At 72.5% G+C, this 56717-nt stretch carries 53 protein-coding genes and 1 pseudogene (1 of these 54 only partly in view); 28 read left to right on the forward strand and 26 right to left on the reverse strand.

Annotated elements, in window-relative coordinates:
* Positions 1-121: 121 nt before the first annotated feature.
* The 5 genes from M8C13_RS23315 to M8C13_RS23335 all read left to right on the forward strand — a co-directional run bounded on the left by M8C13_RS23315 (position 122) and on the right by M8C13_RS23335 (position 5327).
* Positions 122-1747 (forward strand): FAD-binding oxidoreductase, encoded by a 1626-nt coding sequence (locus M8C13_RS23315; RefSeq protein ID WP_252482794.1) that lies wholly within the window; start codon positions 122-124, stop codon positions 1745-1747.
* 37 nt (positions 1748-1784) lie between these two features.
* Positions 1785-2837: a serpin family protein gene (locus M8C13_RS23320; RefSeq protein ID WP_308202847.1), complete on the forward strand. Its 1053-nt coding sequence runs from the start codon at positions 1785-1787 to the stop codon at positions 2835-2837.
* On the forward strand, positions 2834-3145 hold the full coding sequence (locus M8C13_RS23325; RefSeq protein ID WP_252482796.1) for a hypothetical protein: 312 nt from the start codon (positions 2834-2836) through the stop codon (positions 3143-3145). The genes M8C13_RS23320 and M8C13_RS23325 overlap by 4 nt, the downstream gene beginning before the upstream one ends.
* A gap of 120 nt (positions 3146-3265) precedes the next feature.
* On the forward strand, positions 3266-4144 hold the full coding sequence (locus tag M8C13_RS23330) for a PfkB family carbohydrate kinase (protein WP_252482797.1): 879 nt from the start codon (positions 3266-3268) through the stop codon (positions 4142-4144).
* A 781-nt stretch (positions 4145-4925) separates the two neighbouring features.
* Positions 4926-5327, forward strand: coding sequence for a pyridoxamine 5'-phosphate oxidase family protein (locus M8C13_RS23335; RefSeq protein ID WP_252482798.1), 402 nt, complete (start codon positions 4926-4928; stop codon positions 5325-5327).
* Positions 5328-5729: 402 nt separating this feature from the next.
* Here M8C13_RS23335 and M8C13_RS23340 read toward each other — a convergent pair whose 3' ends face one another.
* The 7 genes from M8C13_RS23340 to M8C13_RS23370 form a co-directional block, all read right to left on the reverse strand.
* Positions 5730-6215 carry a GNAT family N-acetyltransferase gene (locus M8C13_RS23340; protein ID WP_252482799.1) on the reverse strand — a complete coding sequence of 162 codons (486 nt, stop codon included), beginning with the start codon at positions 6213-6215 and terminating at the stop codon, positions 5730-5732.
* Positions 6212-6730, reverse strand: a complete 519-nt coding sequence (locus M8C13_RS23345; RefSeq protein WP_252482800.1) for a DUF4262 domain-containing protein — start codon at positions 6728-6730, stop codon at positions 6212-6214. Before M8C13_RS23345 ends, M8C13_RS23340 begins: the two co-directional genes overlap by 4 nt.
* A 64-nt stretch (positions 6731-6794) precedes the next feature.
* A complete protein-coding gene (locus tag M8C13_RS23350; RefSeq protein ID WP_252482801.1) occupies positions 6795-7301 on the reverse strand; it encodes a DUF4262 domain-containing protein in 507 nt (168 codons plus the stop codon).
* Between the two features lie 438 nt (positions 7302-7739).
* Positions 7740-8492: a YebC/PmpR family DNA-binding transcriptional regulator gene (locus tag M8C13_RS23355; RefSeq protein ID WP_252482802.1), complete on the reverse strand. Its 753-nt coding sequence runs from the start codon at positions 8490-8492 to the stop codon at positions 7740-7742.
* A gap of 47 nt (positions 8493-8539) precedes the next feature.
* Positions 8540-9160, reverse strand: coding sequence for a pyridoxal 5'-phosphate synthase glutaminase subunit PdxT (gene pdxT / locus M8C13_RS23360; RefSeq protein ID WP_252482803.1), 621 nt, complete (start codon positions 9158-9160; stop codon positions 8540-8542).
* A gap of 45 nt (positions 9161-9205) precedes the next feature.
* Complete coding sequence (locus M8C13_RS23365; protein WP_252482884.1) at positions 9206-10570, reverse strand: amino acid permease; 1365 nt, start codon at positions 10568-10570, stop codon at positions 9206-9208.
* Between the two features lie 219 nt (positions 10571-10789).
* Positions 10790-11983: a PLP-dependent aspartate aminotransferase family protein gene (locus tag M8C13_RS23370; RefSeq protein WP_252482804.1), complete on the reverse strand. Its 1194-nt coding sequence runs from the start codon at positions 11981-11983 to the stop codon at positions 10790-10792.
* Positions 11984-12058: 75 nt separating this feature from the next.
* Here M8C13_RS23370 and M8C13_RS23375 point away from each other — a divergent pair, with 75 nt between their 5' ends.
* The 3 genes from M8C13_RS23375 to M8C13_RS23385 all read left to right on the forward strand — a co-directional run bounded on the left by M8C13_RS23375 (position 12059) and on the right by M8C13_RS23385 (position 13866).
* Complete coding sequence (locus M8C13_RS23375; protein WP_374213124.1) at positions 12059-12532, forward strand: Lrp/AsnC family transcriptional regulator; 474 nt, start codon at positions 12059-12061, stop codon at positions 12530-12532.
* Between the two features lie 70 nt (positions 12533-12602).
* Positions 12603-13052 (forward strand): DUF4190 domain-containing protein, encoded by a 450-nt coding sequence (locus M8C13_RS45515; RefSeq protein ID WP_308202849.1) that lies wholly within the window; start codon positions 12603-12605, stop codon positions 13050-13052.
* A 49-nt stretch (positions 13053-13101) separates the two neighbouring features.
* Positions 13102-13866 carry a DUF4190 domain-containing protein gene (locus M8C13_RS23385; protein ID WP_252482806.1) on the forward strand — a complete coding sequence of 255 codons (765 nt, stop codon included), beginning with the start codon at positions 13102-13104 and terminating at the stop codon, positions 13864-13866.
* Here M8C13_RS23385 and M8C13_RS23390 read toward each other — a convergent pair.
* Positions 13863-14171, reverse strand: a complete 309-nt coding sequence (locus tag M8C13_RS23390) for an AzlD domain-containing protein (RefSeq protein WP_252482807.1) — start codon at positions 14169-14171, stop codon at positions 13863-13865. The two genes, M8C13_RS23385 and M8C13_RS23390, sit on opposite strands and share 4 nt — an antisense overlap.
* A complete protein-coding gene (locus M8C13_RS23395; protein ID WP_308202850.1) occupies positions 14168-14812 on the reverse strand; it encodes an AzlC family ABC transporter permease in 645 nt (214 codons plus the stop codon). The genes M8C13_RS23390 and M8C13_RS23395 overlap by 4 nt, the downstream gene beginning before the upstream one ends.
* 114 nt (positions 14813-14926) lie before the next feature.
* Here M8C13_RS23395 and M8C13_RS23400 point away from each other — a divergent pair, with 114 nt between their 5' ends.
* Entirely contained in the window at positions 14927-15493 is a 567-nt protein-coding gene (locus M8C13_RS23400; protein WP_252482809.1) for a helix-turn-helix domain-containing protein, read from the forward strand.
* Between the two features lie 43 nt (positions 15494-15536).
* Here M8C13_RS23400 and pdxS read toward each other — a convergent pair whose 3' ends face one another.
* Both pdxS and M8C13_RS23410 read right to left on the reverse strand, forming a co-directional pair.
* Positions 15537-16436 (reverse strand): pyridoxal 5'-phosphate synthase lyase subunit PdxS, encoded by a 900-nt coding sequence (pdxS, locus tag M8C13_RS23405; RefSeq protein WP_308202851.1) that lies wholly within the window; start codon positions 16434-16436, stop codon positions 15537-15539.
* 140 nt (positions 16437-16576) lie between these two features.
* Positions 16577-17101 carry a pyridoxamine 5'-phosphate oxidase family protein gene (locus M8C13_RS23410; RefSeq protein WP_252482810.1) on the reverse strand — a complete coding sequence of 175 codons (525 nt, stop codon included), beginning with the start codon at positions 17099-17101 and terminating at the stop codon, positions 16577-16579.
* Between the two features lie 130 nt (positions 17102-17231).
* Between M8C13_RS23410 and M8C13_RS23415 the strand changes: the two genes are divergently transcribed.
* The 3 genes from M8C13_RS23415 to M8C13_RS23425 are packed head-to-tail and all read left to right on the forward strand — an operon-like array spanning position 17232 to position 20473.
* Positions 17232-19316, forward strand: a complete 2085-nt coding sequence (locus M8C13_RS23415) for an elongation factor G-like protein EF-G2 (protein ID WP_252482811.1) — start codon at positions 17232-17234, stop codon at positions 19314-19316.
* 57 nt (positions 19317-19373) lie between these two features.
* The gene (locus M8C13_RS23420; RefSeq protein WP_252482812.1) at positions 19374-19883 is read left to right on the forward strand and encodes a hypothetical protein; all 510 of its coding nucleotides are present in this window, start codon (positions 19374-19376) and stop codon (positions 19881-19883) included.
* A 47-nt stretch (positions 19884-19930) separates the two neighbouring features.
* A complete protein-coding gene (locus M8C13_RS23425; protein WP_252482813.1) occupies positions 19931-20473 on the forward strand; it encodes a hypothetical protein in 543 nt (180 codons plus the stop codon).
* Here the strand turns inward: M8C13_RS23425 and M8C13_RS23430 are convergent.
* From M8C13_RS23430 to thrS, 6 genes are all read right to left on the reverse strand, one after another.
* The gene (locus tag M8C13_RS23430) at positions 20421-21524 is read right to left on the reverse strand and encodes a glycosyltransferase family 4 protein (RefSeq protein ID WP_252482814.1); all 1104 of its coding nucleotides are present in this window, start codon (positions 21522-21524) and stop codon (positions 20421-20423) included. The two genes, M8C13_RS23425 and M8C13_RS23430, sit on opposite strands and share 53 nt — an antisense overlap.
* Complete coding sequence (locus M8C13_RS23435) at positions 21521-22372, reverse strand: phosphatidylinositol mannoside acyltransferase (RefSeq protein ID WP_252482815.1); 852 nt, start codon at positions 22370-22372, stop codon at positions 21521-21523. The genes M8C13_RS23430 and M8C13_RS23435 overlap by 4 nt, the downstream gene beginning before the upstream one ends.
* Positions 22369-22977, reverse strand: a complete 609-nt coding sequence (pgsA, locus tag M8C13_RS23440; RefSeq protein WP_252482816.1) for a phosphatidylinositol phosphate synthase — start codon at positions 22975-22977, stop codon at positions 22369-22371. Before pgsA ends, M8C13_RS23435 begins: the two co-directional genes overlap by 4 nt.
* 93 nt (positions 22978-23070) lie before the next feature.
* Positions 23071-23622: an HIT domain-containing protein gene (locus M8C13_RS23445; protein ID WP_252482817.1), complete on the reverse strand. Its 552-nt coding sequence runs from the start codon at positions 23620-23622 to the stop codon at positions 23071-23073.
* A gap of 9 nt (positions 23623-23631) precedes the next feature.
* Positions 23632-26127, reverse strand: a complete 2496-nt coding sequence (locus M8C13_RS23450; protein ID WP_252482818.1) for a PEP/pyruvate-binding domain-containing protein — start codon at positions 26125-26127, stop codon at positions 23632-23634.
* A 44-nt stretch (positions 26128-26171) separates the two neighbouring features.
* Positions 26172-28193, reverse strand: a complete 2022-nt coding sequence (thrS, locus tag M8C13_RS23455; RefSeq protein WP_252482887.1) for a threonine--tRNA ligase — start codon at positions 28191-28193, stop codon at positions 26172-26174.
* A 148-nt stretch (positions 28194-28341) separates the two neighbouring features.
* On the opposite strand from thrS, the gene M8C13_RS23460 reads away from it, so the two are divergent.
* Positions 28342-28974, forward strand: coding sequence for a TetR/AcrR family transcriptional regulator (locus tag M8C13_RS23460; RefSeq protein ID WP_252482819.1), 633 nt, complete (start codon positions 28342-28344; stop codon positions 28972-28974).
* A 94-nt stretch (positions 28975-29068) separates the two neighbouring features.
* Here the strand turns inward: M8C13_RS23460 and M8C13_RS23465 are convergent.
* A pseudogene (locus tag M8C13_RS23465) lies at positions 29069-29569 on the reverse strand (dihydrofolate reductase family protein); the annotation flags it as partial.
* A 255-nt stretch (positions 29570-29824) separates the two neighbouring features.
* Here M8C13_RS23465 and M8C13_RS23470 point away from each other — a divergent pair.
* The 6 genes from M8C13_RS23470 (at position 29825) to M8C13_RS23495 (ending at position 35865) form a co-directional block, all read left to right on the forward strand.
* Entirely contained in the window at positions 29825-30493 is a 669-nt protein-coding gene (locus M8C13_RS23470) for a heme oxygenase (biliverdin-producing) (protein WP_252482821.1), read from the forward strand.
* Between the two features lie 88 nt (positions 30494-30581).
* On the forward strand, positions 30582-31487 hold the full coding sequence (locus tag M8C13_RS23475) for a hypothetical protein (protein ID WP_252482822.1): 906 nt from the start codon (positions 30582-30584) through the stop codon (positions 31485-31487).
* 24 nt (positions 31488-31511) lie between these two features.
* Positions 31512-32420 carry a LysR family transcriptional regulator gene (locus M8C13_RS23480; protein ID WP_252482823.1) on the forward strand — a complete coding sequence of 303 codons (909 nt, stop codon included), beginning with the start codon at positions 31512-31514 and terminating at the stop codon, positions 32418-32420.
* 61 nt (positions 32421-32481) lie between these two features.
* Positions 32482-32868, forward strand: coding sequence for a septal ring lytic transglycosylase RlpA family protein (locus tag M8C13_RS23485; RefSeq protein ID WP_252482824.1), 387 nt, complete (start codon positions 32482-32484; stop codon positions 32866-32868).
* Between the two features lie 43 nt (positions 32869-32911).
* Entirely contained in the window at positions 32912-34090 is a 1179-nt protein-coding gene (locus tag M8C13_RS45120; protein WP_308202852.1) for an alpha/beta hydrolase, read from the forward strand.
* A 98-nt stretch (positions 34091-34188) separates the two neighbouring features.
* On the forward strand, positions 34189-35865 hold the full coding sequence (locus tag M8C13_RS23495) for an MFS transporter (protein WP_252482825.1): 1677 nt from the start codon (positions 34189-34191) through the stop codon (positions 35863-35865).
* Between the two features lie 584 nt (positions 35866-36449).
* Here the strand turns inward: M8C13_RS23495 and M8C13_RS23500 are convergent.
* Positions 36450-38138: a hypothetical protein gene (locus tag M8C13_RS23500; protein ID WP_252482826.1), complete on the reverse strand. Its 1689-nt coding sequence runs from the start codon at positions 38136-38138 to the stop codon at positions 36450-36452.
* Between the two features lie 132 nt (positions 38139-38270).
* Here M8C13_RS23500 and M8C13_RS23505 point away from each other — a divergent pair, with 132 nt between their 5' ends.
* Positions 38271-39554 carry a nitric oxide synthase oxygenase gene (locus M8C13_RS23505; RefSeq protein WP_252482827.1) on the forward strand — a complete coding sequence of 428 codons (1284 nt, stop codon included), beginning with the start codon at positions 38271-38273 and terminating at the stop codon, positions 39552-39554.
* Between the two features lie 201 nt (positions 39555-39755).
* On the opposite strand, the gene M8C13_RS23510 is transcribed toward M8C13_RS23505, so the two are convergent.
* Together M8C13_RS23510 and M8C13_RS23515 are read right to left on the reverse strand one after the other, a co-directional pair.
* Positions 39756-40157, reverse strand: a complete 402-nt coding sequence (locus tag M8C13_RS23510) for a VOC family protein (protein ID WP_252482828.1) — start codon at positions 40155-40157, stop codon at positions 39756-39758.
* 62 nt (positions 40158-40219) lie between these two features.
* On the reverse strand, positions 40220-40621 hold the full coding sequence (locus tag M8C13_RS23515) for a DoxX family protein (protein WP_252482829.1): 402 nt from the start codon (positions 40619-40621) through the stop codon (positions 40220-40222).
* A 178-nt stretch (positions 40622-40799) separates the two neighbouring features.
* On the opposite strand from M8C13_RS23515, the gene M8C13_RS23520 reads away from it, so the two are divergent.
* The 6 genes from M8C13_RS23520 (at position 40800) to M8C13_RS23545 (ending at position 49475) form a co-directional block, all read left to right on the forward strand.
* Positions 40800-41783 carry a sigma-70 family RNA polymerase sigma factor gene (locus M8C13_RS23520; protein ID WP_252482830.1) on the forward strand — a complete coding sequence of 328 codons (984 nt, stop codon included), beginning with the start codon at positions 40800-40802 and terminating at the stop codon, positions 41781-41783.
* An 80-nt stretch (positions 41784-41863) separates the two neighbouring features.
* Positions 41864-42604 carry an SDR family NAD(P)-dependent oxidoreductase gene (locus tag M8C13_RS23525; protein ID WP_252482831.1) on the forward strand — a complete coding sequence of 247 codons (741 nt, stop codon included), beginning with the start codon at positions 41864-41866 and terminating at the stop codon, positions 42602-42604.
* 131 nt (positions 42605-42735) lie between these two features.
* The gene (locus M8C13_RS23530; protein WP_252482832.1) at positions 42736-43374 is read left to right on the forward strand and encodes an RNA polymerase sigma factor; all 639 of its coding nucleotides are present in this window, start codon (positions 42736-42738) and stop codon (positions 43372-43374) included.
* A complete protein-coding gene (locus M8C13_RS23535; protein WP_252482833.1) occupies positions 43371-45278 on the forward strand; it encodes a M48 family metallopeptidase in 1908 nt (635 codons plus the stop codon). The genes M8C13_RS23530 and M8C13_RS23535 overlap by 4 nt, the downstream gene beginning before the upstream one ends.
* Before the next feature lie 180 nt (positions 45279-45458).
* The gene (locus M8C13_RS23540) at positions 45459-47699 is read left to right on the forward strand and encodes an AAA family ATPase (protein WP_252482888.1); all 2241 of its coding nucleotides are present in this window, start codon (positions 45459-45461) and stop codon (positions 47697-47699) included.
* 66 nt (positions 47700-47765) lie between these two features.
* Entirely contained in the window at positions 47766-49475 is a 1710-nt protein-coding gene (locus M8C13_RS23545; protein WP_252482889.1) for an acyl-CoA dehydrogenase, read from the forward strand.
* Here M8C13_RS23545 and M8C13_RS23550 read toward each other — a convergent pair.
* Positions 49457-49864 carry a MerR family transcriptional regulator gene (locus M8C13_RS23550; protein WP_252482834.1) on the reverse strand — a complete coding sequence of 136 codons (408 nt, stop codon included), beginning with the start codon at positions 49862-49864 and terminating at the stop codon, positions 49457-49459. The two genes, M8C13_RS23545 and M8C13_RS23550, sit on opposite strands and share 19 nt — an antisense overlap.
* A gap of 45 nt (positions 49865-49909) precedes the next feature.
* Here M8C13_RS23550 and M8C13_RS23555 point away from each other — a divergent pair, with 45 nt between their 5' ends.
* Positions 49910-50902 carry an SDR family NAD(P)-dependent oxidoreductase gene (locus M8C13_RS23555; protein WP_252482835.1) on the forward strand — a complete coding sequence of 331 codons (993 nt, stop codon included), beginning with the start codon at positions 49910-49912 and terminating at the stop codon, positions 50900-50902.
* On the opposite strand, the gene M8C13_RS23560 is transcribed toward M8C13_RS23555, so the two are convergent.
* A complete protein-coding gene (locus tag M8C13_RS23560; RefSeq protein WP_252482836.1) occupies positions 50903-51736 on the reverse strand; it encodes an NmrA family NAD(P)-binding protein in 834 nt (277 codons plus the stop codon).
* A gap of 86 nt (positions 51737-51822) precedes the next feature.
* On the opposite strand from M8C13_RS23560, the gene M8C13_RS23565 reads away from it, so the two are divergent.
* Positions 51823-53460 (forward strand): ABC-F family ATP-binding cassette domain-containing protein, encoded by a 1638-nt coding sequence (locus tag M8C13_RS23565; protein ID WP_252482837.1) that lies wholly within the window; start codon positions 51823-51825, stop codon positions 53458-53460.
* A gap of 36 nt (positions 53461-53496) precedes the next feature.
* Here M8C13_RS23565 and M8C13_RS23570 read toward each other — a convergent pair whose 3' ends face one another.
* The 3 genes in view from M8C13_RS23570 to M8C13_RS23580 are tightly spaced (at most 14 nt apart) and all read right to left on the reverse strand, a layout consistent with a single transcriptional unit that may run on beyond the window.
* On the reverse strand, positions 53497-54939 hold the full coding sequence (locus M8C13_RS23570; protein ID WP_252482838.1) for an aminopeptidase P family protein: 1443 nt from the start codon (positions 54937-54939) through the stop codon (positions 53497-53499).
* Positions 54940-54953: 14 nt separating this feature from the next.
* Complete coding sequence (locus tag M8C13_RS23575) at positions 54954-56315, reverse strand: aldehyde dehydrogenase family protein (RefSeq protein WP_252482839.1); 1362 nt, start codon at positions 56313-56315, stop codon at positions 54954-54956.
* Positions 56312-56717, reverse strand: the 3' end of a protein-coding gene (locus M8C13_RS23580; protein ID WP_252482840.1) for a proline racemase family protein. Its footprint extends 596 nt past the window's final position; the window shows 406 of its 1002 coding nt (coding positions 597-1002); its start codon lies beyond the right edge, outside the window; the stop codon is at positions 56312-56314. Before M8C13_RS23580 ends, M8C13_RS23575 begins: the two co-directional genes overlap by 4 nt.

Genomic DNA, 56717 nt, shown 5'->3' on the forward strand with positions numbered 1-56717 from the left:
ACCCTAGAGGTCGAGCGACTTACCCGGGTGGGTGACACGCGAAAACGTGGACAGTCACCCGCCGGAGTGGGTACCGTCGGTTTCGCAATGCGATCGCATTGAATCTCTTGGGGGTTCTGGAATGAATGATGTCAGCAGGCGCGGCTTCCTGGCCGGGACCGCGGCCCTGGGCGGGCTGGCGGTCACCTCCGGTGTGGCCTCGGCGGCGCCCGAGGCGGCGGCCGGGGCCGGTCATCCGCCGCTGGGCCCGGTGACCGTGCGTCCCGGCGACCCGCGCTACCGGGACTTGCAGATCAAGGGCGTGAACACCCGGTTCCGCCCCGCGCCGGAGGCCTTCCAGCTGGTCGGCTCGACCGAGCAGGTGGTGCGCGCGGTGCAGGAGGCGGTGCGCGCGGGCAAGCGGATCACCGTGCGCGGCGGCGGCCACTCCTGCGAGAACTCCGTGGGCGAGGGCGCGCAGGTCATCATCGACCTGTCCCAGTTCAACGACGTGTACTTCGACCAGCGCCGCGGCGCCTTCGCCATCGAGGCGGGCGCGACCCTGCGCGAGGTGTACAAGACGCTGTACCTGGGCTGGGGCGTGACGCTGCCCGGCGGGGAGTGCGGCGAGGTCGGCGTGGGCGGGCACATCCAGGGCGGCGGCTACGGCCCGCAGTCCCGGCGGCTGGGCGTGACCGTGGACTACCTGTACGCGGTGGAGGTCGTGGTGGTGGACAAGGACGGCACCGCCCGCGCGGTGGTGGCCACCCGCGAGCCCGGCGACCCCAACCGCGAGCTGTGGTGGGCGCACACCGGTGGCGGCGGCGGCAACTTCGGCGTGGTCACCCGCTACTGGATGCGCGACCCCAAGGCCAAGGGCGACGATCCGACCAAGCTGCTGCCGCGCCCGCCGGCGGAGGTGGTGACCAGCGTGGCGATCTGCGGCTGGAAGGACATCGACGAGGACCGCTTCGTCCGGCTGATGCGCAACTACGGCGAGTTCCTGGAGCGCCACAGCGCCCCGGACTCCCCCTACGCCGGCCTGTGGTCGGCGTTCCTGGTGCCCGGCCCGGTCGAGGGCGCGAACCCGGGCGGCTTCATCATCACCGGCCAGATCGACACCGGGGTGCCGAACGCGGAGAAGCTCCTGGCCGACTACTTCGCCGCGGTCACCGCCGGGGTGGACAAGGGCGTGTTCGTCACCCCGCCGGAACGCCAGACCTGGCTGACCAGCGCGCTGTCCTCGGGCACCAACCAGGAGTCGGGGCGGTACAAGCAGAAGTCGGCCTACCTGCGCAAGCGCTACACCGACGAGCAGGCCCGGATCTCCTACCGGCACATCACCGCGACGAAGGCCCCCGAGGGCACCACGCCCCCGCCGCTGCTGTGGCTGTTGTCCTTCGGCGGCAAGGTCAACACCGTTGCCCCCTCGGCCACCGCGATGGCGCAGCGGGACTCCATCCTCAAGGCCACCTTCATCACCTACTGGCCCGACCCCAAGGACGAGGAGACCGAGATCCGCCGCCTCCGCGAGTACTTCCGCGAGCTCTACGCCGACACCGGCGGCGTGCCCGTGCCGAACGCGGCCAACGACGGCTGCTACATCAACTACCCGGACATCGACATGGCCGACCCGGCGTGGAACACCTCCGGCGTGCCGTGGCACGAGCTGTTCTACAAGGGCAACTACCCCCGGTTGCAGCAGGTCAAGGCGAAGTGGGACCCGAGGAACGTCTTCCACCACACCCTGTCCATCCGCCTGCCGTGACCCGCGGGCACCCTCTGTCCCGGCTAGCGTGGGCAAGGTGCACGAGTTCACGCTGGCCCTGCATCGGGCGCTGACCGGATCCGACAACGCCTGCTCCTCCCCCTACTCCGTGGCCACCGCGCTCGGCCTGCTCGCCGAGGCCGCGCGGGGGCCCGGACGGGCGGAAATCGTTGCGCTGGTAGGAGATCCCGCCGAGCTGGCCGCCCGGTTCGGTGAGGCCGGGCAGCTGTGGGCCGGGGAGCTCGCGGTGGCCAACACGCTGTGGGTGGACCGCGAGGTCACGGTGCGGCCGGAGCTCACCGAGTCCCTGGGCGGCTGGCCGGGGGCCGCGGTGCGCGAGCTGGCGCTGCGGGCCGACCCGGACTCCGCCCGCGGGGTGATCAACGCCGATGTCGCCGAGACGACCAGGGGGTTGATCGCGGAGGCGGTGCCGCAGGGGGCGATCACCCCGGAGACCGTGGTGGCGCTGGTGAACGCGCTCTACCTCAAGGTCGGCTGGAACCTGCCGTTCCGGGACGGGGCGACCGAGGACCTGCCCTTCCACGCGCCGGAGGGCACGGTCGCGGTGCCGACGATGAGCCGGGCCGGGAAGTCCAAGCACGTGGCCGCGGGCGGCTGGCAGTCGGTGGCGCTGCCCGCCGACGGCGGCGTCGAAGCCGTGGTGCTGCTGCCCGACGGCGACCTGGACCAGACGCCCCTGGACGCGGCGCTGCTGGCGGAGCTGACCGGGCCTGGGGAGTTCCGGCAGATCGAGCTGTACCTGCCGCGGTTCCGGGTCGAGTCGCGGGTGGAGCTGGCCGCGCCCCTGGAAAAGCTGGGCGTGCGCACGGTGTTCAGCGAGGACGCCGACCTGGGCGGGCTCACCGCGGAACGGGTCGCGGTCACCGCGGCGCTGCACCAGGCGGTCCTGGAGGTCGACGAGAACGGCCTGGAAGGCGCGGCGGTGACCGCGATGATGGTGGGGACGGTGTCCCTGGAGCTGGAACCCCCGCCGCCACTGGAGATCCGGGTGGACCGGCCGTTCCTGTTCCTGGTGCGGCACCAGGGCACCGGCGCGCCGTACTTCCTGGCCAGGGTGGTCCGGCCGTGACCGAGATCGACCCGGAGGTCAAACGCCGGGCCTGCGTCGCGCTGGCCCGGCACGCCAGCCGGGCCGCGCCGCTGGGCTGGTCCACCGACACCGCGGACAGCTTCGCCGGCTGGCACTTCTCGCCGTATGAGGAGTGGCTGCTGGTGCACACCTCCGGCGGCTGGGGCGGGCCGGTGCAGTACCTGGTGCGCGAGGACACCGTGTTCGTCTTCAGCCTGGCCGAGCACTCCTACGAGTCCGCGCTGGCCGCCGCGCGGGCGCACTACGACCGCCCGGCCCGGCGCTGGTGGCGGTTCGGGCGGAGCTGACCGCGCGCACGGGCAAGGCGGCATCAGGAAAAGCGAAGTCCGGGGGAATCGGTGAACCCCGGAAACGGCGGCACGCTACGTTGAAACGTCCACCGTCACGAAGCCCCGCCGGGAGTACACGTGCCGCGAGTAGCGGTGATCGGCTACGCCAGTGTCGACCACGCCATGGAGACCGACCCGTTCCTGGCCGCGACCGGCACCACCCTGGTCCGCCGCCGCCTGTCCCACCCCTGGCCCCACCTGGGCGGCATCACCTACGCCGCCGAGGGCCTGACCAACGCGGGCCACGACGTCCGCGCGGTCACCTGGGTAGGCCAGGACACCTTCGGCGCGGCCTACACCGAACGGCTCGCCGCCTGGGGCGTGGACGTCTCCGGCGTGGACCAGAGCGGCGACCGCACCCCGTCGAACTTCCTGTTCTACGCCCCCGACGAACAGGTCGTCACCGTCTACGACCCCGGCGAACCGGTCCCCGACTCCCTGACCGAAACCCAGCGCGCGGTCATCGCCGACAGCGACTGGGTCTGCCTCCTCGTCGGCCCCCGCCCGGTGACGGCCGAGGTCCTGGACCTGCTCCGCCCAGAACAACACCTGGCCTGGACCGTCAAGGACGACCCGGACGCCTACCCCGGCGGCCTGGTCCACCGCCTGTTGTCCCGAGCCTCGGTGCTGACCTTCTCCACCAGGGAAAGACTGTTCCTGGAACGCGCGGTCGCCCCCCGCCCGTTACGCGACCGCACCAGACCCCAGTCCCTGCGCGCGGAAACCCAGGGACCCGCGGGCGCGCAGTTCTGGCACAACGGCACCTCGGGCGCGGTGGGGGCGACGGCGATCGAGGCGGTGGACACGACGGGTGCGGGGGATGTGTTCTTCGCGGCGGCGGTGGCGAGCATGATCGAGTCACCGGCGGAGCCCCGGCTGGCGACGGAGGCGGGGGTGGCGGCGGCGACTGCGTTGTTGCGGTGCCGGAAGGATTCGACGGAGGGGAAGGTCTGCTGAGCGGGGGCTCGCCGGGGGGCGGGTGTGCGGGCAGAGGGTGTGGGGGCGGGTGCGCGGCGGGCGGGCTCGTGAGCGGGCGGCAGGTTCGCTGGGCGTGCGGCTGGCTGGGCGGCTGCCTTGGGGCGCATGCGGTGGGGTGGGTTTGCAGGCGAGGGGGGCGGCGGCGGGTGTGGACCAGTCGGGCGGCGGGCTCGCGGGTGGTGGCGGGCTCGCGGGCGGTTCGCGCTGGGGCTGGCAGCGGGTAGGCGAGGCTTGCGGATCGCGGCGGGTTAGTCTCGGTTTGCGGCGATCGGTCAGGCCCGGTCACGCTCCAGGAGCCGAAGATCAAGACGGAAAGCAACCTTTTCGGCTTGAAAAGCGTTCCGCAGAGGAAGCGGAGGCGCGGGCGGGGGAAACAGCGGGCCAGCGCGGGCGAGCCTGAGCGAGTACGGATCGGGCCGGCCGGGGTTCGCCCTGGTCAGAGAGGCCGGACGGCAGGACTCGGAGCGTCGCGGGTCGGCTCGGAGCGGCGCAGCTGGGTTCAGGGCGTCGCGGCTGGGCTCGGAGTGGCGTGGGTCGGCAGCGCGCGGGTGGCTGGGCTCGGGTGGCTGGGCTCGGGTGGCTGGGCTCGGGTGGCTGGGCTCGGAGCGACGGGCACGGCACGGCACGGCACGGCACGGCACGGCACGGCACGGGCAGCCTGGCATGGTCGGGCAGGGGATGTTTCGGGGCGGCTGGGCGTGGCGCGCGGGCGGTCCGGGGTGCGGCGGGGCGGGGCGGGCGGCGCGCATAGGCTCGGTGGGTGAGTGTTGATCTGGTGGGCCGGGGCCAGGAGTTCGTGGAGTTCTGGACGGAGCGGCGGCTTGCCTCGCTCACGTCGGTGCGGCCGGATGGGCGGCCGCACGTGGTGCCGGTCGGGGTGACCGTGGACTTCGAGCGTGGACTTGCCCGGGTGATCACCCGCCGGCACTCGGTGAAGGCGCGGCTGGTGGCCGGCGCTGGGGTGACGGGGCTGGCGGTGGCGGTGTGCCAGTTCGAGGGGGCGCACTGGTCGACGCTGGAGGGGCGGGCCGTGCTGCGGGATGACGCCGAGTCCGTGGCGGTGGCGGTGGCGCGGTATGCGCGGCGGTATCGGCAGCCCAAGGAGAGTCCGGAGCGGGTGGTGTTGGAGATCGTGGTGGAGCGGGTGCTCGGGAATCGCTAGGCCAGGGGCTTGGCGGGGGGTTTTGCTGGGGAGCGCGGGTTTCGCTGGGGTTCGCGAGGGGCTTCGCGGGGGCGCGGGCTTCGTCGGAGGCGCCTGAGAGCGCGTGGCTGGGGCCGCCAGGGGTTTTGGTGGCGGGCGGGGTTTTGCCGGGATGCGGCGGGTGCGTTGCCGGGGTGGCCGGAGGTGCCGCCAGGGCGCGTGAGGTCGTCCGGGGCGCGGAGGTTGCCAGGACGCGGAGGTTGCCAGGGCGCGGAGGTTGCCAGGACGCGGAGGTTGCCGAGGCGCGAGGCTTCGCCGGGGCGCGGGGGTTGCCGGGGTGCGAGGCTTCGCCCGGGGGCGCGGCTTTGCCAGAGCGCGCTGGGGGCGGGCTGGGTGGCGTGGGGGTTTGGCTGGGCGGTGGGGTTACGTGCGGGTTTGGTTGTGGGGTTTTTCCAGGATTGTGAGCGGGATGCCTGCGCGGTCTGGGCGTTCGGCTACTCGGGTGTAGCCGTGGCGTTCGTACAGGGAGATGGTCGCGGTGCTGGCGGTGCCGGTGGCTAGCCAGAGGGTGCGGACTGTGGGTGGGGTGGTTTGTTCCAGGGTGGTGAGGAGGCTGGTGCCTATGCCTTCGCCTTGGCGGTCGGGGGCTACGGCCAGGCGGGCGATCTCCATTCGGTCGCCGGTGATCAGGCCGCGGATGGCGCCGATGAGGCGGGGGCCGGACCAGGCGCCCAGGGTGGGGGTGTGGGGGTCGGTGATGAGGGACTGGAGTTGGGGCAGCGTGTCGGTCAGTGGGGGGATGAAGGGTTCTCGGTAGCGCTGGGCCTCGGGGACGAACGCCGCGTACTGCAGGGTGAGGAGTTCGCCTGCGTGGTTGGGGTGCAGGGGGGCGATGTGGAACTTGGTCATGGGCCGTTCACGCCGGGGAGCCAGCTTTCGGGGGCGCCGCTGGCGGTGAGGACGGGCTGGGCTCGGCGGAAGCGGTAGCAGCCGGTCTGCCAGGGCCAGGCGTGGTCGTGTTTGGGCCACAGCAGTTGCAGGGCAGGGAAGTCGGCGTCGGGGTAGAGGGCGCCGGCGGAGGTCAGCCAGTCCGGGTAGTGCTGGTGGGCGACCTGTTCGAACGTCACCTGGTAGCCGTCGATGAAGCCGTCGTAGCGGTAGCCGGGGGCGAAGCGCTCCCCCGCCGCGGTGCGTTCGGCGTACTGGCGGACCAGGTCCCGGCCGTGGTGGTCCGGGGCGCCGATGACGATGACCTCTGGGGTGCGGCGCAGGGCCCACAGGCCGAGGGTGTAGTGGCAGCCGGGGACGCGCAGGCCGGTCAGCTGGTCGTGGTCAGCGGCTACCGCGATCGTGGCATAGTCGTGTTCGGCGACGTGTTTCAGCAGGTCGCGGCGGATGTCTTCCGCAGTGGCGCCGTTGCACATGTCGCACATGGTCCTGCCCTCCCGGTGGCTCGTTCGAACATATGTTCGCACGAGGGGGCGACAGTCAGGGACCGTCCGCGCCGGAGGTCCAACTTTCGGGGTATCCCGAGTCGGTGAGCACCGGCTGCCACTCGAAGAAGCCGGCCGGGGCGTCCTCCTGCCACGGCCAGTGGCCCTCGGGGGTGGTGACGATGATCTGCATCGCCGGGAAGTTGCCCTGGGGGTGGAAGAGGAAGACGAAGCCGAAGAACTCCGGGTAGTAGCCCAGGTGCACCTTCTCGAAGGTGACCAGGCAGCCGGGGAGGAAGTCGTTGTAGACCTTGCCCAGCGGGAAGCGCTCGCCGCGGGAGATACGGTCGACGTAGACGCCGATGACGTGGGTGGCCGCCTCCTCCGGCAGGCCGATGACGACGGCCTCGGGGGCGCCGAAGCGGCGCCAGGCGCCGACGGAGAGGGCGAAGTTGGCCGCGCCCTCTTCCTCGGGGATGTGGACCACGGCGGCGCCGTGTTGTTCGGCGCTGGCGAGGAGTTCGCGGCGGAGCTGGTCGTCGGCGGTTTCCAGGGGCGGCATGGCGGTAATTGTGCCTGCGGGGTGGGGGTGCGGGTGGGGTGGGTTGTTGGGCCGTTTGGCCTAATTTGGGCCGCTGGGTCGTTGGTTGCTGGGTCGCTGGGGAGACGCTGGTTGGCGGTGGATTGTGTGATTTGGTTTGGGGCCCCTAGGCCATCCCGGATTGGGCTGAAGGGGCAGGCGGTGTGGCCTGCCCAATCGCTGGGCTAGCTTATGGGATGGCCTCCCCCCAAACAAAATCACACAATCCACCGTCGCTTTGGTGGGGAGCTGCTGGTCGCGGCCACCGTTGGGGGTGGGTTGACGGGGGCGGATTGGGTTGAGCGGGGGGTTCTGCGTTTGATTGGGGCGTATTAGCAATTCGCCGCTCCCGCCTCGCTTGCGCGAGACGGGAGCGGCGAATTGTTTGCGTTGTTCTTGTTGCGGTTTTTGCGGTATTGGCTAGGCGTCTACCTCGGCCATTACGTCGTCGCTGACGTCGAAGTTGGCGTAGACGTTTTGGACGTCGTCGCAGTCTTCCAGGGCGTCGATGAGGCGGAAGACCTTGCGGGCGCCTTCGGCGTCGAGGGGGACGGTGGTGGCGGGGAGGAAGTTGGCGTCGGCTGAGTCGTAGTCGATGCCCGCGGCCTGGAGGGCGGTGCGGACCGCGACCATGTCGCTTGCCTCGGAGACGATCTCGAAGCTCTCGCCCAGGTCGTTGACCTCTTCGGCTCCTGCGTCCAGGACGGCCAGCAGGACGTCGTCCTCGGTCATGTCGTTCTTCGGGACGATGATGACGCCCTTGCGGGTGAACAGGTAGGACACCGAGCCGGGGTCGGCCATGTTGCCGCCGTTGCGGGTCATGGCGACGCGGACCTCGCTGGCGGCGCGGTTGCGGTTGTCGGTGAGGCACTCGACCAGGACCGCCACGCCGCTGGGGCCGTAGCCCTCGTACATGATGGTCTGCCAGTCGGCGCCGCCGGCCTCTTCGCCGCCGCCGCGCTTGCGGGCGCGCTCGATGTTGTCCGAGGGGACCGAGCTCTTCTTCGCCTTCTGGATGGCGTCGAACAGGGTCGGGTTGCCCTCGGGGTCACCCCCTCCGGTCCGCGCGGCGACCTCGATGTTCTTGATCAGCTTCGCGAACAGCTTGCCGCGCTTGGCGTCGAGGGCGGCCTTCTTGTGCTTCGTGGTGGCCCACTTGGAGTGGCCGCTCATCTCTCCTCCGTCGCTCTCTGCACCGGGACGCGTTCCCCCACAGCTTCTCAGGCCGCGCGCACGGTGTCCGCGAACAGGCGGTGCACCCGCCCGTCGCCGGTCAGTTCCGGGTGGAACGCGGTTGCCAGCACGCGTCCCTGTCGAACGGCGACGATCCTACCGGCGGCCGCCCCCGACTCCGGGACCTCCGGCACGGTGGCGAGCACCTCCACCTCGTCGCCGACGGACTCCACCCACGGGGCCCGGATGAACACCGCGCGCACCGGGTCGCCCTCGACGCCCTTGACCGCGAGGTCGGCCTCGAAGGAGTCGACCTGGCGGCCGAAGGCGTTGCGCCGGACCACCATGTCCACGGCGCCGAGCTGGTGCTGGTCCTCGCGACCGTCGAGCACCGTGCTGGCGAGCATGATCATGCCAGCACAGGAGCCGAAGGCGGGCAGGCCCTCCTTCAACCGCAGGCGCAGCGGTTCCAGCAGCTCGAAGGTGGCGAGCAGGCGGCTCATCGTGGTGGACTCGCCACCGGGGATGACCAGCCCGTGCACCTGCGCCAGCTCTTCCGCCCGGCGGACCGGGCGGGCGAGCACATCGCATTCGGCCAGGGCCACCAGGTGCTCTCGCACGTCACCCTGCAGGGCGAGCACTCCGACCACGGGCTGGGCTGCCGACACTGCGCACTCCGAACTGCTGGAACCGTCGTTGCTGGGTCTACCAGCTTATTCGCCCGCGATCGGCTCCCGAACCGGGGTGCTCTGCTTGGCCGGGCCGCCCAGCTCGCGGTTGCGCCTGCTGACCAGCTTCCAGCCCACGAACAGCACCACCGCGATGACCGGCATCGAGTAGAACGCGATGCGTTCCGGGCCCTCGGTGAAGGCCATCAGCACCAGCACCATGGCCAGGAAGGCGATGCTCAGCCAGCCGGTGTAGGGCGCGCCGGGCATCCGGAACGTGCTGCGCGGCAGCTCGCCCTTGTCGGCCTTGCGGCGCAGCTTGATCTGGCAGTACAGCAGGGTGATCCAGGTGGTGATCACGCCGAGGCTGGCCACCGCGATGGCGATGTCGAAGGCCTCCTTGGGCACCAGGTAGTTCAGCACCACGCCGAAGAGGTAGACCACGCCGGTGAACAGGATGCCGCCGTAGGGCACGTGCCGGGCGGACATCTTGCCGGTGAACGCCGGGGCCTCGCCCTTCTGCGCCAGCGAGCGCAGGATGCGGCCGGTGGAGTAGAGGCCGGAGTTGCAGGAGGACAGCGCGGCGGTGAGCACGACCGCGTTCATCACGTCGCCGGCGGCCGGGATGCCCAGGCGGGAGAAGACGGTGACGAAGGGGCTCTCCGCGCCGGAGTACAGCGTCCAGGGCAGCACCATGGCCAGCAGCAGCACCGAGCCGACGTAGAAGATGCCGATCCGCCAGACCACGCCGTTGATGGCCTTGGGCAGGACCTTCTTCGGGTCCTTGGTCTCACCGGCGGCGATGCCGACCATCTCGATCGCGGAGTAGGCGAAGATCACCGCCTGCAGGCTCATCAGCACCACGCCGACGCCGTTGGGCAGGAAGCCCTGGTTCGCGGTCAGGTTGGACACGCTGGCGGTCACCCCGCCGACGTCGGCGGAGGTCAGCACCAGCGCCAGGCCGGTGAACAGGAAGACGATGATCGCCAGCACCTTGATGACGGAGAACCAGAACTCCAGCTCGCCGAACAGCTTCACCGACAGCAGGTTGACCGCCAGCAGCACCACCAGCGCGACCAGCGCGGTGATCCACTGCGGCACGTCCGGCAGCCAGCGGTGCACGTAGATCGCCGCGGCGGTGATCTCGGCGATACCGGTCATGGCCCAGTTGACCCAGTACATCCAGCCGCTGGTGAACCCGGCCCACGGGCCGACGAACTCGCGGGCGTACTCCACGAAGCTGCCCGCGGCGGGCCGGTGCATGACCAGCTCCCCCAGCGCGCGCATCACGAAGAACGCGGCGATGCCGCAGGCAGCGTAGGCCAGCACCAGGCCGGGCCCGGAGGAGGCCAGCCTGCCGCCCGCGCCCAGGAACAGGCCGACGCCGATGGCGCCGCCGATGGCGATCATCTGGACCTGGCGGTTGGACAGCGACTTGACGTACCCGTCGTCGTCTGGCTGGCCAAGCTTGGTGTCGAGCTCCGGCGCGGAAGCCACGCGGCGCCCCTCTCTGTCCTCGATTACATAGATATCCGGCGCCCACGTGGTGGAATCACGTAACGGGGGCCCCGGTGCCCTCTGAACCGGGGACGATATCCCTACTCACCGTGCTCATTGGAAGAGGGATCGCTACGACGTAATGGGGATCACGTTCATTCTTATGGGAACCTCAAGTGACTCTACGAGATCGCCCCAGAGATCCTCCACGTCTTCCAGGCCGATCGAGAGGCGGAGCAGGCGGGGGCTGATGCCGCAGGCCAGGCGGTCGGCGTCGGCTACCAGGCGGTGGGTGAGCGCGGCCGGTCGCTCGATCAGGGAATCGACCGAACCGAGGCTCACCGCATGGGTGAAGAGGCGGAGCCGGGAGAGCAGGGCATCCGATTCTTCGAATGTCTCGATTGCCAGAATCGCGCCGGGTCCGCGCAGCTGCCTGCCGAGCACCCCGTGCGGATCGGAACCGGCCAGTCCCGGATAGTGGACCTTGGCCACCGCGGGATGCTCGGTCAACCGCGCGGCCAGCTCCGCGGCGGTGCGCTGGGCGGCCTCCACCCGCAGCGGCAGGGTGGCCAGGCCGCGGTGCAGCAGGTAGGCCGACATCGGGTGCAGCAGCGCGCCGGTGGCCACCCGCAGGCCGCGGATCGCGGCGGCCTGTTCGGCGGGGGCGGCCACGATGCCGCCCATGGCGTCGCCGTGGCCGCCGAGGTACTTGGTGGCCGAGTGCAGCACGTAGGTGGCGCCGTGCGCGGCCGGGTTCTGCAGCACCGGGGTGGCGAAGGTGTTGTCCACCAGCACCGGCACCCCGCAGGCCGCGGCGACCAGCGCGTCGAGGTCGACCAGGTCCAGGGTGGGGTTGGCCGGGGTCTCGGCGATGACCAGTCCGGTGTCCGGCCGGATGGCCGCGGCGACCCCGGCGGCGTCGGTGTAGGTGACCTCGACGCCGAGGATGCCGCTGCTGAGCAGGTGGTCGGAGCCGCCGTAGAGGGGGCGCAGCGCGACCACGTGGCGGCGGCCGGTGACCAGGCAGGCGGCCTGCACGGTGGCCACCAGCGCGGCCATGCCGCTGCCGAAGGCGACCGCGTCGGGCAGGCCTTCCAGCTCGGCCAGGGCTCGCTCGAAGCGGGAGACGGTCGGGTTGACCAGGCGGCCGTAGACCGGGGAGGCGGCGGCCGGCGCGCCGGCGGCCAGTTCCAGCAGGGCCTGTTCGCCGAGGCCGGCATCGGGCAGGGGGTAGGTGGTGGACAGGTCGATCGGCAGCGCGTGCACGCCGAGGGAGGACAGCTCCTGGCGGCCGGCGTGCACGGCGCGGGTGCGGATACCGCTCATGGCCGGAATCGTGGCGCGCACGTCGGTGTCTCCGGTTAGATTGCGAATCCTGTTCGGCGAAGTGGGGTGAGGTCCGTGCTGGATGCGGTGGACGCGGCCATCGTGCGGGAGTTGCAGAACGACGCTCGGCTGCCGAACAAGGACCTGGCCGCCAGGGTCAACCTGGCGCCCTCGACCTGTCTGGTCCGGCACCGGGCGCTGCGTGAGCGCGGGGTGCTCACCGGGTACCGGGCCGAGGTGGACCTGGCCGCGCTGGGCAGGCCGGTGCAGGCGATGATCGCGGTGCGGGTGCGCCCGCACACCAGGGCGATCGTGCAGCCGTTCATCGACTTCGCGCTGGCCCTGCCGGAGACGGTGTCGCTGGCGCACGTGGCCGGTCCCGACGACTTCCTGGTGCACGTGGCGGTGGCCGACACCACGCACCTGCAGCGGCTGGTGCTGGACTCCTTCACCACCCGCAAGGAGGTCGCGCAGTTGCAGACGCACCTGGTCTTCGAGCACGTGCGCAAGGGCGCGGTGCCCCCGGCCGGGGGTGTGCTGGACGGCTGAGCGGGGCTGATCCGGTGAGTTCCCGGGGTTTTGCGGGTGTGGGCGCGGCGCGCAGGATACCGTCCACGCCGTGTCCGCACCACAAGATCCGGCCACGCCGGACCCCGCGCAGTACTACCCGGCCGCCCCGCAGTCCTACGACTCGGGCAAGTTCCAGGCCCAGCCCGCCTATCCGGTCCAGCCTGGCTACCCGGCCGAGTACGGCTACCCGGCACAGCAGCAGGGCTACCAGGGTTACCAGGGCTATCCCGGCTACCAGCAGCCGTACCCGGTGCAGCGCAAGACCAACGGCCTGTCCGTCGCCGCGCTGGTCTGCGGGATCATCCCGTTCTTCGTGCTGCCGCTGCTCGGGATCATCTTCGGCGCGATCGCGCTGAACCAGATCAAGCGCACCGGCGACGAGGGCCGCGGCATGGCGCTGGCCGGGCTGATCGTCGGCTGCGTGTGGGTGGGGCTGTTCCTGCTGGTGTTCCTGATCCCGCTGCTGTTCGTCGGTTCGGTGCCGTTCCTCGTGCGGTGAGCCGGATCCGGTTTGCCTCAACGGCCGGAACTGGTGGACAGTTCCGGCCGTGACAGATCAGCCGCAGCCGGAGCAGCAGGGCCAGCCGGGTCAGCAGCCCTCTCCGGCGCAGTTCTACCCGTCGGCGCCGCCGCCTCCGCCAGAGGCGCCGCCCGGCTACCCGGGTTACCCGAACCCCGGTTATCCGCAGCCGCCCAAGCCCGCCAACACCAACGGCTTCGCCATCGCCACGCTGGTGCTGGGCATCCTGCCGATCATCCTGACCAACATCCTGGCGGTGATCTTCGGGATCATCTCGCTGCGCCAGATCAAGCAGCGCGGGGACAACGGCAAGGGGCTGGCCATCGCCGGTCTGGTGGTGGGCAGCGCGTGGCTGCTGCTGCTGACCTTCGCGGTGGTGGTCGCGATCAACACCAGGGCGCTGCGGAACGAGGCCGGGCAGGTCACCGAGTCTGGGCGGATGACCGTGCTCAACCTGAAGGTGGGCGACTGCTTCGACGGGATCAAGGAGAGCAAGTCGATCTCCTCGGTCACCGCCCAGCCCTGCGGCTCCCCGCACGAGGCCGAGGTGATGGACCGCTGGGACATGGCGGGCGGTTCGACCTACCCGGGCGAGGCGACCATCACCGATGACATCGCGGCCGAGTGCGATGAGCGGATGACCGCGATGCTGCCGGAGGCCGAGCTGGCCAAGGTGGAGATCTTCTACTTCTACCCGACCGCCTCCTCCTGGCGCACTGGCGACCGGACCGCGGTGTGCGTGGTGGCGGGGGCCAACAAGACCAAGCTGACGCAGAAGATGCCGCGGCGCTAAGGAATTCCGGCCAGGCGGAGTCCGGCGGCGGTGCCCGCCGCGAGCAGCACGACCACTACGAAGGGCAGCTTCCGCCACGCGGCCACGGCCCCGACCAGCACGCCGGCTGGTCGGGCCCAGCCGGCGAAGCCCTGTCCGTCCAGCACGGCCTGGGTGAGCACCAGCGCGGACAGCAGCGCGATCGCGGCCAGGGCCAGTCCGCGTTGCAGGCGCTCGGAGATCTCCAGGCGGTCGCGCAGGAACGGGCCCGCCGCGCGCAGGGCGTAGGTGCCGCCGGCCAGCAGCAGCACGGTGGTCAGGGTCATGCGGTCCTCCGCTTCCACTTCGGCACGGGCAGGGCGGCGGCCAGGCCGAGCAGGCCCAGCAGCACCGGCAGGCCGGGGGGCAGCAATGGCGCGGTGCCCACCGCGATCAGGCCGCCCAGCAGCGCCACCCGGCGCGGGATCTTCTCCGAGAGCTGCGGCAGGATCAGCGCGAGCATGCCCGCCGGGAACACCGCGTCCAGGCCGAAGTCCTTCGGGTCGCCCACCGCGGCGCCGAGCAGCGCGCCGAGCAGGGTGCCGGTGTTCCAGGTGAGGAAGGCGGCCAGGCTGGAGGCCCAGTACACCGCGCGGGCCCGTTCGGGGTCGCGCTGGGCCAGTGCGAAGGCCACCGACTGGTCGATCATCAGGTAGCTGCCGAGCAGGCGGGCAGGCCAGCGCGGCCCGAACACCCCGCCCACGGCCAGGCCGAAGGGCAGCAGCCGGGCGTTGACCAGCAGCCCGGCCAGCACGGTGGCCACCGGGCCCGCGCCCGCGGCGGCCACGCCGACCGCGGTGAACTGGGCGCCGCCGGCGAAGACCAGCACGGACATGGCCACCGTGAGCCACACGGACATGCCGGAGGTCACCGCGACCGCCCCGAAGGACATCCCCATCACGCCGCCGGTCAGGGCGGCGGCACTCACATCGCGGATCAACGCGGAATCGAGTGTTCGCCATATCGAACGCATCGACGCCTATACTGAACACACTAAGGTGCGTTCGTCAACGCGAATATCACCACCGCTGGAGCGAACACGATGGCCGACTCCCGTGCCGGCGGCGCCCCGCTGGGCACCATCGCCGCCAACCTGCGCCGGGAACGCGACCGCACCGGGCTGACCCTCACCGAGCTGGCCAAACGCGCCGGGATCGCCAAGTCCACGCTGTCCCAGCTGGAGTCGGCCAGCGGCAACCCGAGCGTGGAGACGCTGTGGGCGCTGGGCGTGGCCCTAGGGGTGCCGTTCTCCCGCCTGGTGGAGCCGCAGCGGGTGCCGGTGCGGGTGATCCGGGCCGGTGAGGGGCCGGGGGTGGCCTCGGAGCAGGCGGCGTTCGTGGGCACGCTGCTCTCGGCCTGCCCGCCGGGGGCGCGGCGGGACATCTACGTGATCACCATGGAGCCGGGGCAGGCGCGGCTGGCCGACCCGCACATCCCCGGTTCGATCGAGCACGCGGTGGTCAGCACCGGGCGGCTGCGCTGCGGGCCGGCGGAGGCCGCGGTGGAGCTGGACCCCGGCGACTACGCGGCCTTCCCCGGCGACGCCCCGCACGTCTACGAGGCTCTGGCCCCGGGCACGGCGTTCGTGCTGGTCATGGAACACGTGTGACCGCCCGCCCCGGTGAGCGGGGACGGGCGGCCTGCGTGCAGGACTACCAGCCGCGGGTGGCCAGGCGCTGGTTGTCCGGGAGGTCGGAGATGTTGATGCCGACCATGGCCTCGCCCAGGCCGCGGGAGACCTTGGCGATGACGTCGGGGTCGTCGTGGAAGGTGGTGGCCTTGACGATGGCCTCGGCGCGCTTGGCCGGGTCGCCGGACTTGAAGATGCCGGAGCCGACGAAGACGCCCTCGGCGCCCAGCTGCATCATCATCGCCGCGTCCGCCGGGGTGGCGATGCCGCCCGCGGTGAACAGCACCACCGGCAGCTTGCCCAGCTGGGCGATCTCCTTGACCAGCTCGTACGGCGCGCGCAGCTCCTTGGCGGCGACGAAGAGCTCCGGCTCGTCGAGCAGGGTCAGCCGCTTGATGTCGGCGCGGATCTGGCGCATGTGCCGGGTCGCCTCGACCACGTTGCCGGTGCCGGCCTCGCCCTTGGAGCGGATCATGGCCGCGCCCTCGCTGATCCGGCGCAGCGCCTCACCCAGGTTGGTCGCGCCGCAGACGAAGGGCACGGTGAAGTCCCACTTGTCGATGTGGTGGGCCTCGTCGGCCGGGGTCAGCACCTCGGACTCGTCGATGTAGTCCACGCCGATGGCCTGCAGCACCTGGGCCTCGGCGAAGTGGCCGATCCGGGCCTTGGCCATCACCGGGATGGACACCGCGGAGATGATGCCGTCGATCATGTCGGGGTCGCTCATCCGGGCCACGCCGCCCTGCACCCGGATGTCGGCGGGGACCCGCTCCAGGGCCATCACCGCGACGGCGCCGGCGTCCTCGGCGATCTTGGCCTGCTCCGGGGTGACCACGTCCATGATCACGCCGCCCTTGAGCATCTCGGCCATACCGCGCTTGACCCGCGCGGTGCCGACGGCCTGGATGTCACTGGAGGTCACTGGTGTCCTGCCCAACTGTGCGCTGAAGTGGGAAAACCCCACTCCGGTGGATGACTTGGACCCTCATGCTACGACCGGACGCGGCCCCCTGAAGTGGCCAATTCCGCGCGATCTGAGCAGGCCAGTTACCCGCGTCACGCTCACCGGCCGCCGGGTGGGCCGAAACGCCACCTGGTCATGCTCTCCCCGTTCTGGGCCCAGCCGAAGACCACCCTGGGCCGCACCAGGTAGGCGGGGCCGCCTTGGCCGCCCTCCCCGGCCAGGCGGCCGTCGGCCAGGTGCAGCGCCCAGCGGTACTTGCGGTGCAGCTCCTCGGCCAGCCGGGACAGGTCGGCCTGGGCGCTGAGCACGGTGGCCTCCCCCTCGGCGATGACCACCTCGTCGCCGCTTTCCAGGTGCACGGTGATCTCCCGGCTGACCGCCAGGTTGCGCACCGCGGTCGAACCGGTGACGAAGCAGAACCCCGCGGGCAGCCACACGCCCCACACCGGCCGGGTGTGCGGGCGGCGGGCGGCGCTGCTGGTGGCGATCCAGTAGTTGCGGGCGTCTTCCAGGCGGTAGCGGGCCCAGTCCCAGTCCAGCAGGTGCGCGCCGGTGGCGGGCACGCCGCCGCGGCTGGGCCGTGCGGTGCGCGGGCGGGGCAGCGGGGTCAGCAGCTCACTCATCACCGCCAATTAGTACTCCCGGATGGTGCGACGGCCCGGGGGTGGACGCCACCAGGCCATCGGGTGTGAGATCGGACACATCCAACGCGCGGCCGGAGCAGGCCGGCCGCGTTCGGGAGGTGGAAGTGCCATGGGCAGCAAGCACGCCGACAACGGCCACGCCGGCGGCCAGGTCGCTGTAGCCGACCCCACCAAGGTGCGCAACGTCGTGCTGGTCGGGCCTTCCGGCTCCGGGAAGACCACGCTCACCGAGGCGCTGCTGGCCGCGGCGGGGGTGATCAACCGCACCGGCTCGGTCACCGAGGGGACCACGGTGTGCGACCACGATCCGGCCGCGGTGCGCCAGCAGCGCTCGGTCGGGCTGTCGGTGGCCCCGTTCATGCACGGCGAGGTCAAGGTCAACCTGATCGACACCCCCGGGTACGCCGACTTCGTGGGCGAGCTGCGCGCCGGGCTGCGCGCGGCCGACGCGGCGCTGTTCGTGGTGTGCGCCGCGGAGGGGGTGGACGCGGCCACGGTCACGCTGTGGCAGGAGTGCGCGGCGGTGGGCATGCCGCGCGCGGTGGTCATCGCCCGCTGCGACCACCAGCGCGCCGACATCGACGCCGAGACCGCGGCCTGCCGGGAGGCCTTCGGCGACGGCGTGCTGCCGCTGTACCTGCCGATCCGCGAGGGCGGGTCGCTGACCGGGCTGGTCGGGCTGATCACCGGTTCGCCGCCGGAGTCGATGGCCGAGGAGTTCGCGCTGGCCAGGGACACCCTGATCGAGGGGATCATCGCCGAGAGCGAGGACGAGACGCTGATGGAGCGCTACCTGGAGGGCGAGGAGCTCGACCAGGGGGTGCTGATCGCGGACCTGGAGACCGCGGTGGCGCGCGGCTCCTTCCACCCGGTGATCCCGGTGTGCTCGACCACCGGGCTGGGCGTGCCCGAGCTGCTGGAGATGCTCACCCGCGCCTTCCCCTCCCCCGCCGAGCACGAGCCGCCCGAGGTCACCGGCACCGACGGCATCCCCCGCCCCCGCCTGGCCGCCGACCCGGACGGGCCCCTGGTCGCGGAGGTGGTGCGCACCGCGGTGGACTCCTACGTGGGCCGGGTGTCGCTGGTGCGGGTGTTCTCCGGGACGCTGCGCCCGGAACGGCCGGTGCACATCTCCGGGCATGGCATGGCCGAGCGGGGCCACGAGGACCACGACGTCGACGAGCGGGTCGCGCACGTCTACTCCCCGCTGGGCGCGACGCTGCGCGAGGTGCCCTACTGCGTGGCCGGTGACGTGTGCGCGCTGACCAAGCTGACCTCCGCCGAGACCGGGGACACCGTCTCCGCGCCGGAGGACCCGCTGCTGGTGCGGCCGTGGGACATGCCCGAGCCGCTGCTGCCGATCGCGGTGCTGGCCCGCACCCGCAGCGATGAGGACGTCCTCGCGCGCAACCTGGCCAAGCTGGCCGCCAGCGACCCGACGCTGCGGCTGGAGCGCAACGCCGAGACCCACCAGCTGGTGCTGTGGTGCATGGGCGAGGCACACGCCGACGTGGTGCTGCAACGGCTGCGCGCCGGGGGCGCCGAGGTCGACACCGAGCCGGTGCGGGTGCCGCTGCGGGAGACCTTCGCCAAGGCGGGCAAGGGCCACGGGCGGCACGTGAAGCAGTCCGGCGGGCACGGCCAGTACGCGGTGTGCGACCTGGTAGTGGAACCGCTGCCGCGCGGCGCGGGCCTGGAGTTCGTGGACAAGGTGGTCGGCGGCGCGGTGCCGCACCAGTTCATCCCGAGCGTGGAGAAGGGCGTGCGGGCCCAGATGGCCAAGGGCCTGCAGTCCGGTTATCCGGTGGTGGACATCAGGGTCAGCCTGGTCGACGGCAAGGCGCACAGCGTGGACTCCAGCGATGCCGCCTTCCAGACCGCGGCCTCGCTGGCCTTGAAGGAGGCCGCCGCCTCGGCCGGGATCGCCATGCTGGAACCGGTGGACGAGGTCGCGGTGCTGCTGCCCGATGACCACCTGGGCACCGTGCTGGGCGACCTGTCCGGCCGCCGCGGCCGGGTGCTGGGCACCGAGGCCGCGGGCGCGGGCCGGACCATGGTTCGCGCCGAGGTGCCGTGCACGGAGTTGTTGCGCTACGCCATCGACCTGCGTTCGCTGACCTCCGGCACCGCGACCTTCACCCGCCGCTTCGCCCGCTACGACCCGCTGCCGGAGGCGATCGCGGCCAAGCTCTGAACAACGGCCGAACATCGCTGCGTGCTCCGGTGCGGCCGCGGTGGGTAGCGTCGGGTCATGGGGGTTGCGGAGTACGCGGGTGAGACGGTGCGCTGGCGCGGCAGGCCGGGGCGGATCCGGGCGCGCCTGCTGGCCGATCTGGCCTCGGTGCTGCCAGTGGCGGTCATGGTCGCGGTGCTGCTGACGACGAAGGACGCGCCGGCCTTCGCCTGGGTTTTCGGCGGTGCGGTGATAGCGGCTGGGTTCGTGCTGGCCGCGCACCGGGCGTACTGGCTGCGCCGCACCGAGTACGTGGTCACCGACCGCAGGGTGGCCGAGCTGCGGCACCGCGAGAGCGGCCCGAAGGCGGTGCGGGACTTACCGCTCGTCCCGGCCGCCCGGCCGAGGATGCGGCACAGGCACGCCGACGGGCGGGGCACGATCGTGTTCGCCACCCTGTTTCCCGGCGACTGCCCGGAGGAGCCGCCGGAGTTGGACGTGCCGCTGCGGCAGCTCACCGTGCTGCACGCCGTGGAAGGACCGGCGGAGGTGCTGGCGCTGCTCTCGCGCGCCTGCGACCGGCGCTGACGGCGATGTCCCTGGCACGGCGTGGTCGAGGTGGATAGCGTCAGGCCATGGGGGATCATGAGTTCGAGGCCGGGGAGACGGTGCTGTGGCGGGGGCGGCCGCGGAAGTTCCTGCTGCTGCGGTCCTTCGACCTGCCGCTGCTGGTCTTCGCAGGGCTGGCCGTCCCGCTGCCCTGGCTGGTGCGGTCCTGGCGTGACACCGGGGTGACGTTCCCGGTGGTGGCGACGGTGGTCACGGTGGCCGGGATGCTGCTCATGCCGGTGCGGCGGGCGTGGGCGCTGCGCCGCACCGAGTACGTGGTCACCGGTCGCCGGGTGCTGGCCAGCCGCGTCGGGCTGTTCCGGGTCGTGGTGCACGAGGTGCGGTTCGGGCCGAAGACCCGGCCGCGGCTGGCGCACCGGGACGCCGACGGGCTGGGCACCATCCTGTTCACCCCGCCCGGACTGCTCGGCGCGCTGCGTCAGCTGCCGAGGGAGGACCGCCCGGGACCGGTGGCGCTGCACTCGGTCGAACAGCCGGAGCGGGTGTGCGCGCTGATCACCGAGGCCTGGGAGCGGGCGGTCCGGCCGGGACCAGGCGTGGCGCGGTGAGCGCGGCCCGGTAGACCTCCTCCAGCTGCCCGGCGACCTCGGTCCAGTCGTAGCGGCTGACCCGGCGGAGTCCGGCCGCGGCCAGCTCCGCCCGGCGAGCCGGGCCGGCCAGCAGGGCGGCGAGTTTTCCTGCCAGGGCAACGTGATCGCCGACCGGGAAGGTCTCCCCCGCGCCGTCCAGCACCCGGCGGAAGGCAGCCAGGTCGCTGGCCACGACGGGTGCGCCGGCGGCCATGGCTTCGGTGAGGACCATGCCGAAGCTCTCGCCGCCGAGGTTGGGCGCGCAGTAGAGGTCCACGCCGCGCAGCAGCCGTGCCTTGGTCTGTTCGTCGACCTGGCCGAGCAGGGTGAGGCGGGCGGCCAGCTCCGGGCCGGCGGCGCGGCGGAGCGCGGCCGGGTTGCCCGCGCCGGCGATGACCAGGTTCAGGCCAGGGTGGGCAGGCAGCAGGGCGCGGGCGGCGGCGAGCAGGACCGGGAGGCCTTTGCGGGGTTCGTCGAAGCGGCCGAGGAAACCGATCGAAGGTGCGGGCAGCGGGAGTGGTTCGGCGTGGGCGAACAGGGCGGTGTTGACGCCGTTGGGGATCTCGGTCATGCCGGGGGTGGCGCGGGCGGCCTCGGACACCGCGATCCGGGTGGTGATCTTGCGCAGCAGGGGCCGCAGCAGCGGTGCCAAGGGGGTGCGGGTGATCGGGGAGCTGGTGTGGAAGGTGGCCACCACCGGGCGGTCGGTGACGGCCAGGGCGAGCAGGGACAGGCTGGGGGCGGCCGGTTCGTGCAGGTGCAGCAGGTCCGGGTCGTGCTGGCGCAGCCAGTGCCGGACGCGGCGCAGGGCGCTGGGGCCGAAGGACAGGCGGGCCACCGAGCCGTTGTAGGGGATGCCGAGCGCGCCACCGGCGGGGGTGACGTAGCCGGGCAGGTCGGTGCGGCGGGAGGGGGCGAGCACCTGGGCCCGGTGGCCGCGGTGGCGGAGCTCGCGGGCCAGGTCCAGGACGTGGGTCTGCACGCCGCCGGGCACGTCGAAGGAGTACGGGCAGACCAGGCCGATCCTCACCGAGGGGCCGTCCACACCGGGTGCGGCATGTGCCAGTCGGCGGGGTGCGCGGCCAGGTCGGCGGCGAAGGCCTCGGCCAGGAGCTGGGTGGTGCCGGCGATGTCGGTGACCGGCAGGGCGGGGTGGAAGCGCAGGCCCCAGCCGTCGTCGGTGAACCAGGTGGCGGCCGGGACGAGCGCCGCGCCGGTGATCACGGCCAGGTGCGCGGGACCGGAGGGCAGCCGGGCTGGTTCGCCGAAGAGGGTGACCGGGACGCTCGCGCCGGTGAGCACCCGGTCGGCGAGCAGGCAGACGATTCCGTTGGCGCGCAAGCGTTTCAGCAGCGTCCGGCCGGGTGGGGCGCTGCCGGAGAGCGGCAGGATCTCGAAGCCGAGGGACTCGCGGTAGGCCAGGAAACGGCGGTACAGCGACTCCGGGCGCAGGCGTTCGGCGACCGTGGTGAACCGGCCGGCGTGCGCGCACAGCCAGAGCCCGGCCACGTCCCAGTTCCCGCTGTGCGTCAGCGCCAGGAGCACGCCGCGGCCGGCGGCGCGGGCGGCGTCCAGGTGCTCGACCCCGGTGACGTGGATCCGGTGGCGCAGCGCGGCCGGGTCCTGGGCGGGTAGCCGGAAGGTCTCGGCCCAGTAGCGGGCGTAGGAGCGCAGGGCCGCGCGCACGGTGTCGTCGAGGTGGTCCGGGGTGACCAGGCGGGCCAGGTTGCGGCGCAGGCCTTTGCCGGTGGCGCGGTGTTCGGCGCGCAGCGCGATCGCGGTGAACAGGCGCAGCGCCAGGGGTTCGGGCAGGGCGCGGGTGAGCAGCCAGCCCGCCGCGTACCCGGTGTCGATCAGCCGGTCGCGGACAGCGGTCACCGGGCCGCCTTGGCGCTGCGGTACACCGCGTGCAGCCGCTGGCCGACGGTGAGCACGGACAGCGCGGCGAGCAGCCACAGCGCGATGTCCAGCGCGTAGGGCACATCCAAGCCGGTCAGCCCGGTGCCGACCAGGGCCAGGATGAGCCGCTCGGCGCGCTCCACCAGGCCACCGTCGGCGGAGAGGCCAGTGGCTTCGGCGCGGGCCTTGACGTAGGAGATGACCTGCGCGGTGACCAGGCACAGCAGGGCCGCCGCGCCCAGGGCCCGGTCCTGGGCCTCGACGAAGGCCCACCAGGCGATGGCGGCGAACAGCGCGCCGTCGGCGATCCGGTCGCAGCTGGCGTCCAGCACCGCGCCGAAGCGGGTGCCGTTGCCCTGGGCGCGGGCCATCGCGCCGTCGATGAGGTCGAACAGGGTGAACAGGGTGACCACCACGGTGCCCAGCAGCAGCTCGCCACGGGGCAGGAACCACAGTGCGGACAGCACCGTGCCGGTGGTGCCCAGCACGGTGATCGCGTTGGGGGTCAGCCCGCGGCGCAGCAGCCAGGACCCGACCGGATCGGTGACGCGCGCGACCGACGCGCGGGCGAAGATGTTCAGCATCGGCTGTTCGGCATCGACTTTCCGGTGACCGGCGTGGGCAAAGGACCTGGTGACGCCAGCCTAACCCGCGCCAGGTCCGGCCACCGGGGTGGCTCAGCCGACCTCGTGCCAGGCCCCGGCGAGCAGTTCGCGGGTCTCGCCGAGCAGCTGCGGCAGGACCTTGGTGTGCGCGACCACCGGCATGAAGTTGGCGTCCCCGCCCCAGCGCGGCACCACGTGCTGGTGCAGGTGCGCGGCGATGCCTGCCCCGGCCACGGTGCCCTGGTTCATGCCGATGTTGAACCCGTGCGGCGCCGCGGCGTGCCGGATGGCCCGCATGGCGCGCTGGGTGAACTCGGCGAACTCGACCGTCTCGGCCGGGTCCAGGTCGGTGTAGTCCGGGATGTGCCGGTAGGACAGCACCATCAGGTGGCCGGGGTTGTACGGGTACAGGTTGAGCACCGCGAAGACCAGCTCGCCGCGGGCGATGACCAGGCCGTTGGGGTCATCGAGCGCGGTGACCTGGCAGAAGGGGCAGCCGGTCGGCTCGGCGTCGGCCGGTTTGCCCTCGCCGCGGATGTAGGCCATCCGGTGCGGGGTCCACAACCGCTGCAACGGGTCGGGAATCCCGATGCCCTCCTGCGCGTCCAGCTCCGGCTCACCCATGAATCGATCCTAGGACCTGGAAGGGAGCAGAGTGACCGTGCCCTGGCCGCCATCCACGCGTACCCGGTCGCCGGTGCGCAGCCGGAGGGTGGCGTCGCCGCAGCCGACCACGGCGGGGATGCCGAGCTCGCGGGCCACGATCGCGGCGTGCGAGAGCGGCGCGCCGACGTCGGTGACCACGGCGGCGGCGCGCGGGAACAGCGGGGTCCAGCCGACGTTGGTCACCGTGGTCACCAGGATCTCGCCAGGCTGAAGCCGCTCGCCGTCCTCGACGTCACGCAGGATCCGGACCACGCCCTCCACCACCCCGGCCACGCCGCCGAAGCCGCGGATGATGCCCTCGGCCGCGGGCTCTGCGGTGGTGTCGCGGGCGTCGTAGCGGTCGACGCGCCGGTCCGGGTCGGCGGCCCAGGCCTCCGGGTCGAAGTGGCCGCGGATGACCGTGGGGTAGGGCGGCAGGGTGCGGTAGCGCTGGTAGGCGGCGCGGCGGGCCGGGACCGCGGTGAGGGGTCCGGGGTCGCCGCGCAGCACCCGCACGGTGTCGGTGACCGGCAGGAAGAACAGGTCCTCGCCGTGCCCGGTCAGCTCGCCCGCGCGCAGCAGGAAGGCGCGGAAGACCCAGAAGGCGCGGACGAACTCCGAGCGGGCCAGCTCGCGGCGGCGGGCGGCCTTGGCCGCCTTGTCCAGCTTCGGGGCCAGCTTGGCGGCCTGGCGGGGGTGGCGGGTGCGCAGCCGGTGCCAGGCGGCCTGCCGGGTCTGGGCCTGGCGGGCCAGCAGGGTGGAGGGGTCCTGCTCGCCGGTGCCGAGGGTGGCCAGCTGCCGGTCGATCCAGGCCGGGTCCTCGGCGGGGCGCGGGCTGAAAACCTCGAACTCGTCGGAGCCGCGGTGGCCCCAGGTGTCGGCGAAGGTGTCCCGGTCGATCCGGCCTGCGCGCAGCTCGGCCAGGCCGAGCACCGGGCCGAGGCTGGCCAGCTCGCCACCGGCGCCGTGCGCGCCGCTGAGCAGCGCGGTCGCCTCGGCCGGTTCGACCAGACGGTCCAGCCGGGCGCGCACCCGGGACTGGTCCACGCCGACGGTGCGGGCGGCGGCGGAGAGCAGCCGGGCGTCGGCGAGCAATCCGGCGAGCTCGCTGTCCCACAGCGCGGCGAGGTCGGCGGCGGTGCCGGTGGCGGCGATCCGGGCGCGCAGGTCGCGGCAGCGCTGCCTGCCCCTGTCCAGCAGCTCGGGCAGGCGGGTGCGGAGCTCGCGTTCGGCACGCAGCTCGGTGCGGCCGGCGCGCAGGGCCAGCCGGATCAGCGTCAGCCGGGACTCCGGCAGACGGGGCAGGTCGTCGTCGATGCGCCCCAGGAGGTGTTCGTTGGCGCGGCGGGCAAAACGGCCCGCGCCCACCGCGTCGGCCATGCCCAGGCTGAGGCTGAGGTTGAGGTAGAAGCGGCCGCCGATGTTGCCGGCCATCGGGTGCCCGCCGATCGAGGTCAGCGACACCGCCTGGGCCAGGGACCAGGTGGCCGGGGTCATCACGCTGGGCACCGCCTCGCCCAGGTTGGCGCTGGTCCACAGGTAGTCCCCGCGCAGCGAGTCGTTCCAGGTCTCCGGCACGACGGTGGTGATGGGGCGGGCTTGCAGGATGGCGAAGCGGCCGTCGTGCCAGGCCCACTCGACGTCGGTGGGGCGGCGGTAGACCTCGTGAATCCGCCTGCCCAGCGCGGCCAGCTCCCTGGCCTGGTCGTCGGTGAGCACGGGCAGCCAGCGCAGGTCGGTGGGCACCGGCTCGTCCCTGGTGCCGCCGGGGGCCCGCACCGTGCGCACCGTCTTGTCCGCCACCTGCCGCTGCACCGACTCGCCACGCAGCACGTAGCTGTCCGGGGTGACCTGGCCGCCGACCACCGACTCGCCGAGCCCCCAGGCCGCGTTGATCAGGATCTCGTCTCCCGCGCCGGTGAGCGGGTTGGCGGTGAAGAGCACCCCGGCCGACTCCGCGGGCACCAGCTCCTGGACCACCACCGCGAGGGCGTGCTCGCCGGTGACGCCGTGCCGGGCCCGGTAGCCGATGGCGCGGGCGGTCCACAGCGAGGCCCAGCAGCGGCGCACCGCGTCCAGGAGGGCTTCCTCGCCGGTGACGTTGAGGAAGGAGTCCTGCTGCCCGGCGAAGGACAGGCCGGGCAGGTCCTCCGCGGTGGCCGAGGAGCGCACCGCCACCGCGGGGCTGCCCAGCTCGGCGTAGGCGGTCAGGATCGCCGAAGCGGTCGAGGCCGGGAACGCGGCCCGCTCGAAGGCCTCGGCGATGGCCGCCGAGGCTTCCTCCGGCTCGGCGCGCAGGGCGGCCCGGATCGTCTCGTCCAGGCCGCCCGCGACGAAGCCCCGGTAGGCCGCGGTGGTGACGTGGAAGCCCGGCGGCACCGGCACACCCGCCCTGACCAGCGTGGACAGTGACTCGCCCTTGCCGCCGACCGTGTGCAGGTCAGCCTGCTCCGCCCCCAGCGGCAGCACCACCCCAACGCTCATAGCCATATGTTGCCAGGCAACACATGGGCGTGGGGGGAAACCGCCTACTGGGGCAGCAGCGGGCTGACCGTCTCCGCGGTGGGGCTGCTGTTCTCCCGCCGGTCGACCCAGGTGGCGATCAGCTCGACCGCGGTGTCCACCGGCACCCCGTTGATCTGGGTGCCGTCCCGGAACCGGAAGGACACCGCGCCGGCCTCCACGTCCTTGGCCCCGGCCAGCAGCAGGAACGGCACCTTCTGCGTGGTGTGGTTGCGGATCTTCTTCTGCATGCGGTCGTCACCGGCGTCGATCTCGACCCGGATCGCCTTGGCGCGCAACGCCTTCTTCACCCGCATCAGGTGCTCGACGTGCTCGTCGGCGATCGGGATGCCGACCACCTGCACCGGGGCCAGCCAGGCCGGGAACGCGCCGCCGTAGTGCTCGGTGAGCACCCCGAAGAACCGCTCGATGCTGCCGAAGAGCGCGCGGTGGATCATCACCGGCCGCTGCCGGGAGCCGTCACCGGCGGTGTACTCCAGCTCGAAGCGCTCCGGCAGGTTGAAGTCGACCTGGATGGTGGACATCTGCCAGGTGCGGCCCAGCGCGTCCTTGGCCTGCACCGAGATCTTCGGCCCGTAGAAGGCCGCGCCACCGGGGTCGGGCACCAGTTCCAGGCCGGAGTCCTCGGCGGCGACCCGCAGCGCCTCGGTGGCCTGCGCCCACACCTCGTCGGAGCCGACGTACTTCTCCTCGTTGCGGGTGGACAGCTCCAGGTAGAAGTCGTCCAGGCCGTAGTCGCGGAGCAGGCCGAGCACGAAGCCCAGCAACGACTTCAGCTCCTCCTGCACCTGCTCCGGGGTGCAGAAGATGTGCGCGTCGTCCTGCGTCATGCCGCGCACCCGGGTCAGGCCGTGCACCACGCCGGACTTCTCGTAGCGGTAGACCGAGCCGAACTCGAACATGCGCAGCGGCAGCTCGCGGTAGGAGCGGCCCCGGGACCGGAAGATCAGGTCGTGGAAGGGGCAGTTCATCGGCTTGAGGTAGTAGTCCTGGCCGGGCTTGCGGAGCTTGCCCGCCTCGTCGTACTCGGCGTCCAGGTGCATCGCCGGGTACATGCCGTCGCGGTACCAGTCCAGGTGGCCGGAGGTCTCGAACAGCCCGCCCTTGGTGATGTGCGGGCTGTAGACGAACTCGTAGCCCTCCTCCTCGTGGCGGCGCCGCGAGTAGTCCTCCATCGCCTTGCGGATCACGCCGCCGCGCGGGTGGAACACGGCCAGGCCGGAGCCGATCTCGTCGGGGAAGCTGAACAGGTCCAGCTCCACGCCGAGCTTGCGGTGGTCGCGGCGCTCGGCCTCGGCCAGCAGCTCCAGGTAGGCGTCCTGGGCCTCCTGGGTCTCCCAGGCGGTGCCGTAGATCCGCTGCAGCTGCGGGTTCTTCTCGCTGCCGCGCCAGTAGGCCGCGGCCGAGCGCATCAGCTTGAACGCCGGGATGTACTTGGTGGTGGGCACGTGCGGACCGCGGCACAGGTCGGCCCAGACCTTGTCGCCGCTGCGCGGGTCGAGGTTGTCGTAGATGGTCAGCTCGCCGCCGCCGACCTCCATCACCTCGCTGGTGTCCACATCGGACTTGATGTCCACCAGCTCCAGCTTGTACGGCTCACCGGCCAGCTCGGCCTTGGCCTCCTCCTGGGAGCCGAAGACCCTGCGGGAGAACCGCTGCGCGCCCTTGATGATCTGCTTCATGCGCTTCTCCAGCGCGGCCAGGTCATCGGGGGTGAACGGGCGGGCGACGTCGAAGTCGTAGTAGAAGCCGTCCTTGACCGGCGGGCCGATGCCCAGCTTGGCCTCGGGGAAGAGCTCCTGCACCGCCTGGGCGAGCACGTGCGCGGCGGAGTGCCGGATCACGCTGCGGCCGTCGGCGGACTCGGCGGTGACCGGCTCGACCTCGGTGTCGGCGGCCGGGGCCCAGGACAGGTCGCGCAGGTTGCCCTCGGGGTCGCGCACCACGATGACGGCCTGCGGCCCCTTGTTCGGCGCCTCCAGCTCGCGCAGCGCCGCGCCTGCGGTAGTCCCGGCTGGCACCGTCACACGCGAGGCGAGCACGGCGGGCGCGGGACTCAACTGGGACACGACGGACTCCTAGGACATCGAGACGGCTGCGGGCGCGGGCGCCCGAGGAGCCCCGATGCTATCCGCCGTCCCCCGCCCCGGATGTGCCGGGCATATCCTGGCAGGCATGCCGAAGATCGTCGGCGCCTCGCTGGCCGAGCACCGGGAGCAGACCCGGGAGCGGATCTTCGCCGCGCTGTCCCGGCTGGCCGGCGAACGCGGCTACGACGCGCTCACCCTGGCCGAGGTGGCCGCGGCCGCCGAGGTGGGCCGCACCGCGATGTACAACTACTTCCCGGACAAGGAGTCGCTGCTGCTCGCCTTCGCCGAGCACGAGACCGGCGGCTACCTGCGCGAGCTGACCGCGGCGCTGGCCGAGCTGGACAACCCGGTGGACAAGCTGGCCACCTACGTCCGGCTGCACATCCGGGTCTTCGCCACCCGGCACATGCCACCCAGCTCCGCGCTGCGACCGCTGCTCTCCGAACAGGGGCGCAGCCGGGTGCTGGACCACGTGACCGAACTGGAGGCCACGCTGCGCCGGGTCCTGGCTGCCGGGATGGCCAAGGGCTACCTGCCGGAGGCGGACCTGGACGCGCTGGTGCCGCTGGTCACCGCCTGTGTCAGCGGGCGCAGCCTGGCCGGGCTGGCGGAGTCCGCGCTGGCCGAGGCGACCGAGCAGACGGTGGCCTTCGTGCTGCGCGGGGTGGGCGCGCGGCTGGGTCCCGACGGGAAACCGCGCAAGCTGCCCCGCCGCTAGCTCAGCTCTCCTGGACCGGCCGGTAGACGCTGACCTGCGCGCCGGTGCTGGCCGCGGCCGTGGACACCAGCTCCAGGGTTCGCTTGCCGCCCTCGGCCGGGAAGATCGACTTTCCGCCGCCGAGCAGCACCGGCATGTGCACCAGCCGCAGCTCGTCCACCAGGCCCTCGGCCAGCAGCGCGCGCACCAGGCTCGGGCTGCCCATGACCACCAGGTCGCCGCCGGTGGCCGCGCGCAGCTCCCGCACCCCGGCCAGGAGGTCGGCGGCCGGGATCAGGGTGGTGTTCCAGGTCAGGTCCGCCTCGGTGAGGGTGCCGGAGACGACGTGCTTGGGCAGGGTGTTCATCCGGTCGGCGAACGGGTCGCCTGCCCGCTCCGGCCACGCCTCCGCCATGACCTGCCAGGTACGGCGGCCGAAGAGCAGGCCGTCGGCGGTGCGCAGCGCCTCGTCGAAGAAGCCGCCGACCACCTCCGGGTCGAAGAAGGGGTGCGACCAGCCGCCGTGGGCGAAGCCGCCGTCGGTGTCCTCCTGGGGGCCGCCGGGGGCCTGCACGACGCCGTCCAGGCTGATGAACTCGCTGACCACGATGCGCATGGGGTGCTCCTGCCGTCCTCGTTGTGGTTACGCCAGGACAGACCGCCGGTCCAGCGGAAACTCATCGACCCACCCGAAGTGACCTGGAGCACACCCACTCGCGCCCTTGTCAAGTTAGGCAAGCCTAACCTAGCCTGAGGAGGCACGGCAGGGTTCTGACACCTCGTCAGGATATTCTGACAACCTGTCGTGAAACCCTTGACCCCCCAGCCGCCCGGCCAGCAGACTCAGGGCCGGGCCAGGAGGAGGCTGATCATGTCCGAAGTCGTTGAGCCGCCGCGGTTTTCCGCCGAGCTGCGGGCGCGCACCCGCGGCGACCACGCGGAGGCGCAGCACTCCCCGTACGTGGCGGCGATGCTGGGCGGCAAGCTCAGCCGCGCCGGCTACGCCGAGATGGTGGCGCAGCAGTACTTCGCCTACTCGGTGCTGGAGGAGGCCGCGCAGGTCATGCGCGCCGATGCGGTCGGGCGGCGGTTCGTGCTGCCCGAACTGAGCCGGGTGCCCGCGCTGGCCGAGGACCTGGCCTACCTGCTCGGCCTGGACTGGCGGGAGCGGATCACGCCGAGCCCGGCCACCCTGCGCTACCTGGCCCGGATGCGCCAGGTGTGCTTCGACTGGCCGGGCGGGTTCATCGCGCACCACTACACCCGGTACCTGGGCGATCTTTCCGGTGGCCAGATCATCCAGCGCTGCGTGGTCCGCGCCTACCAGCTTCCCGGCGACCGCGGCGCCTCGGCCTACAGCTTCCCGCTGATCAAGAACGTGAAGCGGTTCAAGGACGGCTACCGGGAGATGCTCGACCTGCTGCCCTTCGACCCGGCCGAGCAGCGCAGGGTCATCGAGGAGGCGATCGTGGCCTACCGGCACAACATCGAGGTCTTCGACGATCTGGGCCGCGACCTGCCCGCCTACCTGGTCGCGTAGTTTTGACCCGTTCGGACCACAAGGCTCACCGGTCTGCGTCAGACTGTGGTGGCTTTCCCGCCCCCCACATTTTTCGCAGGAGTACCCGGTGACCTACCCGCCCCAGCAGCCAGGCCCCTACGGCCAGCCCGACCCCCACGGCCAGCAGCCGGGTCAGCAGGGCTGGGGCCAGCCGCAGCAGCCCGGCGGCTACCCGCAGACCGGCGGCCAGCCGCAGCCGGGCTACCCGCAGACCGGCCAGCAGCCCGGTTTCGGCCAGCAGCCGCCGCCCGGCTACGGCCAGCCCGACCCGCAGCAGCAGGGCTGGGGCCAGCAGCCCGGCCAGCCGCAGCCCGGCTTCGGCCAGGACCCGTACCAGCAGAACCCGCAGTTCGGCGGCTACCAGCAGCAGGGCGGCTTCGGCGCGCCCCCGCCCAGCGGCCCGAACAAGGGCCTGATCGCCGGCATCGCGGTCGCGGCCGTGGTGGTCGTGGTCGGCGGGATCATCGGCGGCATCTACGCCTTCTCCGGTGACGACCCCACCCCGTCCAACACGGTGGCCGCGCCGCCCAGCGACACCTCCGTCACCGCCACCTCCCGGCCGAGGCTGACCACCGGGTCGGTGCGGCCGAGCGGGGGCGGCAGCGTGGCGCCCACCGGCGGCAGCGGCGGGGACACCGGCGGCGGCGACTCCGGTCCGGAGGCGGCCGCGGCCCGCGCGGTGGCGACCGGCTTCGCCGGGGCGTGGCAGAACGACCTGCGTTCAGGCGGCAAGGCCCCCGTGTCCGAGTACGCGCCCTACACCTGCGAGCGCATGGTGGAGAAGCTGACCAAGAACAAGGCCGAGGGCAAGGTGGTCAAGCACGTCCCGGAGGCCACGCTCACCGTGGCCTCGGTGTCGGCCACGCCGCCCGTCGGAACCGCCATGATCGACCTCACCGCCCCCGGCCAGAGCCCGGGGAAGCAGAAGCTGAACCTGGTCAAGGAGGACGCGGGCTGGAAGGTCTGCGAGTGACCCACCGCGCGCGGGGCTGAGGTCGTGCTGGACCTCCGCCGCCTGCGCATGCTGCGCGCGCTGGCCGACCACGGCACGGTGACGGCGGCCGCGGACGCGTTGTACGTGACGCCGTCCGCGGTCTCCCAGCACCTGGCCGCGCTGGAGACCGAGGTCGGCCAGCCCCTGCTGGAACGCCGGGGCAGGCGGGTCCAGCTGACCGCGGCGGGCAAGCTGTTGCTCAGCCACACCAACACGATCCTGGCCGAGCTGGAACGCGCCGAGGCGGCGCTGACCGCGCACGCCAGCGGCCGCACCGGCGAGATCGTGGTGGCCGCCTTCGCCAGCGCGATCGGGCTGCTGGTCGCGCCGACCATCGCCACGCTGCGCGAGCGCGCGCCGGGGGTGGCGGTGCGGGTGCGCGACGCCGAGGGCCACGAGAGCCTGCCGATGCTGATGGACGGCGAGGTCGACCTGGCGGTGGCGGTGGAGTACCGGGGCGCGCCGCGCGAGGACGACGAGCGGGTGGCCAGGGTGGCCCTCTACGCCGAGCCCTTCGACGCGGTGCTGCCCGCCGCGCACCCGCTGGCCCGCGCCGCCGAGATCCCCCTGGCCGAGCTGGCCGGGGAGGACTGGATCAGTCCCTCCCCCGGCAACCCGGTCTACGACGTGGTGCGGCTGGCCTGCGAGCACGCCGGGATCACGCCGCGGATCACGCACTACTCCGCCGACTTCCGGGCCACCGCGGCACTGGCCGGGGCGGGCGCCGGGGTCGCGCTGGTGCCGCGCACGGCGCTGTACGGGGTGCGGCTGGCCGGCGCGGTGACCCGGCCGCTGGCCGACCCGGCCCCGGTGCGCCGGGTCTTCGCCGCGATCCGCCGCGGCAGCGAGCACCGGCCGCTGGTGGCCGACACCCTGGCCGAGTTGCGCCGCACCGCCGAGGGACTCGGCTAGATCAAGATCGACTACTCTGGGGCGACCGTCCACGGTGGACGGTCAGCTCGGAGGAAAACCCATGCCACGCCGCCTGATCGCCCTCATCCCCGTCGCCCTGCTGGCGCTGCACCCCGGAGTCGCGGCCGCCGACCCGTCCGGTCCGCCCACCATGGAGTGCAAGGCCTCCTGGTACGGGGTGGAAGGTCAACCCGATCGGATGACCGCCTACGGGGAGAAGTTCGACCGGCTGGCCATGACCACCGGCGCGCGGGACTGGGGGCACAACACGCTGCTGCGGGTCACCTGGACCGGGTCGGAGACCTCGGTTGTCGTGCGGGTCAACGACTTCAGCCCGAACGCGCAGGCGCACCCGGACCGTTGCGTCAACCTGACCTGGGCCGCCTTCGGCGTGCTGGCCCCGCAGTCGGCCGGGGTGCTGCCGGTGCGGGTCGAACGGCTCAACTGACTCGCGGCCGCCCCGCTGCTGGGTATGGTCGGGGCAGGGGGTGGTGACCACGGACACCGCGGAGCGGCTGCGGCGGATGCCGGGCGTGCGCGCCACGCGCAGGCCGGTGACACCCGGCGGCGCGGCCGAGTTCAACCTGCACCACGTCCGGCTGAGTCCACCGCAGGCCGCCCCTGCCCCGATCCTGGTCCTGCCCGGCGGTCCCGGCCTGGCCTCGGTGCTGCCGTACGCGCGGCTGCGCGCCGAGGCCGCGGCCAGGGGCCTGGACGTGCTGATGGTGGAACACCGCGGCATCGGCCTGTCCCGCACCGACGACCAGGGCCGCGACCTGCCGCCCGAGGCGCTGACCGTCACCCAGGTGGTGGACGACCTGGCCGCTGTGCTGGATGACCACGGCCTGGACCGGGTGGTCGTCTACGGCTGCTCCTACGGCACCTATCTGGCGCAGGGCCTCGGGGTCCGGCATCCGGAGCGGGTGGCGGGCATGGTGCTGGACTCGCCGATGCTCACCGCGCACGACAGCCGGGTCCAGCGCGCCGAGCTGCGCCGCCGGTACCTCGACACCCGGGGGCTGCGCGAGCTCCTCGAGGCGGGCACGGTGGCGGCCGAGGAGACCGGCGAGGTGATCCAGCTGGTGCACGAGTACGGCGGCCCGGCCCAGGTGCGCCGCCTGCTGGACCGCCTGGCCACCGGGCGGGGCCAAGCGCTGTGGCGGTGGCTGCACGGCTTGGGCGGCAAGGAGATCACCGAGAACACGCCGTACTTCATGGAGTTCGACCTGGCCGGCGTGCCGGCCTTCCGCGAGCTCGGCTACGCCCCCGATCCGGACGGCCTCCCCCTGGACGTCAACCTGTCCTTCGCCCAGCGCGCCAAGGCTTTTCCCGCTTTTGCCGGCGAGCCCTTCGACCTGCCCGCCGAGCTGCCCGGCTTCACCTGGCCGGTCGCGGTGCTCTCCGGCGAGCGCGACCTCCGCACCCCGAGGGTGATCGCCGCCCAGATCGCCGACCTGGCCCCGGACGGAGTTTTGGTGCCGCTCAACGGAATCGGCCACAGCGCCCTGGACTCCCACCCCCTGGCCGCGCTCACCGCCACCGCCGCCGTCGCCGCGGGCAACCACCGGCACCTGCCCGCCCTGGCCGCCCGCCTGTCCGCGCTCCCCCGCCCCGCCCGCGCCCGGACGCTCGAACTGCTCCTGCGCGCCCGCCTGTCCCTGCCCTGGTGACCGCCCGCCACCCCGTCCGCACCGCCACCCGCCGCACCGCCGCCCGCGCCGGGTAATTGGGTGGCGCGCGCCGCCCCGCCCGGCGAACATCACCGCTCGTGTCCGAACACCCCACCAGCTGGCGCGCCCGCATCGCCGCACTGCGCATGGACTTCTCACCGCTGCGTGTGTCGAGGGACTACCGCTATCTGACGTTCTCGGGCGCGATCACCATGTTCGGCAGCTACGTCACCTTCGTCGCGGTCCCCATCCAGATGAAGGAGCTGACCGGCTCCCCGGCCGCGGTGGGCCTGGTCGCCCTCGCCCAGTTCATCCCGATGGTGCTGTGCGGCCTCTACGGCGGCGCCCTCGCCGACGCGCTGGACCGCCGCAAGATGGTGGTGTGGTGCGAGGCCGGCCTGATGGTGTGCACCGGCGTCCTGCTGCTCAACGCGATGCTGCCCAACCCGCAACCATGGGTGCTGTACCTGGTCGCCGCGGGCGTGGCCTCCCTCGACGCCCTGCAACGCCCCAGCCTGGACGGCCTGGTGCCGCGCTACCTGCCGCATTCGATGATGGCCTCGGCCGGCGCGCTGAACTCGCTGCGCTGGAACTTCGGCGCCATCGCCGGCCCGGCCTTCGGCGGGTTGCTGGTCCAGTTCGCCGGTTTCCAGTGGGCCTACTTCCTGGACCTGCTCACCTTCTCGCTGTCCCTGCTGCTGCTCCTGCGCATGCGCCCCGCCCCGCCGACGGAGCAGGCGGAGGCCGCGGGCCTGCGCAGCATCGCCACCGGGATCCGCTACGCCGCCACCCGCCCCGACCTCGCGGGCACCTACCTGGTCGACGTCGTCGCGATGGCGATGGCCATGCCCCAGGCCCTGTTCCCGTTCCTGGCCGACCGCCTGCAAGCCCCCTGGGCGCTGGGCCTGATGTACTCCGCCGGCGCGGTCGGCGCCCTGCTGGCCGCCCTCACCTCCGGCTGGACCCACCGAGTCCACCGGCACGGCCTGGCCGTGATCATCGCCGCCGCGGCCTGGGGCGCCGCCATGGCCGGGGCCGGCCTGACCACCAGCCTGTGGCTGGTCCTGCTCTGCCTGGCCCTGGCCGGCGTGGCCGACATGATCAGCGGCCTGTTCCGCTCGGTGATCTGGAACCAGTCCATCCCCGACGAGCTCCGCGGCCGCCTGGCCGGCATCGAGCTCCTGTCGTACTCCGCGGGCCCCATGCTCGGCAACGCCCGGGCGGGCCTGATGGCCCAGTGGACCGGCGTCCCCACCGCGATCATCAGCGGCGGCCTGGCCTGCACCGCCGCGGTCACCGCCCTGGCCGCCGCCCTGCCCGCCTTCCGCCGCTACGACGCCCGCACCGACGAACACGTCCTCCGCGAAGCCACCCGCCGCCAAACCACCACCAAAACCGCAACCAGCGTCGAGACCGCAACCAGCTCCAAGACCGTGACCGGCCCCGCGACCGGCACCGAACCCGCAACCCGCCCCGCGACCGCAACCGGCACCGAACCCGCGACCGGCACCGAGACCGCGACCAATCCTGCGACCGCACCCGGCCCCGCGAATGGCTCCAGCGCCGAGACCGCGACCAGCGCCGCAAACGGCACCAGCGCCGAGGCCGCAACCAGCCCTGGAACCGCCACCAGTCCCGGGACCGCGACGAGCCCCGCAGCTGCCGCGCACGCCAGGACGGCTCCGCTCACCGAGGCCACGCCGAGCCCGGATGCCACCACGGTCGCCGCGAAACCAGCCACCTCGGCGGCGGAGGATCCGCGCCCCGCGAGCTGACCCGCCGCAATCCCGCGATCACGAGACCCCGGCAGCCGCGGCCGAGCCTCGGCCAGCCGGGGCGCTCCGCGCGGGCGCTCGCTCCCCCGCCGACGCCACTCACTCACCGCCGCCCACTCACCCCGCCCCAAGCACCGCCCGCTCGCCCGCGGTCCCCCAAGCGCCCACGCACCCGCGAATCCCAGGCGCTGCCCGCTCACCCTCGGGGCCGCGCACCCTCGGGCCGCGATCCCCTGCGCGTACGCCGCGACCGCGACCCGGCCCCAACCGGCCCCGCCCGGACGCTGCACCTCGGCTCTCCCCAGCCCCGGACCCCAGGCGCCGGACCGGGCGGGCAGCGCACCTCGGCCCCCGGACCGAGGCCGTCCTCATCCCACCGAGGGCGTCCTCATCCCCCGGGCTGCCCGAGCGCCGGCTGCCGGCCCGCTGTTCCCCCCGCCGCGCCTCCGCTTTCTCTGCGGAACGCTTTTCCGGCCAAAAAGGTTGCTTCTCGTCTTGACCTTGCGAGCCGCGAACCCCCTCCGACCACCCGTCCGAGTGACCGCGAGCAAATCCACCAACGCGCTGACCAGCGAAAAGATAATTCAGCGAGATCGGGCCGACGTCCTGAGCATAGCCAAGGTGCAGCCAACCAGAGCAGCCAGGGCGGCCGTTTGGAGGAGGGGGTACAGGACTGGGCTGGGGCCGGTGACGGCTACTGAGCTGCCGACGTAGGTGAAGTTGTCGCCCATCAGCAGGGAGCCCAGGTACAGGAAGAGTTCCGGGACGGTGTGGGCGAGCAGGGCGGCGGGGGTGAAGGCGCGGAGGCGGGGGTTGGGGAGGGTGGTCAGGGCGACCAGGAGGCAGAGCGCGCCGAGGGCTGCCCAGGGGAGCAGGGCGCCCAGGGCGCCGGCGCGGGTGGTGAGGCTGGCGGTGGAGTAGCCGTTGGGGATGGCGACGAACAGCAGGATGAACTGGACGGCCAGGGCGGTGAGGACGCCGTAGGCCAGGGGGCGGCGGGTGGGTGGGACGACAGCGGGCCGGCTGAGCTTGGGGAAGGGGGTCAGGCGGAGGAGCAGGAGAGCGATGAGGGCGGCCACGGCCAGGAACTGGAGCCAGGCCAGGATGTCGCCGCGGGCGTGGATGGAGGTCAGGGCGTCGGCGGCGGAGCCCAGGGTGCTGCCGGCGAGCAGGCCGAGGCCCAGGTGGGCGCGGTCGTTGGGGTGTCGTAGCCAGGTCAGGCCGAGGAACATCAGGGTGAACCTGGCCGCCAGGTAGAGCACCGCGAGCAGGGTGGCGATGCCGAGGGTGCCGGTCCAGTTCGCGATGGTGGTGGCCGCGACCGCGGCGGCGGCGATGGGGAGCAGGGCCGGGTTGTGCGCCTTGGGCAAGGAGAACCGGGGTTGACTGTCCGGAGTGGACAGTTCGCGTTGCCATGCCTGGATGGCGGCGAGTTTGCCTGCCAGGTCGGGGATCTGGGCCAGGCCCAGGTGTTCCTGAAGTCCCGCGGCGAGGGTGGCCACCGGCATGGTGGCGGCGTGGGGGCCGAGCAGGTGCAGGGCGGCGGGCAGGCGGCCGCAGAGCAGGGTGAGGTCGTCGACGGGTTCGGTGGCCACGCGGGCGGTGCCCAGGTACGGGGTGAGCAGGTCGCGGGCCGCCTGCGGGGTGAGCACGTCGAGGACGAGGGGGCGGGCGCCGTGGGTGGCGTAGAGGGCGGGTAGCGCGCGGCGGGTGGTGATCACGGCGAAGGCGGCGTTGCCGGTGGGCAGCAGGGGGCGGACCTGGTCGGCGTCCCTGGCGTCGTCGAGGACGACCAGGATGCGCCGGTTGGCCAGCAGTTCGCGGTAGAGGCCGAGGCGGGAGTCGGGGTCAGCCGGGATGCGGTCGACGCCGAAGGCCTCCAGGAAACGGTGCACCACGTGGTCCGGGCGGACCGGCAGCGCGTCGACCGAGCCGCGCAGGTCGGCGTAGAGGCAGCCGTCCGGGAAGTCCGCGGCGGCCTGGTGCGCCCAGTGCAGGGCCAGGGCGGAGCGGCCGAGGCCGGGAGCGTCCTGCACGCCGGAGACCACCGCGACCCGGGCACCGTCGGCGCGCAGCGCGGTCAGGGCAGCCAGTTCGCGGTCCCGGCCGACCAGGTGGCCGGGGATGCCGGGCAGCTGGCGCGGGGTGCGAAGCGGGGCGGGGCCGGGGCCGAGGTGGATGTCGCCGTGCACGTCCCTGATCTGCCAGGCATCGCCGCCCACCGAGCCGCTCAGGTCGTTGTTGCTGCCCCCGGGCGGAGTGTCATCGCTCACCGGACCTGCATGACACACCGGTGCCAGGCGGCGCAACCGTCACGCACCGTTCATCGCCGCAGAACTGCCGCTGCCCGACTCCGTGACCCCGCTCCCCGAAGGAGTGAGTCGCGGCGGCTAGGTTTGGCGGCGATGTTCTCCTCCGCCAGTTCCCCCGGTCCCGGCGCGCCCTGGTCGCGTCCCCCGCAGCTGGCCGCCGAGGCGCCCGCGGCCCCGGCCGCGCCCAGCGTGGACCCGGAGCAGGCCGCGGAGTTCCTGGAGCTCTTCCACGCCGAGCACCCCGAGGCCGGGGACGTGCGGACCCGGATCCAGTGGGTGCGCGCGGAGATCGAGATGACCGGCGGCTACCAGCACACCAGCGCGGAGCTGGCCTTCGGCGCGCGGGTGGCCTGGCGCAACAGCGCCCGCTGCATCGGCCGCCTCTATTGGCGCAGCATGAAGGTGCGGGACATGCGCGCGGTGCACCGGGCTGAGGAGGTCGCCGCGCAGTGCTTCGAGCACCTGCGCCTGGCCTACAACGGCGGACGGCTCCGCCCGGCCATCACCATCTTCGCCCCCGACCTGCCCGACCGCCCCGCGCCGCGGATCTGGAACGAGCAGCTGCTGCGCTACGCCGGCTACCCGGTCGGCGACGGCACCGTGCTCGGCGACCCCCGCTACACCGGGTTCACCGCCCAGGTGAACCGGATGGGCTGGCAGCGGCCACTGCCGCGCGGCCCGTTCGACCTGCTGCCGCTGGTGGTGGAGACCGCCGCGGAAGGGCCCCGGCTGTTCGACCTGCCCGCGGATGTGCGCGAGGAGGTGCCGCTGACCCACCCGGACCTCCCCTGGTTCGGCGAGCTGGGCCTGCGCTGGCACGCGGTCCCGGCGATCAGCAACATGACGCTGTCCATCGGCGGCGTCGCCTACCCCGCCGCCCCGTTCAACGGCTGGTACATGGGCACCGAGATCGGCGCGCGCAACCTCGGCGACACCGGCCGCTACGACGCGCTGCCCGAGATCGCCGAGCGGATGGGCCTGGACACCAGCTCGGAGGCCACGCTGTGGCGGGACCGGGCGCTGGTGGAGATCAACCGGGCGGTGCTGCACTCCTACCAGGTCGCCGGGGTCGCCATCAGCGACCACCACACCGAGTCCCAGCGTTTCCTGGCGCACGTGGCCAAGGAGGAGAAGGCCGGTCGTACCTGCCCGGCGGACTGGAGCTGGATCGTGCCGCCCATGTCCGGTTCGCTGACCCCGGTGTTCCACCGCTACTACGACACCGAGCACCTGCGCCCGGAGTTCATCCTGGATGAGGAAGCCGCGCGGCGCGGGCAGCTGGGCAGCCCCGAGCACTTCGCGAGCAGGCCGCATACCGCGGGTACTGCTCCAGATGTGTGGAGTTGGCTGCGCGGCAAGGTCGCGGTCGGCGGCTGAGCCCGTTCGGCGGCCCGGACTCCCCCGCCCGGCTCCGCGCGGGCGGCCGAATGGCGATGATCGACTGATACGGACAGTGGTCACCCGATCACCGCGCGTTGTCCCCGGCGCGGGTGGCGGGTTAGGGTCCGCTGCGCTGACACCTCGACGGCCGCCCGCTCACCTGGGGTGTGCGGGCGGCCGTCGGGTCAGCCGGGTGGTTCAGTCCTGCGGCAGCGCGGACATGTCCATGTAGGCGAGCTCCCAGACGTGGCCGTCCAGGTCGCGGAAGCTGCCGCCGTACATGAAACCGAGGTCCTGGAACGGCTTCCACTCCGAACCCCCGTTGGCCAGCGCGGTGGAGACGAACTGCTCGACCTCCTCGCGGCTGTCCGCGGACAGCGCGTTGAGCACCTCGGTGGTGTTCGGGTCGCTGATCTCGCCGTTGATGAACTCCTTGAACTTGGCCTCGCCCAGCAGCATCACCGAGATGTTCTCCTCGATGTTCATGCAGGCCGTGTTCTCGTCGCTGAACTGCTCGTTCGCGGTGAACCCGAGCTTGGTGTAGAAGTCGCGGGCCGCGGCGACGTCCTTGACCGGCAGGTTGATGAAGATCATGCGCATGGCGGGATTCTCCTGATGTCGCGGGATGTGCGTGGTGGATTCTGCGCGAAAGGTCGGACAAATCAAGCGGAACGGCGCGGGCGGCGGGCCCAGGCGATGACCCCGGCGAGCACGCCGAGGGTGACCGTGGTGATGGCGAAGACCGGGGTGCCGAAGACGACCACCTGGTAGTAGGTCGCGCCGATCATCAGCAGCACCAGGCCCAGCCCGGCCACGGCGGCCAGTCGCGGGATGACCAGGCCGATCGCCCCGGCCAGCTCGACCACGCCGATGAACAGGCGGAACCAGTCACCGCCGAGGGTCTCGAAGATGGCGACCGCGGTGGCCTCCCCGACCAGCTTCGGGATCGCCGCGGCGATGAGGAAGAAGGCGGCGAGCAGGCCCTGGAGCACCCAGAGCGCGATGTTCCCGGCGCGGGAGGCGGGCTTGGCGGTGACGGCGGCGGTGGTGGCGATGGTGGTCATCTCTGGCTCCCCGGTTCGTGTCCTCGTTGTGGTCTCACCCGTACTGACCGGGGCCGGTGCGCAAACTCATCGGCGCGCGCCGAACTTTTTTCTGGCGGGGGTGTCTGTACAGGTCAGAGGCCATGAAGCACACTGGGGCCGCCTTGTCGCGCACCACCTGGGGAGAGGAAGAACGGTCGTGGTCTCCACGGAGAAGCCGCTTGAGGACGAGTTCCTCGGGCAGGCCGGCCAGTACCGGCGGGAACTGCTCGCGCACTGCTACCGGATGCTCGGCTCGGTGCACGACGCCGAGGACCTGGTGCAGGAGACCTACCTGCGCGCCTGGCGGGCCTATGACAAGTTCGAGGGCCAGTCCTCGCTGCGCACCTGGCTGCACCGGATCGCCACCAACACCTGCCTGACCGCACTGGAAAGCCGGGCCAAGCGGCCGCTGCCCACCGGGCTCGGCCAGCCGGGCTCGCAGGCCGAGGATCCCTTGGTGGAGCAGGCGGAAGTGCCGTGGCTGGAACCGATCCCGGACAGCGCGGTCGGCCTGGACTCCGGGGACCCGGCGACCATCGTCACCGACCGGGAGAGCATCCGGCTGGCCTTCGTGGCCGCCCTGCAGCACCTGCCGCCGCGGCAGCGCGCGGTGCTGATCCTGCGCGATGTGTTGCAGTGGAAGGCCGCCGAGGTCGCCGAGGCGGTGGACATCTCGGTGGCCGCGGTGAACAGCACCCTGCAACGCGCCCGCGCCCAGCTGGACTCGGTGCGCCCCCAGCAGGACGCGGTCGCCGAACCGCTCAAGGCGGACCAGCGGGAGCTGCTGGAGCGGTACGTGAAGGCCTTCGAGGCCAAGGACATCAACGAGATCGTGTCGCTGTTCACCGCCGACGCGGTGTGGGAGATGCCGCCTTTCACCGGCTGGTACCAGGGTGCGGCCAACATCGGCAGGCTCATCGACACCGCCTGCCCGGCCGAGGGGCCCGGCGACATGAAGCTGATCCCGGTCAGCGCCAACGGCCAGCCCGCCTTCGGCCTCTACATGCGCGAGGGCGAGGTGTACAAGCCGTTCAACCTGCCGGTGCTCACCTTGGGGCCCAACGGGATCACCCACGTCTCCAGCTTCTTCGACCTGTCCCTGTTCGAGAAGTTCGGCCTGCCCGCCGAGATTCCGGTGTGACAGCGATTCCGGTGTAGGGCAACAGCTCCGCGTCCGATGACCGCCAGATCGGGGCGGCCCGGTCCAGCAGGCTATGAGTCATGAACGAACTCACCAGCCGGACCGCCCTGGTCACCGGCGGCAGCCGGGGCATCGGCGCCGCCATCGCCCGCGCCCTCGCCGAACGCGGCGCGGACGTGGCCATCACCTACCACACCAACGCCGAGGCCGCGGCCAAGGTCGTGGACGAGATCAAAGATCGCGGCGGGCGTGCCCTGGCCGTGCAGGCGGACAGCGCCGACCCGGTGGCGGTCACCAGCGCCGTGGCGGCGACGGTGGAAACCTTCGGCGGGCTGGACATCCTGGTCAACAACGCCGCCGCGTTCGAGTTCGCGCCCCTGGCAGAGCTCAGCGCGGAAGCGGTGAACCGGACCCTGGCGGTCAACGTGCGCGGCCCGCTGCTGGCCGCCCAGGCCGCCGCCCCGCACCTGGGCGAGGGCGGGCGGATCATCACCATCGGCAGCAACGTGGCCGACCGGGCGGTCTTCCCCGGCTTCGCGCTGTACTCGATGAGCAAGAGCGCGATGACCGGCCTGACCAAGGCCCTGGCCAGGGAGCTGGGCCCGCGCGGCATCACGGTGAACCTGGTCAGCCCCGGCCCGACCCAGACCGACGCGGCCCCCACCGACCCCGGTTTTGTCGAGGCCATCAACGCCTTCACCGCGCTGGGGCGCTTCGCCACCCCGGCGGAGATCGCCGCGGTGGTGGCGTTCCTGGCCACCCCGGCCGCCCAGTACGTCACCGGGTCCACCGTCAACGCCGACGGCGGGTTCACCGCCTAGCCCGAACGGGTGCTGCCGCGCCAGGGGGCTTTTCTCCTGGCGCGGCAACGGAATCAGACCGTGACCTGACCGGCCTCGCCTACGTCATCTGGCGGACGGTATTTACCGCGCGCCCGTGATCCCATGGATCGGTGGAGTTCGCGGTCTTCTTCGCCCAGACCTGTCCAGGCATGCTCGCGCGCGCCCTCATGCTCACCGACAACCGCCAGGACGCCGAGGACGCGGTCCAGGAGGCCTACGCCGAGGCGATGCGGCAGTGGCCCGAGCTGGCGCACCGGGGGCCGGAGGAGTGGGTGTACCGGGTGGTCAAGCGGCGGCTGTGGGCGGCGGCCCGGCGGTGGCGGCGGCAGCGGCCCCTGGAACTGGTGGTCGCGCTGCCCGCGCGCTGCTCCACCGAGGAGGCCGCGCAGGTCCGGCTGATCCTGGACGGGCTGGCCCGGTTGCCGCGCAGACAGCGGGTGGTGGCCTACCTGCACTGGGTGGAAGGCCGCACCCCGGACCAGATCGCGGCCGAGCTGGGTATCGGCGAAGGGGCCGTGACCAGGATGATCGGCAAGGCCAAGGTGCTGCTGGACAACCTGCTCGGGCTCACCGGGGTGCGCGACCGGGAGGCGCTGACCGGGCGGGTCCGCCGGGTCGCCCTGCCCGACCAGCCCGCCGATGACGTGGTCACCGAAGCCTTGCGGCGCACCGAGAGCGTGCTGCGGGCCGGCGCCGAAGAAGACACCGAGGCCCTGGCGCGGATCGCCGGGCGGCTGGGGCTGCCGTGATCTCCCGGGTGCTGGCGACCGTGCGCGGGCTGCTCGCCGTCGGGCTGCTCGCCGGGTTCTACGTGCTCGCCGCCTGCCTGGTGCTCGGCTACCTCGGCCTGGTCGTGCTCAGCGTGCACAACATGACCCTGGCCACCAACACCAGCATCAACTACCACCTGCCCGTCCTGCTCGCCGCAGGCGGGGTCCCGATGCTGCTGGGCGTGATCCGCGGCGTGCTGGCCACCAGCTCCACCGACCACCTCGACCAGGACTCGGTGCTGCTCACCCGCGCCCAGGCCCCGCTGCTGTGGCGCACCGTGGAGGAGCTGGCCGAGCGGGCCGGGGCGCCGGTGCCGGATGAGATCCGGCTGACCGCCGAGGCCAACGCCGCGGTCACCGAGGACACCCGGATGCTCGGCCTGGTCGTCGGCGAACGCCGCCTGTACCTGGGGTTGCCGCTGCTCACCGGACTGCCCCTGGAAGAGCTGAAAGCCGTGCTCTGCCACGAGCTCGGCCACTTCGCCGGCCGGCACAACCGGTTCGGCGCGGTGGTCTACCGCGGCGCGCTCGCCCTGGACACCGCGCAGGAGGAGATGAGCCGCGCGGTCGCCCTCAACGCGCTGGCCCGCATGTACGCCAGCATGATCATCTTCGCCATCCGCAGCTACGCCTGGTGCTACGCGCGGATCGCCTTCGCCGTGCTGCGCCGCCAGGAGATCGAGGCCGACCGGGCCGCCGCCGCGGTCGCCGGGCCCGAGGTCACCGGGGAGGCGCTGCGCTCCACCCTGGTGCTGATGGCCGCCTGGACCGACTTCCGCAGCCGCTTCCTCGATCCCCTGGCCGCCGCGGGCGCGGTGCCGGACGACCCGTTCAGCGCGTTCGAGGCCATGCTCGAGGACCCCGACTACCGCGATGTGCTGGCCCAGCACCGCAACGCGCCACCGGAGACCGCGCGCGCCGCCCTGGTGGACACCCACCCGCCGCTGGCACAGCGCCTGGCCTACCTGGCCACCCTGCCGTCACACGCCAACGCGCCCCGCGAGCCGCGGCCGGGGCTGAACCTGCTCGGCGCGGACCCCGGGGTGGCCGCGCGCCGGGTCGCCGCGGCGATGCGCGCCGAGGACGTCAAGCCGATGCCGTGGCGGGAGTGGGTGCGGCTGGCCTCGGGCAGCCACGTGGACCGCCACCTCGCCTGGCTGCGCCCGGCCGTGGCCGAGCTCAGCGGGCCGGGGCGCGAGCCCGCGGAGCTGAGCATCGACACCGCGCTGGACCTCCTGGAAGCCGGAAGAACCCAGGACCTGGCCGAACGCCTCGCCACGCGAGCGGGCGCGGAGGCCGAGCGCGGCCCCGAACTGCTGCACGCGGCACTGGTCAGCCTGCTCGGCGCGGCGCTGGTCGGGGCGGGCGCGGCCAGCTGGACCGCGCCCTGGACCGGCACGCCCAAGCTCATCGTCGGCGACCCGGGCTTCGAGCTCACCGACCTGGTGCGGCGGGCCATGGACCACCCGCGCGAGGTGGCCCGGCTGCGCCTGCACCTGGCCGCGCTCGGCGTGGACAGCCGCACCCCGCACCCGGCCGCCGAGCCGGTCGGCGGGACCACGGAGCTGCGGCTGGGCATCGCCGACCCGGAGATCAGGGCGGCGGGCAAGCGCACCCGCAACCTGAGCCTGTGGAGCGCCGGGATCGTCGGCGCCGCGGTGCTGCTGGCGCTGTTCGTGTTCAAGGAAGAGCCCAAGCCGCTGCGGCCGCCCGGTCTGACCTACAGCCCGTTCCTCAACCGGACCCCGATCTACACCCCGGTCTACCCGGGGCTGCCCAGCTACCGGCTGCCCACCATCGTGTTCCCCACAAACGTGCGACCGACGATCCGGATCAACCCCAGCGCTGTGCCGCCGGGCACGCCACGGCGTACCACTCGCTGAAAGTCTGAGCTGGGCGTTGGCGCGAGGCAACAGGACCAGCTATATTTGCTAGCCCTGAGCGCATAAGAAATTGACACAAGAAAACGTGTCTGGCACGAGTTTAGTAGAGGGGACGCCCGCTTGTCAACCGACGAGGATTTGCGGACGGCGGAGCTGGATCGCGAGCAGGAGCACGTCTCCATGCTGTACGGGCGGCTGGACGGGCTGCGCGCCCGCGCGAAGAACGAACTGACCAAGACCCTGCGAGAGTCCCCCGGCGGCAACCTCTCCGCGGGCACCGAGCGCGATGTCTCGGCCGCGCACTACAACCGGCAGCTCGCCCAGTACAGCGCGGTGGAGGCCGGGCTGTGCTTCGGCAGGCTGGACTTCGACAACGGCGAGGCCCGGCACATCGGCCTGATCGGCATCTTCGACGAGGACAACGAGTACGAGCCGCTGCTGATGGACTGGCGCGCCCCGGCGGCCCGCCCGTTCTACCTGGCCACCGGCGCCAACCCCCTCGATGTGCACCGGCGGCGGCACATCAAGACCAGGATGCGCAAGGTCGTCGACATCGACGACGAGGTCCTCGACATCACCGCCGAGGCCAAGGGCCGCCAGTCCCGGCACGGCGACGGCCTCACCGGCGAGACCGTGCTGCTGGCCGCGCTCAACGCCAGCCGCACCGGCCGGATGAAGGACATCGTCCAGACCATCCAGGCCGAACAGGACCGGATCATCCGGGCCGACCTCTCCGGCGTGCTGGTCGTGCAGGGCGGGCCCGGCACCGGCAAGACCGCGGTCGCGCTGCACCGCGCCGCCTACCTGCTCTACACCCACCGCGACATGCTCACCCGCCGCGGCGTGCTCATCGTCGGCCCCAACCAGACCTTCCTGCACTACATCGGCGAGGTGCTGCCCTCCCTCGGCGAGACCAGCGTGCTGATGGCCACCCTCGGCGAGCTGTACCCGGGCGTGGTCGCCACCGGCCAGGAGTCGCCCGAGGCCGCCGCGATCAAGGGCGGACTGGGTTTCCTGGACGTGCTCAAGGCCGCGGTCCGGGACCGCCAGGAAGCCCCGGAGGAGCCGATCGAGATCATGTTCGAGCGGCAGCCGCTGGTGCTCAAGCCCTCGGAGTGCCGGGGCATCGTCGGCCGTGGCCGCCGCTCCCGGCGGCTGCACAACCTGGCCCGCCCGCTGGTCGAACGCGAGCTCCTGGAGCGGCTGACCAGCAAGGTGGCCGGCAAGCTCGGCCGGGAGTTCCTGGACTCCGGCGACCTGGCCGACATCCGGGCCGAGCTGCGCGCCGAGGAGGAGGTGCGCGCGGCCATGGACCAGCTGTGGCCGGTGCTCACCCCGGAACAGCTGCTGCGGGACCTCTTCAGCGACCCCGACCGGCTGGAACGCGCCGCGCCCCAGCTCACCGAGGCGGAGCGGAAGCTGCTGCTGCGCGAGCCGGACGCGCCGTGGACCCCGGCGGACGTGCCGCTGCTGGACGAGGCGATGGAGCTGCTCGGCGTGGACGACCGCGCGGAGAAGGCCGCCGAGCGCAGGCGGCAGGAACAGCGCCGCGCCTACGCCCAGGGCGTGCTGGACATCCTGGACATGGACGACGCGGCCGACCCCGAGATGCTGATGGGCTACAACCTGCTCAGCGCCGAACAGCTGGCCGACCGCTACGACGAGGTGGACACCCGCACCGCCGCCGAGCGGGCCGCCACCGACCGCACCTGGACCTTCGGGCACGTCATCGTGGACGAGGCCCAGGAGCTCTCGCCGATGGCCTGGCGGCTGCTCATGCGGCGCAGCCCCAGCCGGTCGATGACCCTGGTCGGCGACATCGCCCAGACCGGCGACCTGGCCGGGGCGAACTCCTGGCAGGAGGTGCTCGGGCCGTATGTCAAGGAACGTTGGAAGCTCGCGCAGCTGACCGTCAACTACCGCACCCCGCGGGAGATCATGGACGTGGCCGCCGAGGTGCTGGCCGAGCTGCCCGCCGGGCTCACCCCGCCCAGCTCGGTCCGGGACAGCGGATACGCCCCGTGGAGCCGCCGGGTGGACCGCGGTGAGCTGGGCAAACGGCTGGCCGAGGTGGTGCAGGCCGAGCTGGCCGAGGTCGGCGAGGGCCGGATCGGGGTGATCGTGCCCGCCGCCGAGGTCGCCGAGCTGGGCGAGGCGGTCCTGGAAGCGGTGCCCACCGCCGCGGTCGGGGAGAGCCCCGAGCTGGAGAACCAGGTGGTGCTGATGAGCACCCGGCAGGCCAAGGGGCTGGAGTTCGACGCGGTGCTGGTGGTGGACCCGGCGGAGATCCTGGCCGAGTCCCCGCGCGGCGCCAACGACCTCTACGTGGCGCTGACCAGGGCGACCCAGCGGCTCGGCGTGGTGCACACCGGGGAGCTGCCGCCGGCACTGAGGGGCCTGACACAGGTCACCGCGAGCTAAGTTACCGACTGGTAGCCTACCGGTGATCTTCTCCAGGACGAAGGGACCGCAACGGTGGGCAACGAGGTGCTGTTCAACCCCGACAGCTACGACCCGACGCACCTGGACGCCGAGTCCCGGCGCCTGCTGCGGGCCACGATCGAGTTCTTCGAGTCCCGCGGCAAGCGCCGGCTGCTCGCCGACGCGCTGGACCGGGTCTGGTACGCGGAGTTCCTGGACTTCGTGAAGCGGGAGAAGCTGTTCGCGACCTTCAACACCCCCGCGGCCGAGGCGGGTGGCGACCCGGACAAGCGCTGGGACGCCGCCCGCAACGCCGCGCTGAGCGAGATCCTCGGCTTCTACGGCCTGCCCTACTGGTACACCTGGCAGGTCAGCGTGCTGGGCCTGGGGCCGATCTGGATGAGTGAGAACGCGCAGGCGCGGCGGCGGGCGGCCGAGCTGCTGGACAGCGGCGCGGTGTTCGCCTTCGGCCTGTCGGAGAAGGAACACGGCGCGGACGTCTACTCCACCGACATGGTGCTCACCCCCACCGGCGACGGCTCCTTCACCGCCACCGGGGACAAGTACTACATCGGCAACGGCAACGTGGCCGGGATCGTCTCGGTGTTCGGGCGACGCTCCGATGTGGACGGTCCGGAGGGCTACGTCTTCTTCGCGGTGGACTCCCAGCACGAGCGGTTCTCGTTGGTGCAGAACGTGGTCGACTCGCAGATGTTCGTCTCCGAGTTCCGCCTTGAGGACTATCCGGTGCGGGAGCAGGACATCCTGCACACCGGGCCGGAGGCGTTCTCCGCGGCGCTGAACACGGTCAACGTCGGCAAGTTCAACCTGTGCACCGCCTCGATCGGCATCGCCGAGCACTCCTTCTACGAGGCGATCACGCACGCGCACAACCGGATCCTCTACGGCAAGCGGGTCACCGAGTTCCCGCACGTGCGGCAGAACTTCGTGGACGCCTACGCCCGGCTGGCCGCGATGAAGCTGTTCGCCGACCGCTCGGTGGACTACTTCCGCTCCGCCACCGCGGAGGACCGGCGCTACCTGCTGTTCAACCCGATCACCAAGATGAAGGTGACGTCGGAGGGTGAGCAGGTGATCGACCTGCTGTGGGATGTCATCGCGGCCAAGGGTTTTGAGAAGAACACCTACTTCAACCAGGCCACCGCGCACATCCGCGCCCTGCCCAAGCTGGAGGGCACGGTGCACGTCAACCTGGCCCTGGTGCTGAAGTTCATGCCGAACTACCTGTTCAACCCGGCCGAGTTCGCCCCGGTGCCCACCCGGCACGACGCCTCCGACGACGAGTTCTTCTTCCGCCAGGGCCCGGCCCGCGGCCTGGGCAAGATCCGGTTCCCGGACTGGCGCGCGGTGTACGAGCGCTTCGCCCAGGTGCCCAACGTGACCCGCTTCCTGGAGCAGGCCGACGGCCTCAAGACCCTGCTGACCACCGCCGCGCCCGATGAGGCGCAGCAGCGGGACCTGGACTTCCTGCTCAACCTGGGCCAGCTGTTCACCCTGGTCGTCTACGGCCAGCTGATCCTGGAACAGGCCGAGCTGACCGGGGCCACCCCGGACCTGCTGGACCAGGTCTTCGACGTGCTGGTCCGCGACTTCTCCGCCTACGCGGTCGCCTTGCACGGCAAGGCTTCCGCGACCGAGGCGCAGCGGGCGTGGGCGCTGGGCTCGGTGCGCGGCCCGGTGGTGGACGCCGACCGGTTCGAGCGGGTGTGGACCGAGGTGGCCGCGCTGTCCGGCCGCTACGAGATGCGCCCCTGAGGGTCCCAGACCCCGGCGGCCGTCCCGTCCCGGACGTGCTGCCGGTAGGTTTCGACCTTGTCGTGGATGACCGCCAGGTTCGCCGTCAGCTCGGCGAGCCTGGCGCGCACGGCGCGTTCGTGTTCCTCAAGCAGGGCAAGGCGTTGCGGTTCGTTGCCGGGTCCCTGGCGGACCAGGGCGGCGAAGTCCTTGATCACGCCGATCGGCATGCCGGAGGCGCGCAGCCGGTTGCACAGCACCAGCCAGTCCACGTCGGCGGGTTCGAAGAGCCGCCGCCCGCCGCCGGAGCGCGGGATCTCGCGCAGGAACAGGCCTTCGCGCTCGAAGAAGCGCAGCGCGTGCACGCTCAGCCCGGTGCTCTCGGCGACCTGTCCGATCGGGATGCCCACGTCGCTCCTTGACCTAGAGAACGCTCTAGATCGTAGCGTCGGGGCATGCCGTTCACCGCTGCCAGCACCGCCGCCGAGGTTCTCGCCGGGATCGACCTGACCGGGCAGACCGCGCTGGTCACCGGGGGTTATTCGGGGCTCGGGCTGGAGATCACCCGGGCGCTGACCGGGGCGGGCGCGCGAGTGCTGGTCCCGGCCCGCCGCCCGGAGGTCGCCGCCGCCAACCTCGCGACCAGCCCCGCCGGAGCCGCCCCCACGAACCCCGCCGCCCGCCTGGCCGAGCCAGCCACCGCGACCGGCGCGCCCGGCCGCCCCGAGCCCCTCGCCGCCCCCGAAGTCCTCCCCCTCGACCTGGCCGACCAGTCCGCGATCCGCGCCTTCGCCGCCCGCCTGCTCGACACCGGCCGCCCCCTGGACCTGGTCATCGCCAACGCCGGCATCATGGCCGTGCCCGAAACCCGGGTCGGCCCCGGCTGGGAAGCCCACTTCGCGGTCAACCACCTCGGCCACTTCGCCCTGGTCAACCACCTCCGCCCGGCCTTCTCCCCCACCGCGCGGGTGGTCTCGGTCAGCTCCGCCGGACACTTCCTCGCCGACATCCGCTGGCACGATCCACAGTGGCGGACCGGCTACGACCGCTGGCTGGCCTACGCCGCCTCCAAGACCGCCAACGCCCTGTTCGCCCGCCACCTGGACACCCTCGGCGTGCGCGCCTTCGCCGTGCACCCGGGCAGCATCCTCACCCCGCTGCAACGCCACATCCCGCGCGAGGAACAGCTCGCCCTGGGCTGGTTCGCCGCCGACGGCACCCCGGCCCCCGGCTTCAAGACCCCGGCCCAGGGCGCGGCCACCGCCGTGTGGGCGGCGACCGCGCCTGGCCTCGATCAGCACGGCGGGGCCTACTGCCAGGACTGCGACCTGGCCAAGCCCGCCGACACCGACGACATGCTCATCGGCGGCGTCAAACCCTGGGCCACCGACCCGGCAGCCGCCGCCCGTCTGTGGCAGCTCTCCAGCGAGCTGACCGGGGTGGGCTGATCAGCGGAAGGCGTCCGCGTGCTCGGCGACCCACTGCGCGAAGGTGCGCGCCGGCCGGCCGAGCAGCTGCTCGACGGCCGGGCTCACCGTGTAGCCCTCGCGCGGCGGGTCGGCGTGCCAGCCGATGACGTGGTCGACAGCCTCGGCCGAGTAGCCGGCCTGCCTCATCCGCTCCCTGGCCTGCTCCTCGGTCAGCTCGATGAACCGGAGGTCCCGGCCGAGGCCTGCACCGAGCACCCGGACCCGGTCCGCGTAGGTGAACACCTCGGAGCCGGTGAGCACGTAGTCGCGGCCGGCGTGCCCGTCCTCGGTGAGCGTGCGCGCCGCCACCTCGGCGATGTCCTGCTCGTGGATCAGCGCGCTGCGCATCTCGGGGAACGCCTCGCGCACCACGCCCTCGGCGCGGACCGACTCGGCCCAGGCCAGCGTGTTGGACATGAACTCCATCGCCTGCAGCGTGGTCTGGGCCAGTCCGGCGTCGGCGATCGCCTGTTCCACCGGCCCGGTCTCGCCGCCCCACAGCGTGGTCACCCGGCGCACCCCGGCGTCGGCGACCACCTTGGCCAGCTCGGGGCCGCTGCGCAGCGGGGCGCCGGTGGCCGCGTCGTAGGTGAGCAGGAACAGCGCGCTCGCCCCGGCCAGCGCGGGGCGCACCGTCTCCGGGTCGGCCAGGTCGCCGACGGCCACCTCCGCCCCGTCCGGCAGCCTGGCCCGTTCCGGGTTCCTGGTCAGGCCGCGCACCCGGTGGCCGCGCCGGAGCAGCTCGGCGACCACCTTGCCGCCGATGTTCCCGGTCGCCCCGGCCACTACCACGATCCCGTTGTCATTGATCATGTCCGGCAGGCTATTTCCTCCACTTAACTGGAGGTCAACCCGCGCTGTCGGCCGGTCCGGAGCGGCCGCCTAGGATTCACCTCGATATGAGCGCCACACTCGTCGCCAAGGGTCTCGCCGCAGGGCATGGGGACCGTGTTCTGTTCTCCGGGCTGGACCTGGTGGTCGCGCCGGGTGACGTGGTCGGGCTGGTCGGGGTGAACGGGGCGGGCAAGTCGACCCTGCTGCGCACCCTCGGCGGCCTGCTCACCGCCGAGGAGGGCTCGATCCGGCTGAACCCGCCCTCGGCGGTGGTCGGTCACCTGCCGCAGGAGCCGGAGCGCCGGGCCGGGGAGTCGGTGCGGGACTTCCTGGCCCGCCGCACCGGGGTCGCCGCGGCGCAGGCGGCCATGGACACCGCCACCGAGGCGCTGACCGCGGGCGCCGAGGGTTCCGACGACGCCTACGCCGACAGCCTGGAGCGGTGGCTGTCCCTGGGCGGGGCGGACCTGGACGAGCGGATGGGCGAGGTGGTCGCCGACCTGGGGCTGACCGTGCGCCTGGACGCGCCGATGACCGGCCTGTCCGGTGGGCAGGCGGCCAGGGTCGGGCTGGCCTCGCTGCTGCTGAGCCGCTACGACATCTTCCTGCTCGACGAGCCCACCAACGACCTGGACCTGGACGGCCTGGACCGCCTGGAGGCCTTCGTCACCGGGCTGCGCGCCGGCACGGTGCTGGTCAGCCACGACCGCGAGTTCCTGGCCCGCACGGTCAACCGGGTGGTCGAGCTGGACCTCATCCAGCAGCAGATCCGCTCCTACGGCGGCGGCTACACCGCCTACCTGGCCGAGCGGGAGGTGGCCCGGCGGCACGCCCGCGAGCAGTACGAGGACTACGCCGACACCCGTTCCGCGCTGGAGGCCCGCGCCCGCACCCAGCGGTCCTGGATGGAGAAGGGCGTCAAGAACGCGCGCCGCAAGGCCGGGGACAACGACAAGCAGGGCCGCAAGTTCCGCAGCGAGTCCACCGAGAAGCAGGCGTCCAAGGCGCGGCAGACCGAGCGGCTGATCGAGCGCCTGGACGTGGTGGAGGAGCCGCGCAAGGAGTGGGAGCTGCGGATGGAGATCGCCGCCGCGCCCCGGGCCGGCGCGGTGGTGGCCACCCTGCGGGCGGCGGTGGTCCAGCGCGGCGGGTTCACCCTGGGGCCGGTGGACCTGCAGATCGACTGGGCGGACCGGGTGGCGATCACCGGGGCGAACGGGGCTGGGAAGTCCACCCTGCTGGCCGCGCTGCTGGGCCGCGCCGAGCTGGCCTCCGGTCAGGCCGCGCTCGGGCCGGGGGTGGTGATCGGCGAGGTCGACCAGGCCCGCGGCCTGTTCCTCGGCGACCAGCCCCTGGTGGACGCTTTCCAGGCGGCGGTGCCGGAGCAGACGCCGGCCGAGGTGCGCACGCTGCTGGCCAAGTTCGGGCTGACCGCGGTGCACGTGATGCGCCCGGCCGCGACCCTCTCCCCCGGCGAACGCACCAGGGCCGCGCTGGCCCTGTTGCAGGCCCGCGGGGTGAACCTGCTGGTTTTGGACGAGCCGACCAACCACCTGGACCTGCCCGCGATCGAACAGCTGGAACAGGCCCTGGCGACCTATCCGGGCACGTTGCTGCTGGTCACGCACGACCGGCGGATGCTGGACACGGTGGCCACCACCCGGCGGCTGCACGTGGCGGACGGCGAGGTCACCGACCGCTGACCGGGTCGCGCCGCCGGACGACGCGACCCGGCGGGTTCAGCGCGGCAGGTGCGACTGGACCCACTGCTCGATGCCGTCGGCGGTGATCGGCAGCGCCTGGGAGAGCACCTGGTTGCCGGTCTCGGTGACCAGCAGGTCGTCCTCGATGCGCACGCCGATGCCGCGCAGCTCCGGCGGCACGGTCTCGTCGTTGGGGTGGAAGTACAGGCCGGGCTCCACGGTCAGCGTCATCCCGGCCTCCAGGGTGCCCCGGTGGTAGGCCTTCGGGCTGGAAGAGGCGCAGTCGTGCACGTCCAGGCCGAGGTAGTGGCCGATGCCGTGGATGACGTAGCGGCGGTGGTGCTGGCCGTTCTCCGCCATGGCCTCATCCACCGAGACCTTCAGCAGGCCCCACTCGTGCAGCCCGGTGGCCAGCACTTCGAGGGCCTTGTCGTGGAAGGCCTTGTACGGCGCGCCCGGCTTGACCTCGGCCATCGCCGCCACATGCGACTTGTGCACCAGGTCGTAGACGCGGCGCTGCGGTTCGCTGAAGGTGCCCGAGACCGGGAAGGTGCGGGTGACGTCGGCGGTGTAGAGGGTGCGCACCTCGACCCCGGCGTCCATCAGCAGCGCGCAGTCCTCCGGCACCGGGCCGTCGCAGCGCGTCCAGTGCAGCACCGGGGCGTGTGAGCCGGCGGCCAGGATGGAGGCGTAGCCGACGCCGTTGCCCTCGGTGCGGCCGCGCCGGTCGAAGGTGCCCTGCAGCCAGCGCTCGCCGCCGCGGCTGATCGCGTACGGCAGTTCGCGGGCCACGTCCTGGAAGCCGAGCACGGTGGCGTCGATGGCCTGCTGGAGCTGGCCGATCTCCCACTCGTCCTTGATCCGGCGCAGCTCGGACAGGGTGCGGCGCAGGGTCTGGGTCAGGCTGGGGCTGCCGGGGGCCAGCGCGTCCAGCAGCGGTTCCACCCCGGCGGTGGTGAGCACGGCGGGGATGCTGCCGCGCAGCGCGTAGGGCAGGTCCTCGATCGGCTTGACCGGGATCTCCAGCGCCTCCGACCACTCCGGCAGGCCGGGGATGGGGCCGATCCAGAGCTCGCCGTCGCGGGCGCTGGCGAAGAAGTCGGTCTCCTCGCTGCGGGCGGGCTGGCGCAGGTGCAGCACCGCGTCGTGGCCGTCCCCGGCAGGGGTCATCACCAGCACCGCGCCCTCGGCCTGGCAGCCGGTGAGCCAGACGAAGTCGCTGTCGGCGCGGAAGTCGTAGTCGGTGTCGTTGGCGCGCACCGGCGCGCGACCGGCGGCCACCGCGATCCGCTTGCCCGGCAACGCGGCGGAGAGGCGGGCGCGGTGCGCGGCGGCGGCCTTGGCCAGCCCGTCGGGCACCCGGACCGCGCGGTCCGCGGGGCCCCAGCCGCCGCCGATGACCGAGCGGAACCCGGCCGCGTCGATGGGCCGGATGGGTTCGCTCTTGGCGGGTTCGGCCGCCTCGTTCTGGCTCGCCACTGCACCTCCTGTGTTCACGCCTGTACCTGCACAGTACGTTCCCTGGTGTAGAACCGGACGGCCGCCTTGCCCTGCTCCTTCTCGCCGTGGCCGGAGTGCTTCTCCCCGCCGAAGGGCAGGTGGAAGTCCACGCCGTTGGTGGGCAGGTTGACCTTGACCATGCCGGACTCACTGCGCCGGATCGCGGTCAGCGCGGCGCCGAGGTCGGCCGTGTAGACCGAGGTGACCAGGCCGAACTGGGTGCCGTTGGCCCGCGCGAACGCCTCGTCGACGCTCGCCACGCCGGCCAGTGCGGCGATCGGGCCGAAGACCTCCTCGTGGAACAGTGGCGCGTCCGCGCCGAGCCGGTCGACGATGACCGGGCGCACGTACCAGCCGTCGGCGGCATCCAGGTACGGCGTGGTGAGCAGCCGCCCGCCCGCGGCTTCGGCGGCCGCGGCGGCGGTGAGCACCTGCTTGCGCGCGCCCTCGGTGATCACCGGGCCGAGGTCGGGGCTGTCTGCGGGGTCGGCCAGGCTCAGCCCGTTGACCGCGGCGGCCAGGCGTTCGGTGAACGGGCCGGGGTCGCCGACGACGAAGATCCGTTTGGTGGCGGTGCACTTCTGCCCGGCGTAGCCCATGGCGGCGCGGGCCACGTCGGCCGCGACGCGGTCGAGGTCGGCATCGGGCAGCACGATGGTCGCGGACAGCCCGCCCATCTCGGCCTGCACCGGGATGCCGCGCTGGGCGGCGGCCGCGGCGACGATCCGGCCGACCGTGGTGGAACCGGTGAAGGACACCACGTCCACCGCGTCCAGCAGCGCGGACCCGGTTTCCGCGCCGCCGGGGGTGACGGCGAAGAGTCCGGCGGGCAGCACCCGGTCGAGCAGGGTGGCGAGGTGCTGGGCGACCGCGGTGGCCTCCGGCGCGGGCTTGATCACCACCCCGTTGCCGGCGGCCAGTGCGGGGGCGAGCTTCCACACCGGGATGGCGAGGGGGAAGTTCCACGGGGTGACCAGGCCGGCGACGCCGCGAGCCCGCCGGGTGGTGAAGGCGAGGCCGCCGCCGGTCGGGTAGGTCTCGCCTGCCGGGTCGTAGGCCTGCTGGGCGTGGTAGCGCAGGATCGCGATGGCCCTGGCGACCTCGGCGACGGCTTCCTGCTTCGGTTTGCCGACCTCGCGCACGATCAGCGCGGCCAGTGCCCCGGCCTCCCGTTCGAACTCGGTGACGGCGGCGGTCAGCGCGGCCGAGCGGGCGGCGGGACCGGCGTCCTCCCAGTCGCGCCCGGCCTGGCGGGCCTTGGCCACGGTGGCTTCGACGGCGGCCCGGTCCAGGGCCGCGGTCTCCAGCACGATGTCGCCGGGCCGCTGCGGACTGGTGGAGACGATGGTGCTCACAGCACGAACCCCCTGGGGAACGGATCGGTCGGGTCGAGCAGGTACTGGCCCATGCCGGTGATCCACGCCCGTCCGGTGACGGCGGGGATGATCGCGGGCCGGTCGGCCACGGTGGTCTCCTCGATGATCCGCCCGGTGAAGCGGGTGCCGATGAAGGACTCGTTGACGAAGTCCGCGCCGACCTCCAGCTGGCCCCGGCTGTGCAACACCGCCATCCGCGCGCATGTGCCGGTGCCGCAGGGGGATCGGTCGAACCAGCCGGGGTGGATGGCCATCGCGTTGCGGGCGTGTCCGCCGCCGCGGCCGGGCGCGGTGAACTGGACGTGCTTGCAGCCGTTGATGTTCTCATCGAGGAGGTGCACCGGGCGGGCGGTGGCGTTGATGGCGTCCATGATGGACAGT

This window comes from Crossiella sp. SN42 (assembly GCF_023897065.1).
GTDB lineage: Bacteria > Actinomycetota > Actinomycetes > Mycobacteriales > Pseudonocardiaceae > Crossiella.

What these genes read in the sequence shown, in the direction of transcription:
- M8C13_RS23315 (WP_252482794.1), top strand. Translation starts at nt 122, where the DNA reads ATGAATGATGTCAGCAGGCGCGGCTTCCTGGCCGGGACCGCGGCCCTG.
- M8C13_RS23340 (WP_252482799.1), bottom strand. Translation starts at nt 6,215, where the DNA reads ATGACCAAGTTCCACATCGCCCCCCTGCACCCCAACCACGCAGGCGAA.
- M8C13_RS23345 (WP_252482800.1), bottom strand. Translation starts at nt 6,730, where the DNA reads ATGTGCAACGGCGCCACTGCGGAAGACATCCGCCGCGACCTGCTGAAA.
- M8C13_RS23350 (WP_252482801.1), bottom strand. Translation starts at nt 7,301, where the DNA reads ATGCCGCCCCTGGAAACCGCCGACGACCAGCTCCGCCGCGAACTCCTC.
- M8C13_RS23355 (WP_252482802.1), bottom strand. Translation starts at nt 8,492, where the DNA reads ATGAGCGGCCACTCCAAGTGGGCCACCACGAAGCACAAGAAGGCCGCC.
- M8C13_RS23365 (WP_252482884.1), bottom strand. Translation starts at nt 10,570, where the DNA reads ATGATCGCCATCGGCGGCGCCATCGGCGTCGGCCTGTTCCTGGGCGCG.
- M8C13_RS23370 (WP_252482804.1), bottom strand. Translation starts at nt 11,983, where the DNA reads ATGAGCGGTATCCGCACCCGCGCCGTGCACGCCGGCCGCCAGGAGCTG.
- M8C13_RS23390 (WP_252482807.1), bottom strand. Translation starts at nt 14,171, where the DNA reads ATGACCCTGACCACCGTGCTGCTGCTGGCCGGCGGCACCTACGCCCTG.
- M8C13_RS23400 (WP_252482809.1), top strand. Translation starts at nt 14,927, where the DNA reads ATGGCCGACTCCCGTGCCGGCGGCGCCCCGCTGGGCACCATCGCCGCC.
- M8C13_RS23410 (WP_252482810.1), bottom strand. Translation starts at nt 17,101, where the DNA reads ATGAGTGAGCTGCTGACCCCGCTGCCCCGCCCGCGCACCGCACGGCCC.
- M8C13_RS23415 (WP_252482811.1), top strand. Translation starts at nt 17,232, where the DNA reads ATGGGCAGCAAGCACGCCGACAACGGCCACGCCGGCGGCCAGGTCGCT.
- M8C13_RS23420 (WP_252482812.1), top strand. Translation starts at nt 19,374, where the DNA reads ATGGGGGTTGCGGAGTACGCGGGTGAGACGGTGCGCTGGCGCGGCAGG.
- M8C13_RS23425 (WP_252482813.1), top strand. Translation starts at nt 19,931, where the DNA reads ATGGGGGATCATGAGTTCGAGGCCGGGGAGACGGTGCTGTGGCGGGGG.
- pgsA (WP_252482816.1), bottom strand. Translation starts at nt 22,977, where the DNA reads ATGCTGAACATCTTCGCCCGCGCGTCGGTCGCGCGCGTCACCGATCCG.
- M8C13_RS23445 (WP_252482817.1), bottom strand. Translation starts at nt 23,622, where the DNA reads ATGGGTGAGCCGGAGCTGGACGCGCAGGAGGGCATCGGGATTCCCGAC.
- M8C13_RS23450 (WP_252482818.1), bottom strand. Translation starts at nt 26,127, where the DNA reads ATGAGCGTTGGGGTGGTGCTGCCGCTGGGGGCGGAGCAGGCTGACCTG.
- M8C13_RS23460 (WP_252482819.1), top strand. Translation starts at nt 28,342, where the DNA reads ATGCCGAAGATCGTCGGCGCCTCGCTGGCCGAGCACCGGGAGCAGACC.
- M8C13_RS23470 (WP_252482821.1), top strand. Translation starts at nt 29,825, where the DNA reads ATGTCCGAAGTCGTTGAGCCGCCGCGGTTTTCCGCCGAGCTGCGGGCG.
- M8C13_RS23485 (WP_252482824.1), top strand. Translation starts at nt 32,482, where the DNA reads ATGCCACGCCGCCTGATCGCCCTCATCCCCGTCGCCCTGCTGGCGCTG.
- M8C13_RS23505 (WP_252482827.1), top strand. Translation starts at nt 38,271, where the DNA reads ATGTTCTCCTCCGCCAGTTCCCCCGGTCCCGGCGCGCCCTGGTCGCGT.
- M8C13_RS23510 (WP_252482828.1), bottom strand. Translation starts at nt 40,157, where the DNA reads ATGCGCATGATCTTCATCAACCTGCCGGTCAAGGACGTCGCCGCGGCC.
- M8C13_RS23515 (WP_252482829.1), bottom strand. Translation starts at nt 40,621, where the DNA reads ATGACCACCATCGCCACCACCGCCGCCGTCACCGCCAAGCCCGCCTCC.
- M8C13_RS23525 (WP_252482831.1), top strand. Translation starts at nt 41,864, where the DNA reads ATGAACGAACTCACCAGCCGGACCGCCCTGGTCACCGGCGGCAGCCGG.
- M8C13_RS23540 (WP_252482888.1), top strand. Translation starts at nt 45,459, where the DNA reads ATGCTGTACGGGCGGCTGGACGGGCTGCGCGCCCGCGCGAAGAACGAA.
- M8C13_RS23555 (WP_252482835.1), top strand. Translation starts at nt 49,910, where the DNA reads ATGCCGTTCACCGCTGCCAGCACCGCCGCCGAGGTTCTCGCCGGGATC.
- M8C13_RS23560 (WP_252482836.1), bottom strand. Translation starts at nt 51,736, where the DNA reads ATGATCAATGACAACGGGATCGTGGTAGTGGCCGGGGCGACCGGGAAC.
- M8C13_RS23565 (WP_252482837.1), top strand. Translation starts at nt 51,823, where the DNA reads ATGAGCGCCACACTCGTCGCCAAGGGTCTCGCCGCAGGGCATGGGGAC.